At 39.6% G+C, this 57671-nt stretch carries 49 protein-coding genes, 1 tRNA gene and 1 pseudogene (1 of these 51 running past the window's edge); 31 read left to right on the top strand and 20 right to left on the bottom strand.

What is annotated here, in order from left to right; all coding sequences use genetic code 11:
- Nucleotides 1-1202 carry the 3' portion of an elongation factor G gene (gene fusA / locus H7N69_RS04565; RefSeq protein WP_187884942.1) on the top strand. The gene continues 877 nt to the left of window position 1, outside the view, so only the last 1202 of its 2079 coding nucleotides appear in the window; its start codon lies beyond the left edge, outside the window; the stop codon is at nt 1200-1202.
- 554 nt (nt 1203-1756) lie between these two features.
- Here fusA and H7N69_RS04560 read toward each other — a convergent pair.
- Nucleotides 1757-2746 carry an aldo/keto reductase gene (locus H7N69_RS04560; RefSeq protein ID WP_187884964.1) on the bottom strand — a complete coding sequence of 330 codons (990 nt, stop codon included), beginning with the start codon at nt 2744-2746 and terminating at the stop codon, nt 1757-1759.
- 218 nt (nt 2747-2964) lie between these two features.
- Between H7N69_RS04560 and H7N69_RS04555 the strand changes: the two genes are divergently transcribed.
- Complete coding sequence (locus tag H7N69_RS04555) at nt 2965-3303, top strand: flagellar protein (protein WP_187884941.1); 339 nt, start codon at nt 2965-2967, stop codon at nt 3301-3303.
- Nucleotides 3304-3494: 191 nt separating this feature from the next.
- On the opposite strand, the gene waaF is transcribed toward H7N69_RS04555, so the two are convergent.
- Entirely contained in the window at nt 3495-4544 is a 1050-nt protein-coding gene (gene waaF / locus H7N69_RS04550; RefSeq protein ID WP_187884940.1) for a lipopolysaccharide heptosyltransferase II, read from the bottom strand.
- A gap of 61 nt (nt 4545-4605) precedes the next feature.
- Here waaF and hisS point away from each other — a divergent pair, with 61 nt between their 5' ends.
- From hisS to H7N69_RS04530, 4 genes are all read left to right on the top strand, one after another.
- Nucleotides 4606-5934: a histidine--tRNA ligase gene (gene hisS, locus H7N69_RS04545; protein ID WP_187884939.1), complete on the top strand. Its 1329-nt coding sequence runs from the start codon at nt 4606-4608 to the stop codon at nt 5932-5934.
- Nucleotides 5921-6961 carry an aspartate-semialdehyde dehydrogenase gene (asd, locus tag H7N69_RS04540; protein ID WP_187884938.1) on the top strand — a complete coding sequence of 347 codons (1041 nt, stop codon included), beginning with the start codon at nt 5921-5923 and terminating at the stop codon, nt 6959-6961. The genes hisS and asd overlap by 14 nt, the downstream gene beginning before the upstream one ends.
- Nucleotides 6962-7394: 433 nt before the next feature.
- The gene (locus H7N69_RS04535; RefSeq protein ID WP_187884937.1) at nt 7395-8582 is read left to right on the top strand and encodes a DUF874 family protein; all 1188 of its coding nucleotides are present in this window, start codon (nt 7395-7397) and stop codon (nt 8580-8582) included.
- Between the two features lie 255 nt (nt 8583-8837).
- Nucleotides 8838-9887: a DUF874 family protein gene (locus H7N69_RS04530; RefSeq protein WP_187884936.1), complete on the top strand. Its 1050-nt coding sequence runs from the start codon at nt 8838-8840 to the stop codon at nt 9885-9887.
- 233 nt (nt 9888-10120) lie between these two features.
- Here the strand turns inward: H7N69_RS04530 and H7N69_RS04525 are convergent, their stop codons facing one another.
- Nucleotides 10121-10864 (bottom strand): carbonic anhydrase, encoded by a 744-nt coding sequence (locus H7N69_RS04525; RefSeq protein WP_101005553.1) that lies wholly within the window; start codon nt 10862-10864, stop codon nt 10121-10123.
- 272 nt (nt 10865-11136) lie between these two features.
- Between H7N69_RS04525 and H7N69_RS04520 the strand changes: the two genes are divergently transcribed.
- The 3 genes from H7N69_RS04520 to H7N69_RS04510 all read left to right on the top strand — a co-directional run bounded on the left by H7N69_RS04520 (nt 11137) and on the right by H7N69_RS04510 (nt 15039).
- Complete coding sequence (locus tag H7N69_RS04520; RefSeq protein WP_187884935.1) at nt 11137-12312, top strand: sugar transporter; 1176 nt, start codon at nt 11137-11139, stop codon at nt 12310-12312.
- A gap of 170 nt (nt 12313-12482) precedes the next feature.
- The gene (locus H7N69_RS04515; protein WP_187884934.1) at nt 12483-13862 is read left to right on the top strand and encodes an HP1184 family multidrug efflux MATE transporter; all 1380 of its coding nucleotides are present in this window, start codon (nt 12483-12485) and stop codon (nt 13860-13862) included.
- Between the two features lie 25 nt (nt 13863-13887).
- The gene (locus H7N69_RS04510) at nt 13888-15039 is read left to right on the top strand and encodes a cation:proton antiporter (RefSeq protein WP_187884933.1); all 1152 of its coding nucleotides are present in this window, start codon (nt 13888-13890) and stop codon (nt 15037-15039) included.
- Between the two features lie 4 nt (nt 15040-15043).
- Here the strand turns inward: H7N69_RS04510 and H7N69_RS04505 are convergent, their stop codons facing one another.
- Together H7N69_RS04505 and H7N69_RS04500 are read right to left on the bottom strand one after the other, a co-directional pair.
- Nucleotides 15044-15805, bottom strand: coding sequence for a tRNA 2-thiocytidine(32) synthetase TtcA (locus H7N69_RS04505; protein ID WP_000312878.1), 762 nt, complete (start codon nt 15803-15805; stop codon nt 15044-15046).
- Nucleotides 15806-15824: 19 nt separating this feature from the next.
- Nucleotides 15825-17117 (bottom strand): MFS transporter, encoded by a 1293-nt coding sequence (locus tag H7N69_RS04500; RefSeq protein ID WP_332246437.1) that lies wholly within the window; start codon nt 17115-17117, stop codon nt 15825-15827.
- A gap of 179 nt (nt 17118-17296) precedes the next feature.
- Between H7N69_RS04500 and H7N69_RS04495 the strand changes: the two genes are divergently transcribed.
- From H7N69_RS04495 to H7N69_RS04465, 8 genes are all read left to right on the top strand, one after another.
- A tRNA-Met gene (locus H7N69_RS04495) sits at nt 17297-17374 on the top strand.
- Between the two features lie 104 nt (nt 17375-17478).
- Nucleotides 17479-18735 carry a NupC/NupG family nucleoside CNT transporter gene (locus H7N69_RS04490; RefSeq protein WP_187884931.1) on the top strand — a complete coding sequence of 419 codons (1257 nt, stop codon included), beginning with the start codon at nt 17479-17481 and terminating at the stop codon, nt 18733-18735.
- Nucleotides 18736-18746: 11 nt separating this feature from the next.
- Nucleotides 18747-19988 carry a phosphopentomutase gene (locus tag H7N69_RS04485; RefSeq protein ID WP_187884930.1) on the top strand — a complete coding sequence of 414 codons (1242 nt, stop codon included), beginning with the start codon at nt 18747-18749 and terminating at the stop codon, nt 19986-19988.
- Entirely contained in the window at nt 19985-20686 is a 702-nt protein-coding gene (gene deoD / locus H7N69_RS04480) for a purine-nucleoside phosphorylase (RefSeq protein ID WP_078215706.1), read from the top strand. The genes H7N69_RS04485 and deoD overlap by 4 nt, the downstream gene beginning before the upstream one ends.
- 75 nt (nt 20687-20761) lie before the next feature.
- Nucleotides 20762-20974: a hypothetical protein gene (locus tag H7N69_RS08085; RefSeq protein ID WP_332246436.1), complete on the top strand. Its 213-nt coding sequence runs from the start codon at nt 20762-20764 to the stop codon at nt 20972-20974.
- A 172-nt stretch (nt 20975-21146) separates the two neighbouring features.
- Complete coding sequence (gene hopQ, locus H7N69_RS04475; protein ID WP_187884929.1) at nt 21147-23072, top strand: Hop family adhesin HopQ; 1926 nt, start codon at nt 21147-21149, stop codon at nt 23070-23072.
- Between the two features lie 481 nt (nt 23073-23553).
- The gene (locus tag H7N69_RS04470; RefSeq protein ID WP_000505421.1) at nt 23554-24861 is read left to right on the top strand and encodes an NCS2 family permease; all 1308 of its coding nucleotides are present in this window, start codon (nt 23554-23556) and stop codon (nt 24859-24861) included.
- Nucleotides 24862-24989: 128 nt separating this feature from the next.
- On the top strand, nt 24990-26213 hold the full coding sequence (locus tag H7N69_RS04465; RefSeq protein WP_001174183.1) for a sugar MFS transporter: 1224 nt from the start codon (nt 24990-24992) through the stop codon (nt 26211-26213).
- A 245-nt stretch (nt 26214-26458) separates the two neighbouring features.
- Here the strand turns inward: H7N69_RS04465 and H7N69_RS04460 are convergent, their stop codons facing one another.
- From H7N69_RS04460 to H7N69_RS04440, 5 genes are all read right to left on the bottom strand, one after another.
- Entirely contained in the window at nt 26459-27010 is a 552-nt protein-coding gene (locus H7N69_RS04460; protein WP_187884928.1) for a hypothetical protein, read from the bottom strand.
- A 121-nt stretch (nt 27011-27131) separates the two neighbouring features.
- Entirely contained in the window at nt 27132-27965 is an 834-nt protein-coding gene (locus H7N69_RS04455; RefSeq protein ID WP_000856002.1) for a transporter substrate-binding domain-containing protein, read from the bottom strand.
- A gap of 48 nt (nt 27966-28013) precedes the next feature.
- Entirely contained in the window at nt 28014-28760 is a 747-nt protein-coding gene (locus H7N69_RS04450) for an amino acid ABC transporter ATP-binding protein (protein ID WP_187884927.1), read from the bottom strand.
- Nucleotide 28761: 1 nt separating this feature from the next.
- Nucleotides 28762-29433, bottom strand: a complete 672-nt coding sequence (locus H7N69_RS04445) for an ABC transporter permease subunit (RefSeq protein WP_097694227.1) — start codon at nt 29431-29433, stop codon at nt 28762-28764.
- A 1-nt stretch (nt 29434) separates the two neighbouring features.
- On the bottom strand, nt 29435-30088 hold the full coding sequence (locus H7N69_RS04440) for an amino acid ABC transporter permease (RefSeq protein ID WP_077643607.1): 654 nt from the start codon (nt 30086-30088) through the stop codon (nt 29435-29437).
- Between the two features lie 229 nt (nt 30089-30317).
- Here H7N69_RS04440 and H7N69_RS04435 point away from each other — a divergent pair, with 229 nt between their 5' ends.
- Entirely contained in the window at nt 30318-32381 is a 2064-nt protein-coding gene (locus H7N69_RS04435; protein ID WP_187884926.1) for a carbon starvation CstA family protein, read from the top strand.
- Nucleotides 32382-32904: 523 nt separating this feature from the next.
- On the opposite strand, the gene hofH is transcribed toward H7N69_RS04435, so the two are convergent.
- Together hofH and pgi are read right to left on the bottom strand one after the other, a co-directional pair.
- The gene (hofH, locus tag H7N69_RS04430) at nt 32905-34320 is read right to left on the bottom strand and encodes an outer membrane beta-barrel protein HofH (protein WP_187884925.1); all 1416 of its coding nucleotides are present in this window, start codon (nt 34318-34320) and stop codon (nt 32905-32907) included.
- Between the two features lie 306 nt (nt 34321-34626).
- Nucleotides 34627-36264, bottom strand: coding sequence for a glucose-6-phosphate isomerase (pgi, locus tag H7N69_RS04425; protein ID WP_187884924.1), 1638 nt, complete (start codon nt 36262-36264; stop codon nt 34627-34629).
- Between the two features lie 63 nt (nt 36265-36327).
- Between pgi and H7N69_RS04420 the strand changes: the two are divergent.
- Nucleotides 36328-37498: pseudogene (locus H7N69_RS04420) on the top strand (HP1165 family MFS efflux transporter).
- A gap of 6 nt (nt 37499-37504) precedes the next feature.
- On the opposite strand, the gene H7N69_RS04415 reads toward H7N69_RS04420, so the two are convergent.
- Nucleotides 37505-38479, bottom strand: a complete 975-nt coding sequence (locus tag H7N69_RS04415; protein ID WP_187884923.1) for an NAD(P)-binding domain-containing protein — start codon at nt 38477-38479, stop codon at nt 37505-37507.
- A gap of 26 nt (nt 38480-38505) precedes the next feature.
- Complete coding sequence (gene ccoS / locus H7N69_RS04410; RefSeq protein ID WP_001090949.1) at nt 38506-38697, bottom strand: cbb3-type cytochrome oxidase assembly protein CcoS; 192 nt, start codon at nt 38695-38697, stop codon at nt 38506-38508.
- Between the two features lie 121 nt (nt 38698-38818).
- On the opposite strand from ccoS, the gene H7N69_RS04405 reads away from it, so the two are divergent.
- From H7N69_RS04405 to ybeY, 3 genes are all read left to right on the top strand, one after another.
- A complete protein-coding gene (locus H7N69_RS04405) occupies nt 38819-39400 on the top strand; it encodes a DedA family protein (protein WP_078246256.1) in 582 nt (193 codons plus the stop codon).
- 90 nt (nt 39401-39490) lie between these two features.
- Nucleotides 39491-39985: a flavodoxin gene (locus H7N69_RS04400; RefSeq protein WP_000516050.1), complete on the top strand. Its 495-nt coding sequence runs from the start codon at nt 39491-39493 to the stop codon at nt 39983-39985.
- 53 nt (nt 39986-40038) lie between these two features.
- Entirely contained in the window at nt 40039-40464 is a 426-nt protein-coding gene (gene ybeY, locus H7N69_RS04395) for an rRNA maturation RNase YbeY (RefSeq protein WP_187884922.1), read from the top strand.
- 236 nt (nt 40465-40700) lie between these two features.
- Here the strand turns inward: ybeY and fic are convergent, their stop codons facing one another.
- The 6 genes from fic to fliW all read right to left on the bottom strand — a co-directional run bounded on the left by fic (nt 40701) and on the right by fliW (nt 49451).
- The gene (gene fic / locus H7N69_RS04390) at nt 40701-41234 is read right to left on the bottom strand and encodes a protein adenylyltransferase Fic (RefSeq protein ID WP_187884921.1); all 534 of its coding nucleotides are present in this window, start codon (nt 41232-41234) and stop codon (nt 40701-40703) included.
- Nucleotides 41235-41260: 26 nt separating this feature from the next.
- Entirely contained in the window at nt 41261-42034 is a 774-nt protein-coding gene (gene proC / locus H7N69_RS04385; protein ID WP_187884920.1) for a pyrroline-5-carboxylate reductase, read from the bottom strand.
- A 15-nt stretch (nt 42035-42049) separates the two neighbouring features.
- Nucleotides 42050-45748, bottom strand: a complete 3699-nt coding sequence (gene hopL, locus H7N69_RS04380; protein WP_187884919.1) for a Hop family outer membrane protein HopL — start codon at nt 45746-45748, stop codon at nt 42050-42052.
- Nucleotides 45749-45770: 22 nt separating this feature from the next.
- Nucleotides 45771-47864: a Hop family outer membrane protein HopI gene (gene hopI, locus H7N69_RS04375; RefSeq protein WP_187884918.1), complete on the bottom strand. Its 2094-nt coding sequence runs from the start codon at nt 47862-47864 to the stop codon at nt 45771-45773.
- A gap of 107 nt (nt 47865-47971) precedes the next feature.
- A complete protein-coding gene (gene murG, locus H7N69_RS04370) occupies nt 47972-49033 on the bottom strand; it encodes an undecaprenyldiphospho-muramoylpentapeptide beta-N-acetylglucosaminyltransferase (protein WP_187884917.1) in 1062 nt (353 codons plus the stop codon).
- 10 nt (nt 49034-49043) lie between these two features.
- A complete protein-coding gene (gene fliW / locus H7N69_RS04365) occupies nt 49044-49451 on the bottom strand; it encodes a flagellar assembly protein FliW (protein ID WP_001105866.1) in 408 nt (135 codons plus the stop codon).
- A gap of 151 nt (nt 49452-49602) precedes the next feature.
- On the opposite strand from fliW, the gene valS reads away from it, so the two are divergent.
- From valS to H7N69_RS08080, 9 genes are all read left to right on the top strand, one after another.
- A complete protein-coding gene (gene valS / locus H7N69_RS04360; RefSeq protein WP_187884916.1) occupies nt 49603-52221 on the top strand; it encodes a valine--tRNA ligase in 2619 nt (872 codons plus the stop codon).
- A gap of 14 nt (nt 52222-52235) precedes the next feature.
- Nucleotides 52236-53582, top strand: coding sequence for a signal recognition particle protein (ffh, locus tag H7N69_RS04355; RefSeq protein WP_000484790.1), 1347 nt, complete (start codon nt 52236-52238; stop codon nt 53580-53582).
- Nucleotides 53583-53655: 73 nt separating this feature from the next.
- A complete protein-coding gene (gene rpsP / locus H7N69_RS04350; protein ID WP_000216132.1) occupies nt 53656-53886 on the top strand; it encodes a 30S ribosomal protein S16 in 231 nt (76 codons plus the stop codon).
- A gap of 16 nt (nt 53887-53902) precedes the next feature.
- A complete protein-coding gene (locus tag H7N69_RS04345) occupies nt 53903-54256 on the top strand; it encodes a KH domain-containing protein (RefSeq protein ID WP_165539008.1) in 354 nt (117 codons plus the stop codon).
- A gap of 9 nt (nt 54257-54265) precedes the next feature.
- Entirely contained in the window at nt 54266-54811 is a 546-nt protein-coding gene (gene rimM, locus H7N69_RS04340) for a ribosome maturation factor RimM (RefSeq protein ID WP_187884915.1), read from the top strand.
- Nucleotides 54812-55501: a tRNA (guanosine(37)-N1)-methyltransferase TrmD gene (gene trmD, locus H7N69_RS04335; protein WP_108564460.1), complete on the top strand. Its 690-nt coding sequence runs from the start codon at nt 54812-54814 to the stop codon at nt 55499-55501.
- Nucleotides 55502-55522: 21 nt separating this feature from the next.
- A complete protein-coding gene (gene rplS / locus H7N69_RS04330; RefSeq protein ID WP_000797705.1) occupies nt 55523-55879 on the top strand; it encodes a 50S ribosomal protein L19 in 357 nt (118 codons plus the stop codon).
- A 631-nt stretch (nt 55880-56510) separates the two neighbouring features.
- The gene (locus H7N69_RS04325; protein ID WP_187884914.1) at nt 56511-57302 is read left to right on the top strand and encodes an NYN domain-containing protein; all 792 of its coding nucleotides are present in this window, start codon (nt 56511-56513) and stop codon (nt 57300-57302) included.
- A gap of 73 nt (nt 57303-57375) precedes the next feature.
- Nucleotides 57376-57561: a hypothetical protein gene (locus H7N69_RS08080; protein WP_078240922.1), complete on the top strand. Its 186-nt coding sequence runs from the start codon at nt 57376-57378 to the stop codon at nt 57559-57561.
- Nucleotides 57562-57671 lie beyond the last annotated feature (110 nt).

The raw sequence follows: 57671 nt of genomic DNA, 5'->3' as shown, positions 1-57671 counted from the left end.
CAAAAACCGAAGAAGAAGTTTTTGTGAAATCCAGCGATGATGGCGAGTTTGCCGGTTTGGCGTTTAAAATCATGACGGATCCTTTTGTGGGCCAACTCACTTTTGTGCGCGTGTATCGCGGCAAGCTAGAGTCCGGTAGCTATGTGTATAACTCCACCAAAGACAAAAAAGAGCGTGTGGGAAGACTGCTTAAAATGCACTCCAACAAGAGAGAAGACATTAAAGAAGTTTATGCGGGTGAGATTTGCGCGTTTGTGGGCTTAAAAGACACGCTGACTGGGGATACGCTTTGCGATGAAAAGAATGCGGTCGTTTTAGAGAGGATGGAATTTCCTGAGCCGGTCATTCACATCGCTGTGGAGCCTAAAACGAAAGCAGACCAGGAAAAAATGGGCGTAGCGTTAGGCAAGCTCGCTGAAGAAGATCCAAGCTTTAGGGTGATGACTCAAGAAGAAACCGGGCAAACCCTCATTGGCGGCATGGGTGAATTGCACCTAGAAATCATCGTGGATAGGTTGAAAAGAGAATTTAAGGTGGAGGCTGAAATCGGTCAGCCGCAAGTCGCCTTTAGAGAGACTATCCGCTCAGGCGTGAGCAAAGAGCATAAATACGCTAAGCAAAGCGGTGGTCGTGGGCAATACGGGCATGTGTTTATCAAGCTTGAGCCTAAAGAGCCTGGCAGTGGGTATGAATTTGTGAATGAAATTTCTGGGGGCGTGATCCCTAAAGAATATATCCCTGCAGTGGATAAGGGTATCCAAGAAGCGATGCAAAATGGCGTTTTGGCGGGCTATCCGGTGGTGGATTTTAAAGTTACCCTTTATGATGGGAGCTACCATGATGTGGATTCTTCGGAAATGGCGTTTAAAATCGCTGGCTCTATGGCGTTTAAAGAAGCGAGTCGCGCGGCTAACCCGGTTTTACTAGAGCCTATGATGAAAGTGGAAGTGGAAGTCCCTGAAGAATACATGGGCGATGTGATTGGCGATTTGAATAGAAGAAGAGGGCAAATCAATTCTATGGACGACCGATTAGGCTTGAAAATTGTGAATGCTTTTGTGCCGTTGGTGGAAATGTTTGGTTATTCTACGGATTTACGATCAGCCACTCAAGGGCGTGGGACTTACTCCATGGAGTTTGATCATTATGGCGAAGTGCCTAGCAATATCGCTAAGGAAATTGTAGAAAAGCGCAAAGGCTGATTTGATTATAACGCTCTCTTGTGAGAGGGTGTTATAGGTGCTATTTAAACTTTTTCTCTTTTGGATTTAAAAAGACTTTTTGAGGGTTTTTATCCCTTTTTATCTCTCTAATTACCTTTTTTGCTATAAAATTATTTTTTGACTCTATTCTTGTCAAACAGGAGTAACTAATATTTTTTAATTTTTTAAAAAATGGGGTTTTGGTTGCTTTGTTTAATCGCTTTAGATTTTATTTCATGGTGGAATTCGTTTTCTTAAGGGGTTAGGGGGTGTTTTGTAGCAATGCTCTTTAAAAATCCCCTAATTCATAGACCGCCTTACAAGAAATTCCGCTTGACTAACGACAAGCTCTTTTGTATTCAATCTTAAAAAACGCTTTTTGGTATTTTTCAAATTTTTATAATCAATTTTTTATTAAAACAAAGCCTTTTAAAACAAAGCCTTGTTAAAATGCCTTAAAAAGTTTGTCAGGGGGATAAAAACACACTGACAAACAGAAAATAACGCTCAATCTCTTTTAAAAGAGCCAATGCAATTATAAATACCCAATACTTTTATTGATTCACCATTTCATTGATTCTTTCAGGGTAGCGGGCCCCTTCTATTTTGATTGCAGTCAATTCTTTTTGGAAAATCTCCAATTCTTTTTGACTCCAAGAAACCTGCAAAGCCCCTATATTTTCTATGAGCCTGGATTCTTTGGTGGTGCCAAAGAGAGGGACAATGATTTTTTGCGTGTGCAAAATCCATGAGAGAGCCAGTTGGGCTGGTGTAACGCCTTTAGCGTGTGCATGATCTTGGATTAATTCCACCAAGGCGTAATTTTTGGCTAGATTTTCTTGATTAAACCTAGGAGAAACGCTTCTAAAATCCTCACTAGCGAAGGTGGCATTTTTCTCAAATTTCGCGCCTAAAAACCCCTTACCCAAAGGCGAAAAAGCGACAAAGCCAATTTTTTCTTTTTCTAAAAAACCTAAAATCTCTTTTTCAGGTTCGCGCCACCACAAGGAATATTCGCTCTGCAACGCGCTTAAAGGGCAAATTTTATGGGCTTTTTGGATGCTAGATAACCCTGCCTCACTCATCCCCCAAGCTTTAATTTTTCCTTCTTTAATAAGAGCTTGCATAACTTCTGCCACTTCTTCTATGGGCGTGTTAGTATCCATGCGGTGTTGGTAGTATAAATCAATGCATTCTACTTTTAAGCGTTTCAAACTCCCTTCAATGGCACTCTTAATGCGGTTAGGACTGGAGTCTAAAAACATGGTTGCGTATTTGTCATTAGGATCTGCGTAGTAAATCCCAAACTTGCTCGCTACCACAACCTTGTCTTTAAAAGGCTTGATCGCTTCGCCTAAAAGCTTTTCATTATCTTCCCCATAAGCCTCTGCAGTGTCAAAAAAGTTAATACCCAATTCCAAAGCCTTATGGATAAGTTTAACCATCTGCTTTTTATCATGGACTTCCCCATACCCATAAGTCATGCCCATGCACCCTAGAGCTAATGCGCCCACTTTTAAAGGGCCTAAATGACGCTGTTGTATACAAACTCCTTGATTTCATATTGTTTTTTTAATAATAACCGCAATCTTAATTTTTGTCAAACTTTCTAAAACCAAAGATAATTTATCAAGTTTTTTGTATTATAGTTTTTTTAAGGTAGCAAAACCACCAAACCAATCAAAAATTTTATTGGTTTCTATTCGTTTACTTTTGAGAAATATAATTCTCTCGCTTTTAAGATCATCACAAGGAGTTTCGTATGAAAAAGCAAATCTTGACAGGTGTTTTATTATCAGTTTTGGCAGTGAGTTCTGCATACGCTCAAAACGACAAAAAAGATGCTAAAAAACCTAAATTTAGCACAGAATTAGTCGTGGCTCAAAACGACAAAAAAGACGCTAAAAAACCTAAATTTAGCACAGAATTAGTCGTGGCTCAAAACGACAAAAAAGATGCTAAAAAACCTAAATTTAGCACAGAATTAGTCGTGGCTCAAAACGACAAAAAAGACGCTAAAAAACCTAAATTTAGCACAGAATTAGTCGTGGCTCACAAAGATAAAAAAGACGCTAAAAAACCTAAAAACTCAGTGGCCTAATGGCTTTGACTCTAAAAAGCGTTTTTAAAAACGCTTTTTTGGATATTATCCTATAATTTCCTACCATTTTTTAAAACCTTTGATGGGATTTATCGCTCTTCTCACGCCTTTAAAAATAAAGTTTAAATCTTTTATATACACAGAGTTTTATCAATATGGTTGCGTTTTTAAAAAAAGCCCATGAAGGGCGTTTAAGACTCTTCTAAAAGAGCGTGAGCGGCTTCTAGGACTTCAAGGGGCGTGATAGATTTCATGCACAAATGGTTTTTTTCATTCTTTAAAGGGCAAACTCGCTTTTTACAAGGTGCACAGCTTAAATGGTGGTTCAATACGATCGCTTTTTGAGCTTTATAGGGGCTAGTCTCTTTTTCATCAGTGGGGCCAAAAAGAGCGATTAAGGGGGTTTGCGCGCTAGCAGCCACATGCATAGGGCCGCTATCGTTAGTGATGAATAAATCTAAAACAGCGATGCGTTGTATCAATTCTTCAATGCTTGTTTTCCCGCACAGATTGTAAGCGTTATTGAATGATAAAGGGTTTTTTAATAAGCCTTTGATGAGTTTTAAGATTTCTTCAGAAACGATACTGTCTTCTTTAGCCCCAAAAAAATAAATTTCATGCCCTTCTTCTAACAAAGCAGCCGCAACTTCAGCGTAATAAGAAGCCGGCCATCTTTTAGCGCTCCCATAGCTTGCGCTAGGGTTAAAGCCGATTTTTTTAGGGGTGTTTGGGGTGTGAGTGGGGAGGTTAAAAGCCAATTTTAAGGGTAAAACGCTTTTTTTATCCAATTCTTTTTCTAAAAATTGCGAAAATAAAAAGCAATACTTTTCCACTTGATGATACTCTTTAGGGGCAGCAGTTACCGCATGGCTTAGGAAAAAAGAACGAAAAAATTGAGCAAAACCGATGCGAACGGGCGTTTTTGTCGCATAGAGCAAAAAAGCGGAATAAAAATGGTTGTTTAATGCGATCGCTATATCGCAACGCCCTATTTTTTGAGCGAGTTTGTAAGTGGCTAGCAGCCTGAAAAAGGATTTTTTGGTGTCGTCTGTAAAAACGGCTTCTATTTTTTCGTCTTTTTTGAAAAGTTCGCAAGTGATTTGTGGACCCACTAAGACAAAATGCGCGTTAGGGTAGTGGTGTTTAAGGGTGTAAAAAAGCGAGCTTGCCATCACCCCATCGCCTAGCCAATTAGGCAAACGCAATAAAATACGCATGCGTTTGGGCGCATTTACGCTCATCAATAGCCCTTTTTTAAAGATTTTAAGCTAAAATTTTAGCATACAAATACAAGGAAATGGAATGATTACCCCTAAAGTGTTGAGCGGGTTTAAAGACCGCTTGCCTAAAGATGCGATACAAAAAGCCCAATTGCTCGCTAAAGTTTCAGTCGTGTTTCAAAGTTTTGGTTTTGTGCCGATTGAAACCCCTCATTTGGAATACGCTGAAGCGCTACTACCTGATGCGAGCAGCGATATTCAAAAAGAAATTTATCGTTTTAAAGACCATGGGGATAGAGATGTGGCTTTAAGGTTTGATTTGACCGTGCCATTAGCCCGCTTTGTCTCTTTGCACCACCAAATATTAGGCATGCCCTTTAAACGCTACGCTATAGGCAATGTCTTTAGGGGCGAAAGGGCGCAAAAAGGGCGTTATAGGGAATTTACGCAATGCGATTTTGATTTTATAGGGAGCGAGAGTTTGGTGTGTGATGCTGAGATCATTCAAGTGATTATCGCTTCCTTAAAAGCTTTGGATTTGGAAGATTTTTGCGTCTCTATCAACCACAGAAAAATTTTGAACGGCATATGCGAATATTTTGGCATTGCTCAAGTGAATGAAGTGCTGCGCATTGTGGATAAATTAGAAAAAATTGGCTTGAATGGGGTTGAAGAGGAATTAAAAAAAGAGTGCGATTTGAATTCAAACACCATTAAAGAGCTTTTAGAAATGGTTCAAATCCAACAAAACGATTTAAGCCATGCGGAATTTTTTGAAAAAATTGCTTATTTGAAAGACTATAATGAAAATCTGAAAAAGGGCATACAGGATTTAGAAAGGCTATACCAGCTGCTAGGGGATTTACAAATTTCTCAAAACCTGTATAAAATTGATTTTTCTATCGCTAGGGGCTTAGGGTATTATACGGGGATTGTGTATGAAACCACGCTTAATGAAATGAAGTCTTTAGGGAGCGTGTGTTCAGGGGGGCGTTATGATCATTTGACTAAAAATTTTTCTAAAGAAAATTTACAAGGAGTGGGGGCTTCTATTGGGATTGATCGATTGATTGTGGCTTTGAGCGAAATGCAATTATTAGACGAGCGCTCCACCCAAGCTAAAGTCTTAATCGCTTGCATGCATGAAGAGTATTTTTCTTACGCCAACCGCTTAGCGGAGTCTTTAAGGCAAAGCGGGATTTTTAGCGAAGTCTATCCAGAAGCTCAAAAAATCAAAAAACCCTTTTCTTATGCCAACCACAAAGGGCATGAGTTTGTGGCTATTATTGGCGAAGAAGAATTTAAAAGCGAAACTTTAAGCTTGAAAAACATGCATTCAGGCATGCAGTTGAATTGTTTGAGTTTTTTAAAAGCCCTTGAAATCATTGGAGAAAACGATGAAGACTTATAATGTCGCTATTGTTGGGGCCAGTGGGGCGGTAGGCCAAGAGCTGATTAAAGGTTTAGAAAATTCTTCTTTCCCGATTAAAAAATTTGTCCCGCTCGCTAGCGCTAGGAGCGCTGGTAAAAAGATTAAAGCTTTCAATAGAGACTATGAAATTTTAGAAACCACGCATGAAGTTTTTGAAAAAGAAGCAATAGACATCGCCTTTTTTAGCGCTGGGGGGAGCGTGAGCGAAGAATTTGCTACAAGTGCTTCAAAAACAACCTTAGTGATTGATAACACGAGCTTTTTTAGATTGCATAAAGATGTGCCTTTAGTCGTGCCTGAAATCAACGCTAAAGAAATTTTTAACGCTCCTTTAAATATCATCGCTAACCCTAATTGCTCCACCATTCAAATGACGCAAATCTTAAACCCCTTACACCTCCATTTTAAGATAAAAAGCGTGATTGTTAGCACCTATCAAGCCGTGAGTGGGGCAGGGAATAAGGGCATAGAGAGTTTGAAAAATGAGCTAAAAACCGCATTAGAGTGTTTGGAAAAAGACCCCGCTATTGATTTAAACCAGGTTTTGCGAGCCGGGGCTTTCGCTTATCCGATCGCTTTCAATGCGATCGCTCATATTGACACTTTTAAGGAGAATGGCTACACGAAAGAAGAGCTAAAAATGGTGCATGAAACCCATAAGATCATGGGCGTGGATTTCCCTATCAGCGCGACTTGCGTGCGCGTGCCGGTATTGAGGAGCCATAGCGAAAGTTTGAGCATCGCTTTTGAAAAAGAATTCGATCTCAAAGAAGTCTATGGAGTTTTAAAAAACGCCCCTAGCGTGGTTGTTTGCGATGATCCTAGCCATAATCTCTACCCCACGCCCCTAAAAGCGAGCAACACGGATAGCGTCTTTATTGGGCGCTTGAGGAAGGATTTGTTTGATAAGAAAACTTTGCATGGCTTTTGCGTGGCGGATCAATTGAGAGTGGGGGCAGCCACCAACGCGCTCAAAATCGCTCTGCATTACATTAAGAACGCTTGAGTTTATTCAAAGATAACAAAGATGAATGCGCATGCACTTGAATTTAAGGATAAGGATCAATCTAACCCAATCTCTAAAAAAGAGCTTTAAGTTACTAGGCTTGCGATGTTAAACAAGGGTGTAATTGAATTTCTCAAGGCTTGATTGAGAGAAATGCTAATATTTGGTAGGTCAAAAGGAATGAAAGGCTTACACTCAAGCAGAGAGTGAATGTTTAGCTAGCGAGTTATTGCCTATTATTCCCTTCAAAAGGGTGTGAGTTTAAGGTATAAGGAAAACTTGTATCAAGTTTTATTGGAATGGATTAGAAAAATCTGATTGGATTGACCCTCACAACTTTTCAAACCAATTGTTTAATAGCGATTAAATATGGCTATATACACTACAATAATAAGATTTTGAAAGGTGAGATTGTTTTTTTGAAAGGATTTAAATGCCTATTATAAGGGTTTTAGTAATGCTTGCAACAATGATGATGAAATTAGTAAAAACGGCAAAAGAAAAGAAAGTTTTTAAGAATGTGGGAATATCTATAATGGGGATTGCTTTTTGGGAGGCGATAAAAGACTCGATAAAAAAACAAATTAAAAAAAGCAATTGGATATGCGGGAATGTTAAGACTGCGGATGATTATTTAAAAACGCATCCTAACTCATGGTTTAATTCAGCAATAGGTGTAACAACGATAACAGCCATGCTTATGAATGTGTGTTTTGCTGATGACCAATCCAAAAAAGAAGTGGCTGAAACTCAAAAGGAAGCTGAAAATGCTAGGGATAGAGCAAACAAGAGTGGGATAGAACTGGAACAAGAACAACAAAAGACAAGCAATATAGAGACTAATAACCAAATAAAAGTAGAACAAGAAAAACAAAAGACAAGCAATATAGAGACTAATAACCAAATAAAAGTAGAACAAGAAAAACAAAAGACAAGCAATATAGAGACTAACAATCAAATAAAAGTAGAACAAGAAAAACAAAAGACAAGCAATATAGAGACTAACAATCAAATAAAAGTAGAACAAGAAAAACAAAAGACAATTAATACACAAAAAGATTTCATTAAATACGCAGAACAAAATTGCCAAGAAAATCATAATCAATTCTTTATTAAAAAAGTAGGAATTAAGGCTGGTATTGGTATAGAAGTAGAAGCTGAATGCAAAACCCCTAAACCCACAAAAACCAATCAAACCCCTATCCAGCCAAAACACCTCCCAAACTCTAAACAACCCCGCTCTCAAAGAGGATCAAAAGCGCAAGAGCTTATAACTTATTTGCAAAAAGAGCTGGAATCTTTGCCCTATTCACAAAAAGCTATCGCTAAACAAGTGGATTTTTACAGGCCAAGTTCTATCGCTTATTTAGAATTAGATCCTAGAGATTTTAACGCTACAGAAGAATGGCAAAAAGAAAATCTAAAAATACGCTCTAAAGCTCAAGCTAAAATGCTTGAAATGAGGAATTTAAAACCAGACCCACAAGCCCACCTTTCAACCTCTCAGAGCCTTTTGCTCGTTCAAAAAATATTTGCTGATGTCAGTAAAGAAATAGAAGCAGCTGCTAATACCGAGAAAAAAGTAGAAAAAGCGGGTTATGGTTATAGTAAAAGGGTATAGGCATAAGAAAACACCATAAAATCGTTTTAGCTTCTAGGAGACATCAATCAGTTTCTTGCCATAGAAAAATCGCTTATTATTATTCCATTTAAAAGGGTGTGAATTTAAGGTATAAGGAAAACTTGTATCAAGTTTTGTTGGAATGGATTAGAAAAATCTGATTGGATTGCCCCTTACAATTTTTCAAACCAATCGTTTAATAACGATTGAATATGACTATATACACTACAACAATAAGATTTTGAAAGGTTGGTAATGGAATCAGTAAAAATAGGAAAAACAAATAAAGTTGGCAAGAACACAGAGATGGCTAACACAAAGACAAATAAAGAGGCTCATTTTAAACAAGCGAGCACCATTACAAATATGATCAGATCAATTAGTGGGTTTTTTACAAAAATTATGAAGAGAGTTAGAGAACTTGTAAAAAAACACCCCAAGAAAAGCAAGGCGGCATTAGTAGTATTGACCCATGTTGCGTGCAAGAAAGCAAAAGAATTGGACGATAAAGTCCAGGATAAATCCAAACAAGCTGAAAAAGAAAATCAAATCAATTGGTGGAAATATTCAGGATTAACAATAGCGACAAGTTTATTATTAGCCGCTTGTAGTGTTGGTGATATTGATAAACAAATAGAGTTGGAACAAGAACAACAGAAGACAGAACAAGAAAGACAAAAGACAGAACAAGAAAAACAAAAGACAGAACAAGAAAAACAAAAGACAATTAATACACAAAAAGATTTCATTAAATACGCAGAACAAAATTGCCAAGAAAATCATAATCAATTCTTTATTAAAAAAGTAGGAATTAAGGCTGGTATTGGTATAGAAGTAGAAGCTGAATGCAAAACCCCTAAACCCACAAAAACCAATCAAACCCCTATCCAGCCAAAACACCTCCCAAACTCTAAACAACCCCGCTCTCAAAGAGGATCAAAAGCGCAAGAGCTTATAACTTATTTGCAAAAAGAGCTGGAATCTTTGCCCTATTCACAAAAAGCTATCGCTAAACAAGTGGATTTTTACAGGCCAAGTTCTATCGCTTATTTAGAATTAGATCCTAGAGATTTTAACGCTACAGAAGAATGGCAAAAAGAAAATCTAAAAATACGCTCTAAAGCTCAAGCTAAAATGCTTGAAATGAGGAATTTAAAACCAGACCCACAAGCCCACCTTTCAACCTCTCAGAGCCTTTTGCTCGTTCAAAAAATATTTGCTGATGTCAGTAAAGAAATAGAAGCAGCTGCTAATACTGAAAAAAAAGTAGAAAAAGCGGGTTATGGTTATAGTAAAAGGATGTAGGCATAAGAAAACACCATAAAATCGTTTTTAGCTTATTTATGGTATTCTAAAAACTCTACGTTACCCAATTAGAACAGAGCTTTTTTAAACTCCTTAGTAGGAATCCCAATCGTCTTTAGCGTTTGAGCGTTTCACAAAATACAAGCGGTTGCAATTTTTATGCGGTGTTTCATGAAGAATGATTTTTATATCCCTCTCTTTATAAAGAGAGGGTTTTTCATTTTAGTGGGTCTTTAGCGGGTCTCAGCTGAGCTTTTAATGATTACGGTGTTGTAGTCAGGCTGGACGGGGCGTTGGTTGGGCGAATTTTTCATGCGTTTTTTGATTTCAGCCAATTGTTTGGCGGAGACTTCCAAAGGCTCTTCTATGACAAACCATGCCACCCCTTCTGTGCAAGGGGGAGCGGTGAGAGAGCCGTTAAAATGGTAGTAATTGATGCTTTTAGGCAAGAAAGCGTCTAAAGCCACCTCCTTAAAATTTTGTTTCTTTTGAATGCCTTCTAAAATAGGATTAAGGTTGGGGTTTTCTTTCCCTTCTTCAAACCCAATCGCTAAGACTAATAAGCGCCCTTTAGCGTCTTTATGCACGAAATGCGCGCTCAAAGGCCTGGTTTTATTATTGATTAAAAACTCCATAGGGGCGTGGAAATGCACATTATCCAGCACATAATCATGCCCTCTATAATTAATATGGTTAGTCGGCTCAAACGAAGCCTTTAAAGTGTGGTGGGTGAAAAAGACCGCTTTAGGTTTGGAAGCGGCGTATTTGAATTGCAAATCGGCTTTATCTTGCGTGTGGTAGTAATGCTCAATATTAATGGGCGATTGGCTTTTACCGCTTTTGCACACTTCAAAATCTTTGTGCAATTTGTCCCAACGGTGCGGGCCGTTTTCTTTATTTTTATAATCCCATTTGGTGTTTTCAGCGCCTATAAGAGAAGTGGCTAACGCTAAAGCGATCAAAAAAGTTTTTTTCATTTTAATTATCCTTTGTTCTAAAATTCTAAAATATTAAAAAGCAATTAATTCTAGCGCCTAATCAATAATGACCGCAGTTACAAAAAATAGATTGGTTAAAAGTTGGAAATGGTTTTAAATTCTGTTTTATATGGTAACAACTCTATTAAATTTTAATGCGCCTATGGAGCGGGAATATTTGTTTTAACCACCCCCAATTTACAAGCGGTTAAAATTTTTGTCTTATACTCCAAGTTTTCAAATGGAATAAAATTTAACCCCTTAAGATTTAAATGATGATAACCAAACAATCGTATCAAAGATTCGCCTTAATGCGGGTTTTTGTGTTTTCGCTTTCGGCGTTTATTTTTAACACCACGGAGTTTGTCCCTGTCGCGCTCTTAACAGACATTGCGAAAAGTTTTGAAATGGAGAGCGCGACAGTGGGGCTTATGATCACTGCTTATGCGTGGGTGGTGTCTCTTGGATCATTGCCCTTGATGTTGCTTAGTGCTAAGATTGAAAGGAAACGCTTACTGCTTTTTCTTTTCGCCCTTTTTATTCTTAGTCATATCCTTTCAGCGTTAGCGTGGAATTTTTGGGTGTTACTCATTTCTCGTATAGGTATCGCTTTTGCCCACTCTATTTTTTGGTCCATCACGGCTTCTTTAGTCATTCGTGTCGCGCCCATTGGCAGGAAACAGCAAGCTTTGGGGTTATTGGCGTTAGGGAGTTCGTTGGCGATGATTTTAGGGTTGCCGCTTGGGAGGATCATTGGGCAAATGCTAGATTGGCGCTCCACTTTTGGCGTGATTGGGGGCGTTGCGACTCTTATAGCGTTGCTGATGTATAAATTGCTCCCGCCTTTGCCGAGTAAAAACGCAGGCACTCTATCTAGCCTTCCTGTATTAGTCAAACGACCGCTTTTAATGGGGATTTATTTGCTTGTGATCATGGTTATCTCTGGGCATTTCACCACTTATAGCTATATTGAGCCTTTTATCATTCAAATCAGCCAATTTTCCCCTGAAGTGGCGACGCTGATGCTGTTTGTGTTTGGGTTAGCAGGCGTGGCAGGGAGTTTTTTATTCGGCCGTTTGTACGCGAAAAATTCAAGAAAATTTATCGCTTTTGCAATGGTTTTAATTATTTGCCCACAATTCTTGCTTTTTGTGTTTAAAAACTCAGAGTGGGTGGTTTTCTTGCAAATTTTCTTATGGGGGATTGGGATCACTTCGCTTGGGATTTCCTTGCAAATGAGGGTGTTGCAGCTCGCGCCCGATGCCACGGATGTTGCGAGCGCGATTTTTTCGGGGAGCTATAATGTGGGGATTGGATCAGGAGCGCTGTTTGGCAGTATTGTGATCCACCAATTAGGGCTAGGGTATATTGGCTTTGTGGGTGGGGCTTTGGGGTTGTTGGCGCTATTTTGGCTTAGATTCATTACGATAAAGTTTAAAAAAACATGAAAGGCGTTAAATGGACCAACCCAATAAAGGAAAATCCCTTTTGCGCTAAAAACCATTTTTTAAACTTTAATGGTGCTGCTTAAATCCAATTGCGCGAATGGGTAGATTGCCTCTCTTTTTATGTTAAAATAAAAGAATTTGTCATGAATTTTAAGCGGTGTGTGGTTTAAATGCTCAAAAAAAAGATTGATTTGCATAAAGATTCTATTAGGAAGCTCTTTTTTTATTACTTCATTCCTTTAGTTTTTTCTATGATCTCACTTTCCACTTACTCTATGGTAGATGGCATGTTTGTGGGCAAAAAACTGGGTAAAGAAGCTATCGCTGCGGTCAATATCGCATGGCCTATTTTTCCAGGGCTTATTGCGTATGAATTGCTTTTTGGTTTTGGGGCAGCGAGCATTGTGGGGTATTTTTTAGGTCAAAATAAAACCCATAGGGCTAGGCTTGTGTTTAGCAGCGTGTTTTATTTTGTCGCTCTAAGCGCCTTTATTTTGAGCATGGCGCTATTGCCTTTTAGCGAAACTATCGCGCGTTTTTTTGGGAGCAATGACGCTTTATTGAGCATGTCCAAACGCTATATTGAAATCATTTTAATGGGCGCGGTTTTTATGGTTTTGCACCCTTTAGCGGATGTCTTTGTGGTGAATGACAAACGCCCCGTTTTAGCGATGGTGGCGATGCTGATTGGCTCGTTAGCGAATATCTTTTTCAACTATTGGTTTATTTTTGTTTTGGAAGTGGGGGTTCAAGGCAGCGCAATAGCCACCGTGATAGGGCATGCGATAGGGGTTTTAGTCTTAATGCAGCATTTTTGGTTTAAAAAAGGGCAATTGTATTTTATCAAACGATTTTCTTTGTCTTCAGTCATTTCTTCAGCCAAAAGCGGCGTGCCTCAAAGCACGGCAGAATTTAGCGCTTCTATTATGATTTTATTGTTTAATACCGCTATCATGCACACGGCTGGGGAAAGGTTTGTAAGCATGTATGGGATCGTTATGTATAATGCGATTATCTTTTTTACGACTTTATTTGCGATTTCTCAAGGCATCCAACCGATCGCGAGCTTTAGCTATGGGGCTAGAAATTTAGAGCGCGTGAAAGAGGTGTTTGTCTTTGGTTTGAAAGCAGCGTTTTGTATAGGGGTTGTTTTCTATGGCGCTTATTATTTCTTAGATGAATTTTTAATCAAGCTTTATTTGCAGCCAAGCGAACAAGACGCGCTCTTTATGCAAGAGACTAAAAGAGCGATGAATATTTATTATGTGGGCTATGTTTTTTTAGGCATGAATTTGTTGTGCGCGGTGTTTTTCCAATCCATCCAACGCACTAAAAGTTCGTTTATTATCACCCTTTCGCACACGCTAGGGTTTATGGTTATTCTATTGCCGATTTTAAGTCATTTTTATGGGATTAATGGCATTTGGGTAACTTACCCTATCGCGCAATTTTTAGCGTTTTTGGTAGCGTTAGGGGTAACTTATTATGAAATCAAAAAAGGGGTTTTCACCACTTATAAAGAGCAAAATCTCGTTATTTTGAAAACTTAATCAATAAATAAGGTAAAATTAAGACATGCATGCAGAATTTTTCACTTTCGCGCTCATTATGCTTTTAGTCGTGATAGCCCCTTATGTGTCTAGAATTTCTCGTTTGCCTATCACGGTTGTGGAGATTTTATTTGGGTCTGTTGGGGCGTATGTGGGTTTTATTGAGCCAACTAAAGGCTTTGAAATCATGTCTGAAATTGGCTTTTTGTTTTTAATGTTTTTATGCGGTTTGGAAGTGGAAATTTATTTGTTCAAAAAATTAGGGGTTTCTCTTTTAAAACGCATTTTTGCTTATCTGTTGATCTTATACACGCTTTCATTCATCCTTACTTTTAGCCTTAATTTAGAGCCTATTTTTATGGTGATTTTCCCTATCATTAGTTTGGGCATGATCATGACTTTAGTCAAAGATTATCGTAAAGAGATTTTGTGGCTTGATTTAGTCTTAAAAGTGGGCGTTATTGGGGAGTTGTTAAGCATTTTTGGTTTGGTGGTCGTGGATGGGGTGTATTCGCATGGTTTGGGCGTGGATTTAATCAAAGATTTAGGCATTCTCATTGTTTTTCTCATCTTAATTATCGTGGCGTTTCAAATCTTTAAGACTTTGTTTTGGTGGTTCCCGCATTTAAAGCTTTTTGTGATGCCTAAAAGCAGCCAGTTCAACCAAGACGTGCGCTTTTCACTCATGCTCTTTTTTTCACTGGTTGCGATCGTGGTGTGGCTCAAAATAGAAATGGTTTTAGGGGCGTTTTTGGCGGGGTTAGTCGTTTCTACTTTTTTCCCTCATAAATCAGAGCTGATCCACAAGCTCAATGATGTGGGTTTTGGGTTTTTTGTGCCTTTGTTTTTCATCCATGTAGGCTCTACTTTAGACTTAAAATTAGTGTTTTTAAACCCGCATTTGATCCTTCAAGGGATATTGATTGTCATAGCGATGTTAAGCTTGCACTTGATCACTTCAACCTTATTGTGGCGCAAATACTTTAAAGAAGCCAAGCATTTATTTTCATTCGCCTTAGGGGCTTCCATGCCTTTAACTTTTTTAGTAACCACCGCCGCAGTGGGTTTAAAAGCGCAAGCGATCTCGCAAAACACCTATTACGCGTTGCTCATGGCGGCTATTTTTGAAGGGGTGTTATTCACGATTGCGATTAAAATGCTCAACAAAAAAGCTTAAAGCTTTAAGCGTCTAAATATTTAGCGTCGCTAAAGCTGTTCGCTTGAACGTTATTAAACGCGTTTTCTAAGCTATCAAAGAAATGAGGGTGCAAGTTTTGCATTTCTTTTAAGAAATTTTTGGTGGCTAATCGCGCGATAGGGGGTTTATCGGAAGTGGGCTGTTTGGCTGGGCAATTGCAATCAGGGGCAACCGGGATATTTTGAGAAGTGACAAAATGAATGCTGCTGGCTTCTCGAACCTTAATCAAAGGGCGGATCACCAATAAGCCGTTTTCAGCCCTATAAATGGGGGGCATGCTCCTTAAACTCCCGTTATAAGTGAAATTCATAAAAAAGCTCTCCACCGCATCATCTAAATGGTGCGCGATAGCGACTTTATTATAGCCTTCTTCTAAGGCTTTAGAATACAAAGTCCCTCGCCTCAAACGAGAGCAAAATGAACAAAACGAGCTTTTTTCACGGCGTTTTTCGTTGATCGTGGCAGCGATTTGGGTGTAAATGATCTCATGCTCAATGCCTTGTTCTTGGCACAAATCGCTCAACCATTTTAAATTTTCGCCCAAACCATAATGCACGGTAACCGCTTTAAAATCAAATTTGAAAGGGGCATGTTTTTGCATCCTGGCTAAGATGCAAGCGAGCATGATAGAATCCTTGCCCCCGCTCAATCCTAACAAGATTTTATCGCCTTCTTCTATGAGTTTGTAAGTGGCGTTGGTCTTGCCTACAATGTGTAAGACTTTTTTAGAAATTTCATAGGCCATTTTTGATCCTTGATTATGTTTATTTTCTAAAGTTTTGCACTAAGTGAATGATTTCTTCTTCGCTAATGTGATCAGAATTATATTTCACAATAATGATTTCTTCGCTAATATTGACATACCATTCAATGATTTTGTCCCCTAAAGTTTCAAATTGTTCCTCATTATAAGCGTCTAAGGGGAAATAGACATTTTTTTGCTTGGAAGGGTTGTTGAGTAAAAAGAGCGATAGCCCCCAAATAAGCCCTAAAGCTACAATGATTAAGCTTGTGTTAGAAACGCCTAAATGATGATAGCTTAACCCTCCGCTCACGCCCCCAACAAAGCTCCCTAAATAGCCAAAAGTAGTGAATTGCCCTAAAACCTTGCCTTTTTCGTTTGCTTTAGCGAATTTAGACGCTAAAGATTGCATGATAGGCTCTAAGGTGGCAAAGCCAATAAAGAAAAACGCCACCCCAAGAATAAAGAGCCATAAATATTTTCCTAAAAAGCTAGAGTCGGCTAAAAACAAGCACAAATAACTCACCACAAACAACAGCACACCAGAAAGCATCACCCCTTTAGGCTTGTTGTATTTTTCAGCCATAACGCTCGCTATTCCCATGCTTAAAACCCCTAATAAGGCTCCAGGCACATACACCAAGATCAAAAAACTTTCATCTTTATAAAATTCATTCACTAAGGCTAAAGGGATCAGCACAAAAATAAGCGTCATGAACGCTTTTTCAAAAAAAGAGCTTAGATACAAAAGATACAAGGCTTTAGAGTTGGGTTGATAAGCTTTTATGTTTTTGATTTGGTAAGAAATTTTAGGGGCGTCTTTGACTTTTAAAAGCATCAATAAACTCAATAAAGTTAAGATCGCCGTGAGTAAAAAGAGCCATTTTGCCCCCCCAAAGAACGCCACAACCCCAGGGCCAATCGCCATGCTTATAGTGAAGCTAATGAAAATAAACGCTCCCATGATCGCCATCGCTTTGGTGCGCTCTTCTTCTTTCATTTCATCCGCCACCATCGCGCTAACAACCCCCCCTAAAGCCCCCATGCCTTGAATGAAGCGCCCGATAACGAGCGTAATAATATCATTCGCTATAAAGCACACTAACGAGCCAGCTAAAAACAACAACAAACACACCATAACCACCACTTTACGGCCGATTTTATCGCTAAGAATGCCCATGGGGGTTTGAAAAACAATTTGCGTGAGATACGCCCCACCCACAGCCAACCCCACGAGTAAGGGACTGCTTGAATGGAAACTATCCGCATACAAACTAATGACCGGTAAAACAATAAAAAGCCCTAAAAACCGCAACGACGACACTAACGCTAATGGAAAAATTTTCTTAAACATGCGTAGTATTTTACAAGAAAATCTCTAATTTTTATCATTAATTTAGGAAAGTAGGATTGATAATAAAAGTTTAATTTTAATGGATTTTTAAGAAAATTTTTTGTATAATCTTACTCTTTATTTTTTATAAAATTGCTTGTGTCAAGGTAGCTCAGCTGGTTTAGAGCGCTGGTCTCATAAGCCGGAGGTCGGGGGTTCAAGTCCCCCTCTTGACACCATGATTTTGATTTAAACTTCATTTAATCTTCGTTTAATCTTTTTTTTAGCAAATCTAAACTACAATAACCTTGCATCTTTTAATTTCTTAATTAGGGATTTGACGATGATTTTTAGCTCTCTTTTTAGTGTTGTAGGGATGGCGGTGCTTTTTCTTATTGCTTGGGTGTTTTCTAGCAATAAAAGGGCTATAAATTATCGCACGATTGTCAGCGCCTTTGTGATTCAAGTGGCTTTAGGGGCGTTGGCTTTATATGTGCCTTTGGGTAGGGAAATGCTGCAGGGTTTAGCCAGTGGCATACAAAGCGTGATTTCTTACGGCTATGAGGGGGTGCGTTTCTTGTTTGGCAATCTCGCTCCAAACGCTAAGGGCGATCAAGGGATAGGAGGCTTTATCTTTGCGATCAATGTTTTAGCGATAATTATCTTTTTTGCTAGCTTGATTTCACTTCTATACTATTTAAAAATCATGCCTTTAGTCATCAATCTCATCGGTGGGGCGTTGCAAAAATGCTTAGGCACTTCTAAAGCAGAAAGCATGAGCGCAGCGGCTAATATTTTTGTAGCACACACCGAAGCGCCCTTAGTCATTAAACCTTATTTGAAAAGCATGAGCGATTCAGAGATTTTTGCGGTCATGTGCGTGGGCATGGCTAGCGTTGCGGGGCCTGTGTTAGCCGGGTATGCGAGCATGGGCATTCCTTTGCCTTATTTAATCGCCGCTTCGTTTATGTCCGCTCCTGGGGGTTTGTTGTTCGCTAAAATCATTTACCCGCAAAACGAAACCATTTCTAGCCATGCAGATGTTTCTGCAGAAAAACATGTCAATGCCATAGAAGCTATCGCTAATGGGGCAAGCACAGGGCTAAATTTAGCCCTGCATGTGGGAGCGATGCTTTTAGCCTTTGTGGGAATGCTTGCACTCATTAATGGGCTTTTAGGGGTTGTAGGGGGGGTTTTAGGCATGGAGCATTTGTCTTTAGGGTTGATTTTAGGCACGCTCTTAAAACCCTTAGCCTTTATGTTAGGCATTCCGTGGAGTCAGGCCGGGATTGCCGGAGAAATCATAGGCATTAAAATCGCGCTCAATGAATTTGTGGGCTATATGCAATTTTTGCCTTATTTGGGCGATAACCCTCCTTTAATCTTGAGCGAGAAAACTAAAGCGATCATCACTTTTGCGTTGTGCGGGTTCGCTAACTTAAGCTCAGTCGCTATGCTCATTGGAGGGCTTGGCAGTTTAGTGCCTAAAAAGAAGGATCTCATTATAAGGTTTGCTTTAAAAGCGGTGCTTGTGGGCACGCTTTCTAATTTCATGAGCGCGACTATCGCCGGGTTATTCATAGGACTAAACGCTCATTAAAAGGACAAAACATGCAAAAAAGAGTGGTAATCTTATTATTGGATTCTTTTGGTATAGGGGCTAGCGAAGACGCTAAAGATTTTGGCGATTTGGGGGCGAACACTTTAGGCAATATCGCTAAGGCTTGTTTTAATAACCTGGCTGATTCTAACGATCGCAAGGGGGCTTTGAAACTGCCCAATTTAGAGGGTTTGGGTTTAGGCTTGAGCGCTTTAAAAGCCGCAAATGAATTGCCCTTAGGCTTTGAATCTAATCCTAACTTAATAGGGGCTTACACTTATGCGCAAGAACTTTCTAGTGCTAAGGATACGATTTCTGGGCATTGGGAGATGATGGGCGCGCCCGTTCTTTTTGAATGGGGGTATTTTAAAGACAAAACCCATTCGTTTCCTAAAGAAATTTTAGATGAAATCATGCACAAAACTAAGATTAAGGGCTATTTAGGGAATTGCCACGCATCAGGAACAGAAATCATCAAAGATTTAGGCGAAAAGCATTTAGAAACTTTATACCCCATTTTTTACACTTCAGCGGATTCGGTGTTTCAAATCGCTGTGCATGAAGAAAAGTTTGGGTTGGATAACTTATACGCTCTTTGTGAAGAAGCGTTTCAAATTCTAGAGCCTTTAAAGATCGCCAGAGTGATCGCAAGGCCTTTTATTGGCACCAATAGAGAGGATTTCAAACGCACCGCCAATCGCAAAGACTATGCGATAAAGCCCCATAAAAAATTGCTTTTTGAAACATTCATTGAAGAAAAGCAGGGCGAAGTCATCAGCATTGGAAAAATCGCTGATATTTACGCTCATGTGGGGATCACTCAAAAGTTCAAAGCCGGTAGTTTGATGGAATTATGCGATGTGACTTTAGAGCGAGTCAAAAACGCTAAAAACAACAGCTTGATTTTCACGAATTTTGTGCATTTTGATAGCGATTATGGGCATCGGCGTGATATTAGCGGGTATGCTAACGCTTTAGAGTATTTTGATACGCGTTTAAAAGAGGTTTTAGAAAATTTAAGGGAAAACGATTTGCTCATTCTTTGCGCCGATCATGGGTGTGATCCCAGCTTTAAAGGCACGGATCACACACGAGAATACATTCCTGTTTTGTTTTATCATAAAGATTTGCAACCAGCCTTTTTGGGCAAGAGCGATTCGTTTGCGGATATTGGGCAAAGTATCGCTCATTTTTTGGGATTAAGCCCCCTAGATTATGGCAAAAACTTACTAAAATTTAAAGGACAACCATGACCCCTCACATTAACGCTAAAATCGGCGATTTTTATCCTCAATGCCTTTTATGCGGCGATCCCTTAAGGGTGAGCTACATTGCGAAAAAATTTTTACAAGACGCCAAAGAGATCACGAATGTGCGCAACATGCTAGGCTTTAGCGGGAAGTATAAGGGTAAGGGGATTTCTTTAATGGGGCATGGCATGGGCATTGCATCATGCACGATTTATGTAACGGAGCTTATTAAAACCTATCAGGTTAAAGAGCTTTTAAGGATTGGCACTTGCGGGGCGATTAGCCCAAAAGTTGGCCTGAAAGACATTATCATGGCGACTGGAGCTTCAACGGATTCTAAAACCAATCGGGTGCGTTTTTTAAACCACGATTTGAGCGCAACGCCTGATTTTGAATTGAGTTTAAGAGCGTATCAAACAGCAAAGCGTTTGGGTATTGATTTGAAAGTGGGTAATATTTTTTCAAGCGATTTTTTCTATTCTTTTGAAACGCATGCCTTTGATTTAATGGCCCAATACAACCACTTGGCTATTGAAATGGAAGCGGCAGGGTTATACGCCACGGCGATGGAACTAAACGCTAAAGCTTTATGCTTATGTTCAGTTTCGGATCACTTAATCACTAAAGAAGCCTTAAGCCCTAAAGAAAGGGTAGAAAGCTTTGATAACATGATAATTCTGGCTTTAGAGATGATGAGTTAGCCTTTTTTGTTGCCCCCATAAGTTAAGGATAAACTTTTAAGGAAAACCCTTAAAGCTAAAAGCCTTAAGGGAACTTTGGAAAAACAAAAGCTATCGTTTTACAGAAACTTCGTTTTACAAAACTACCGCTTCAATAAAACAACAACTTTACACCCCAAAAACGAAATTTCAAGGTATAATGTTTTCCAAGAGTTTTTGCCATGTTCGGTAGCCATGACAAACTCCTTTTATGGATTTATCCCCATAAAGCTACTTATGGGGGTGTTTATTTTACAACAATCTTTCTAAAACCAAATCCCAATTAAATTAAAAACACTCTTAAAAGTTTGATTGAACGCGTCAAAACACCCTAAAACTTTTTTTGAAATCCAATAAATTTATGCTATAATTAAACGCATTGTAAATAAATTCTCATTTTGATACATTTTTACAATAAAACATTACTTTAAAGGAACATCTTATGAAAAAAACGAAAAAAACGATTCTGCTTTCTCTAACTCTTGCGTCATCATTGCTCCATGCTGAAGACAACGGCGTTTTTTTAAGCGTGGGCTATCAAATCGGTGAAGCGGTTCAAAAAGTGAAAAACGCCGACAAGGTGCAAAAACTTTCAGACACTTATGAACAATTAAGCCGGCTTTTAACCAACGACAATGGCACAAACTCAAAGACAAGCGCGCAAGCGATCAACCAAGCGGTTAATAATTTGAACGAACGCGCAAAAACTTTAGCCGGTGGGACAACCAATTCCCCTGCCTATCAAGCTACGCTTTTAGCGTTGAGATCGGTGTTAGGGCTATGGAATAGCATGGGTTATGCGGTCATATGCGGAGGCTATACCAAAAGTCCAGGCGAAAACAATCAAAAAAATTTCCACTACACCGATGAGAATGGCAACGGCACTACAATCAATTGCGGTGGGAGCACAAATAGTAATGGCACTCATAGTTCTAATGGCACAAATACATTAAAAGCAGACAAAAATGTTTCTCTATCTATTGGCCAATACGAAGCCATCCATGAAGCTTATCAGATTCTTTCAAAAGCTTTAAAACAAGCTGGGCTTGCTCCTTTAAATAGCAAAGGGGAAAAATTAGAAGCGCATGTAACCACATCAAAGTATCAACGAGATAGTCAAACTAAAACGACAACTTCTGTTATTGATACGACTAATGATGCGCAAAATCTTTTGACTCAAGCACAAACGATTGTCAATACCCTTAAAGATTATTGCCCCATGTTGATAGCGAAATCTAGTAGTGGAAGTAGTGGCACAGCTACTACAAACACCCCTTCATGGCAAACAGCCGGTGGCGGCAAAAATTCATGCGAGACTTTTGGTGCGGAGTTTAGTGCCGCTTCAGACATGATTAATAATGCGCAAAAAATCGTTCAAGAAACCCAACAACTCAGTGCCAACCAACCAAAAAATATCACACAACCCCATAATCTCAACCTTAACACCCCTAGCAGTCTTACGGCTTTAGCTCAAAAAATGCTCAAAAACGCGCAATCTCAAGCAGAAATTTTAAAACTAGCCAATCAAGTGGAGAGCGATTTTAACAAACTTTCTTCAGGCCATCTTAAAGACTACATAGGGAAATGCGATGCGAGCGCTATAAGCAGTGCGAATATGACAATGCAAAATCAAAAGAACAATTGGGGGAACGGGTGTGCTGGCGTGGAAGAAACTCTGTCTTTATTAAAAACAAGCGCCGCTGATTTTAACAACCAAACGCCTCAAATCAATCAAGCGCAAAACCTAGCCAACACCCTTATTCAGGAGCTTGGCAACAACCCTTTTAGGAATATGGGCATGATCGCTTCTTCAACCACGAATAACGGCGCCTTGAACGGCCTTGGGGTGCAAGTGGGCTATAAACAATTTTTTGGAGAAAAGAAAAGATGGGGGTTAAGGTATTATGGTTTCTTTGATTACAACCACGCCTATATCAAATCCAATTTCTTTAACTCGGCTTCTGATGTGTGGACTTATGGGGTGGGTAGCGATTTATTGTTTAATTTCATCAACGATAAAAAAACCAACTTCTTAGGCAAGAATAACCAGATTTCAGTGGGGCTTTTTGGAGGAATCGCCTTAGCAGGGACTTCATGGCTTAATTCTCAATTCGTGAATTTAAAAACCATCAGCAATGTCTATAGCGCTAAAGTGAATACGGCTAATTTCCAATTTTTATTCAATTTGGGCTTGAGAACCAATCTCGCTAGACCTAAGAAAAAAGATAGCCATCATGCGGCTCAACATGGCATGGAATTGGGCGTGAAAATCCCTACCATTAACACGAATTACTATTCTTACTTGGGAACTAAACTAGAATACCGAAGGCTTTATAGCGTGTACCTCAATTATGTGTTTGCGTATTGAAAACCCTCTTTTTTAAAAAAGGGGGGGGATTTGAACTTAAAAAACCTCTAAAGTTAAGAATTTTCAAAAAAACAACCGCTTTACACCCCAAAAAAGAAATTTTAAGGTATAATGTATTCGCTTTCGCCATTTTTAGTTTTCATGGCAAGCTCCTTTTTAGAATTTACCCCCATAATCACGCTTATGGGGGTTATTTTGTAGCAATCTTTCTTAAAGCCAATACCAATCAAATTTAAAAAAACGCTTTCTCAAAAACCATTAAAGAGTGAAATTACCTTACAAGATGAGCTTTTTTGCGATTTTTATTAAAAACGATTATTTTTTAGCGGAGGTTTTAAAAAAAAAGGGTTTTTTACTCACTTCTTTTGATTGAAACAACACAATCAAGCATCTTAAGGCAATTTAAAATAAAATAGCGCTAGCATGACCCCAAAGCCCCTTATTAAATTAATCTATACCAAATAGTAAGGAGTTATCTAACATGGGGTTTTTCAAGCTTAAAGAACACAACACGAACATTGCCACCGAGTTTAGAGCGGGTTTAACGACCTTTATCACCATGATTTACATCGTGCCATTAAACGCTCTTATCCTTTCTCACGCCAACATGCCTTATGAAGCCCTTTTGAGTGCGACTGCCATTATCACTATCTTATCGAGCGTGTTTAACGGGTTATGGGCAAACACCCCCATAGCCATGAGCGTGGGTTTAGGGTTATCGGCTTATTTTAGCTTTGGGTTAGTTCAGGGGCTAAAACTCCCTTGGCAGAGCGCTTTAGGCATCGTAGCGCTCTCGGGAGCGATTTTTGTGATTTTGTCTTTCACTAAATTTAGAAGTTGGGTCATGCGAAGCATTCCTAGCGATTTAAGGCGTGCGGTGAGCGCGGGGATAGGGGCTTTTATCGCGTTTATTGGCCTTAAAGAAATGCATATCGTCGTTACCCATAAGGCTACGCTTGTAACCTTAGGCGATTTTGGCGATCCGCATGTGTTATTGGGGGTTGTGGGGATCATTCTAACTTTCGCGCTCTACACGCTCAAAATCAAGGGTTCTTTTATTATAGCGGTTTTAATCACTTCCATTCTCGCATGGGTTTTAAAGCTAGCCCCTTACCCTAGCGAGTTTTTTTCCATGCCCGCTAGCATTGGCCCTATCGCCTTTCAATTAGATTTTAAGGGCATTTTTTTTGATGCGAGTGGGGCTTTCACTTTAGCGTTAGTGCCAGTCATCATCACTTTTTTTGTAACCGATTTGTTTGATTCTTTAGGCACGCTTGCAGGGATTGGCCACAAGACTGATTTTTTCAATGATGAAGAAAAAAACAAGGAATTGGAAAAGACTTTGGAAGCGGATGCGGTGGCTTCTTTAGGGAGCGCGGTGGTGGGCGTTTCTACTACGACAGCTTTTATAGAGAGCGCGAGTGGGGTTGAAGAGGGGGGCCGCACAGGGCTGACAGCGGTTTTTACCGGATTATTTTTTGTTTTAACGCTTTTTTGCTTGCCTCTTTTAAAAGCCATTCCTGGCAATGCGATTTATCCGGTGCTAGTGGTAGTAGGGGTTTTGATGTTTAGCGTGTTAGAGGGGGTGAATTTTAAAGACATGGCCATTAGCGTTTCCACTTTTTTAACCGTGGTGATGATGCCCTTAACTTTCTCCATTGCCGATGGCTTAGCCTTTGGCTTTTTGTCTTATAGTATCATCAAACTAGTCCAAAAAGACTTTAAAGCGCTCAATTCAGGCATTATCATTCTCTGCATCATTTCTGTTTCTGTATTTATCTTTCGTTAAGCTCTTTTTAAGGGGCTTTGCATTTTTTACCCATTTCATGCCTCTTTTTCTTTATTTAGACAGATTATTATCTTAAAATAATTGTAATATCATTATTATTATATCAACTCAATAAAAAAGGAGAAGGTATGCAAAAAACTTCTAACACTTTGGCGCTGGGGAGTTTGACAGCGCTATTCTTTCTAATGGGTTTCATCACGGTTTTAAACGACATTTTGATCCCGCATTTAAAGCCCATTTTTGACTTGACCTATTTTGAAGCTTCACTCATTCAATTTTGCTTTTTTGGGGCGTATTTCATCATGGGAGGAGTTTTTGGGAATGTGATCAGTAAAATCGGCTATCCTTTTGGCGTGGTGCTTGGTTTTGTGATCACAGCGACGGGGTGCGCGTTGTTTTATCCGGCGGCGCATTTTGGCTCCTATGGGTTTTTTTTAGGAGCGTTGTTTATTTTAGCGAGCGGGATCGTGTGCTTACAGACTGCCGGTAATCCCTTTGTAACCTTGCTTTCTAAAGGTAAAGAAGCCAGAAACCTGGTTTTAGTCCAGGCGTTCAATTCGCTTGGCACGACTTTAGGGCCTATTTTTGGGAGTTTGTTGATTTTTAGCACGACTAAAATGGGCGATAATGCAAGTTTGATAGATAAATTAGCGGACGCTAAAAGCGTTCAAATGCCTTATTTGGGCTTGGCGGTGTTTTCGCTCATTTTAGCGCTTGTGATGTATCTTTTGAAATTGCCTGATGTGGAAAAAGAAATGCCCAAAGAAACGACGCAAAAAAGCCTGTTTTCGCACAAGCACTTTGTTTTTGGGGCTTTGGGGATCTTTTTCTATGTGGGGGGAGAAGTGGCGATTGGATCATTCTTGGTGCTAAGCTTTGAAAAGCTTTTGAATTTAGACGCTCAAACGAGCGCGCATTACTTGGTGTATTATTGGGGCGGCGCGATGGTGGGCCGTTTCTTAGGCAGTGTGTTGATGAATAAAATTGCCCCTAATAAATACTTGGCTTTCAACGCCTTAAGCTCTATTGTTCTCATTGCTTTAGCCATTCTCGTTGGAGGCAAGATCGCTTTATTCGCGCTGACTTTTGTGGGCTTTTTCAACTCTATCATGTTCCCTACCATCTTTTCTTTGGCTACGCTCAATTTAGGGCATCTCACTTCTAAGGCTTCTGGAGTGATTAGCATGGCGATTGTGGGAGGGGCGTTAATCCCCCCCATTCAAGGTGCGGTTACAGACATGCTAACAGCAACCGAATCAAATTTGCTCTACGCTTATGGTGTGCCGTTGTTATGCTATTTTTATATTCTCTTCTTTGCGCTTAAAGGGTATAAGCAAGAAGAAAACTCCTAAAAAAAGGGGGGGGTTTCTCTTTTATTTTCTTTCTTTTAGCTTGTTTTAAAAATCCAAAAAATTTCAAATTAAATAAGGTTTTATTTGTCAGTATTTGATGAGGACAGAGCTTTTCAACGCTTGAGGCAAAAACACAAACAGGGTTTTTAAAATTTTTAAGATGCGATCAAAAACACTGCTAATGAATAAAAAAATCCCCTAACCACAAAAGATTAAGAGATTTTAAGAATGAAGCTAAAAGAAGACTAGTAAATGGGTTTAGCACCTTTGAATTTATATTCCGTAAGAAACCCAGTGCCATCAAAATTACCCACCAAAGAGATCTTTGCAATATCACCCACTTGGCAATCCGTCTCTAAAATAAGATAAGGCACTTCATCTTTACCGATTAAAGTGATCACTCGCCCCTTTTTTTCACGGCTTTGCTTGGGGAACTCTTTAGAATCAAGGCCTGTGGTATTATCGCCGGTTTGGAGCATTCTAAAAGCATAGCACATGCCATCATTGATTTGAGCGCTATAAATTTTGCCTTTTTTAACTTCTTTTTTAACCCCCGGTTTAACCGCAATGCGTATTTCTGAGTGGATCTCAGCCTCTTGCATTTTGCCCTTATAATCTCGCACCTGAACCTTATGCACGCCATTAGGATCTCCCTTTTTAAGCAGAGAATCTTCATAGCTGAATTTTTGAATGTCTAAATCCCCATCAACAAAACTCCTGGCATTAAGCTGAACGCTCAAAAGCCCTAGCAACCCAATTAATGAAAATTTCAAACAACGCTTATAAAAATAACTCATCAACAAATCCTTTCAATGTAAAATCAAACAAATATATCCCAAAATGAAAAACAAAAAGATCACAAAATTGCTAATTTAGCAATAAAAACGCACTCTGTCAAGAAATCAAAACCTAAAGAAATCATTCAAAAATGATTTCTTCCGGTTTGATTTCATCGCCATAAACAGGCTCTAAAGTTTCCTTGTAAGCTTCTTTTAAAAAGTCGCTAGAAATGAGGGAATCAATCTCGTTATTCAACCACTCTAAAAGCTTAGGGTTGCCTTTTTTAATCGCTGGAGCGATCACATCCTTATCGCCAAGGCTTGTAATGCCTAATTTAAATTCAGGGTGTTGTTTCGTCCAAGCGAGCAATAAAGTGTTGTCATGGGCTAGAGCGATAGCCTTATTATTTAAAAGGGCTAAAAAAGTCTCTGTGTTTTGTTCAAATTTCAAAAGTTTGATATTGGGGTAATTTTTAGTGAAATAAAAATCCGCTGTCGTGCCTTTATTCACAATCAACTCTTTATCCTTCAACTCTTCTATATTTTTAATGACCCCATCTTTAGAAACCACCCCTAAAGCGACTTTCATATATGGCTTAGCGAAATCCACGACTTTTTCTCTTTCTTTAGTGCGCGTGAAATTAGCCATGATAATATCCACTTTATTGGCTTTTAAAAATTCCACCCTAGCTGAAGCTTCTACAGGAATAAACTCTATCTTATTTTCATCGCCTAATAAATCAAGAGCCATGCGTTTAGCGATGACTACATCATAGCCTTGATATTTCCCTTTAGAATCCACAGATCCAAAAGGAGGCTTATCGCTAAAAACCCCCACTTTTAAAACCCCTCTTTGTTTAATGACTTCTAAAGCGTCCTTTTTTTCTTTATGGCTATCAGAGCATGCATTAAAGACTAAAGCGATTAAAACTAAAAACAGCCCCCATACCTTAAAAAGCCCGTTTGTTTTCATAAAAACACCTTTTTTTGAAATTAAAACCATCTTTTTAGCAAACTTTATTTAACAGCTCCCTAAAAAATGGAAAGTTTCTAAAAATTTTTGCGCTCTTTGAGATTTCGGGTGGTTAAAAAATTCTTTAGCGTTGTTTTCTTCAGCGATCTTACCGCTATCAAAAAACACGATTTTGCTAGCGATTTTTTGGGCGAATTTCATTTCATGCGTTACAATCACCATGCTCATGCCCGTTGTGGCCAATTCTAAAATCACTTCTAAAACTTCTTTAACCATTTCAGGGTCTAAAGAGGCGGTTACTTCATCAAAAAGCATGATTTTTGGCCGCATGCATAAAGAACGCACAATGGCTACTCGTTGTTTTTGCCCGCCGCTCAATTCTTTAGGGTAAGCTTGTTGTTTATGCTCCAAACCCACTCGCTTTAAAAGCTCTACGGCTTGAGAAATGACCTCATCTTTGGATCGTTTTTGCACTTTTAAGGGGGCGAGTAAGATATTATCTAACACATTTAAATGTGGGAACAATTCATAATTTTGAAACACCATGCCTATTTTTTGGCGCATTTGATTCCAGTTAGTGGCTGGCGTATTAAGGTTAGTGTTTTCAAAAAGAATTTCACCTCCATCAATCTTTTCAAGCCCGTTTAGGCATTTTAAAAAAGTGCTTTTCCCGCACCCGCTAGGCCCTAAAATCACTGCCACTTCACCCTTATTTAAAGTGAAATTGATGCCGTCTAAAACCAAATGGTTTTGATAGGTTTTTTTTAACCCTTTGGTTTCTAAAATCGCGCTCATTTTACCCTCTGATGTATTGGAATTTTTTTTCTAAATAGGAACTATACAGGCTCAAACTATAGCATAAACTAAAATAAAACATTAAGATAACGCCATAAACCACAAAGCTCGCATTAGGCATGCGTAAGAGGTTAAGCTCTATGATTTGCTGGCCCACTTTTAACAAATCAATCGCTCCAATGAGAGAGACTAAAGCCGTGGTTTTGATCATGCGCGTGAACAAATTAAGGCTTGAGGGCAATAAAGACAAAAAGCTTTGGGGGAAAATAATATTAAAAATCACCCTTTTTGAATCCATGCCTAAAGCCAAAGCGCTTTCTACTTGGTGTTTGCTCACGGAAGTTAAAACCCCTCTAGTCAAATCCATCATTTCAGCACCCCCCCACAAGCTAAAAACAATAACGCTCGCCAAAACCGCGCTGATATGCAAATCAAACCAGCTCGCCAACCCGAAATACACAATAAACAGCCATGCTAAAAGCGGGATGATGCGAATGCTTTCTAAATACACACGGCACGCTAAAACCACTATTTGAGAACCAAACGCCATCAAACTCCCTAAAAGCATTCCAACAATGATTGAAATCATTGCAGAGCTAAGAGCGATCAAAAGAGTGGTTTCAAACCCTTCTAACAAACGCTTAAGATTGTCTAACTCTAATAAAACTCCCATTTTAAGCCACTTTCTTTTTAAAAGAACGCTCTAAGATCACAAACAAAGCGCTCAAAGGGAGCAAAGCGATCAAATAAGTGAGGCTCAACATCAACAGGCTTTCAGTCGTTTTATAATAAATGCCAATAAAATCTTTCGCCACAAACATGATATCGGTTAGGGCTATCGCGCCCACCACCGAAGTTTCTTTGAGTAAAAAAATCACATTCGCCCCTATAGAAGGCATAGAAACGCTTAAGCTTTGAGGCAGAATAATATAATACATCATCTTCAAAGGGCTAAACCCCAAACTCAAAGCGCTTTCTCTTTGAATGGAAGCTAAGCTCTTAAACCCAAGCAAAAAACTCTGACTCATATACCCCCCACCCAAAAACCCTAACGCTAAAATCGCGCATTCTAAAGCGCTCAAACCGATTTCATTCAACCCGTAATACAAAAAGAAAAGCTGGATGAGTAGGGGCGTGTTCCTGGCGATTTCGCCATAGATATAGACAATAGGAGAGATAAAGCGCGTTTTAAAATACAAAATGATCGCGCACAAAAACCCCACCAAAAGAGAGAGTAAAATCCCAAAAAAAGAAATATAAAGCGTGAGTTCTAACCCCTTAAGAAACGCAGGGATGGAGTGAAACATAAAATCCCAATCTAATGCCATAACGCTATACCTTAAAATTAATGACGCTTTAAAGCATCATGTTTAAAACGGCTCTTATTTGCCCTAATTGTTAGAAGTTTGGAAAACCCAAGCCTTTATTATGGGAAGTTTATGAGCCATTCAGTCCTTATTCAAAGAAAATTTGGATTATAATAAAAAAATTGGATTATAATAAAAAAACTGGCTGAAATTAACAACAATGATTAAATAATCATTAAATGGAGAGGACATGCAAAAAAGTTTAGTTTCTTTGGCTTGGGTTTTTGTCGCTATTTTAGGGGCGATCTGTTTAGGGGTGTTAGCCTTACACAAGGGCGAGAGCATTAACACGCTATGGCTTGTAGTAGCGAGCGCTTGCATTTATAGCATAGGCTATCGTTTTTATAGCCATTTTATCGCTTATAAGGTGTTAAAGCTAGACGATAACAGAGCCACGCCCGCATGTATAAGGAATGACGGCAAGGATTTTGTGCCTACGGATAAAGCCATCACCTTTGGGCATCATTTCGCCGCTATTGCTGGGGCTGGCCCTTTAGTAGGCCCGATACTAGCCGCTCAAATGGGTTACTTGCCCTCTATCTTATGGATTTTGATAGGCTCGGTTTTAGGGGGTTGCGTGCATGATTTTGTGGTACTTTTTGCTTCCATTAGGCGCGATGGCAAGTCTTTAGGCGAAATGATCAAGCTTGAAATGGGTCAATTTGTAGGGATGATCGCAAGTCTGGGCATTTTAGGGATCATGCTCATTATCATTGCGATTTTAGCGATGGTGGTGGTGAAGGCTTTAGCGCATTCGCCTTGGGGCTTTTTTACGATCGCAATGACTATTCCCATTGCGATTCTTATGGGGCTTTACATGCGGTTTTTCAGGCCGCATAAGATTTTAGAAGTTTCTGTTATCGGCTTTATTTTGTTGATTATAGCGATTTATGCGGGTAAATACGTTTCTTTAGATCCCAAACTAGCGTCAATTTTTACTTTTGAGGCTAGCTCTTTAGCGTGGATGATCATGGGTTATGGTTTTGTGGCTTCTATTTTACCGGTATGGTTTTTACTCGCTCCACGAGATTATTTAAGCACTTTTTTAAAAATTGGCGTTATAGGGGTGTTGGTTGTGGCTATTGTTTTTGTCGCTCCGCCTTTACAAATCCCTAAAATCACGCCCTTTGTAGATGGCAGTGGGCCTGTGTTTGCAGGAAGCGTGTTCCCTTTCTTGTTTATCACGGTGGCTTGCGGGACGATTAGCGGCTTTCATGCTTTAATTTCTTCAGGCACGACCCCTAAAATGCTCGCTAAAGAAAGCGACGCCAGGTTAGTGGGTTATGGCTCTATGGTGATGGAGAGCGTCGTGGCTCTTATGGCGTTGGTGTGCGCAGGGATCTTGCACCCAGGGCTTTATTTCGCTATCAATTCGCCAGAAGTGAGCATCGGTAAAGATATAGCTGATGCGGCTTCAGTGATTAGCTCATGGGGGTTTAATATCAGCGCTGAAGAAATCCGTGAGATGACTAAAAACATTGGCGAAAGCTCCATTTTGAGCCGCACCGGTGGGGCGCCCACTTTTGCGATTGGTTTAGCGATGATTGTGTATCACATTTTAGGGGATCCAAGCGTGATGGCGTTTTGGTACCATTTTGCGATCTTGTTTGAAGCTTTGTTCATTTTAACCGCTGTGGATGCTGGCACACGAACCGCTCGTTTCATGATTCAGGATCTGCTCGGTAATGTTTATAAGCCTTTGGGCGATCTTAGCTCTTATAAGGCTGGGATTTTTGCCACTCTTTTGTGCGTGGCAGGGTGGGGGTATTTCTTGTATCAAGGCACGATTGACCCTAAAGGGGGGATTTATACGCTATGGCCTTTATTTGGCGTGAGTAACCAGATGTTAGCGGGCATGGCGTTGTTGTTGGTTACGGTGGTGTTGTTTAAAATGGGGCGTTTTAAGGGGGCAATGGTAAGCGCCTTGCCGGCAGTTTTGATTTTATTTATCACTTTTTATAGCGGTATTTTAAAAGTGGTGCCAAAGAGCGATGATAGCGTGCTGAATAATGTTTCGCATGTGGCGCAAATGCAAATCATTAAAGAAAAAATCGCGCTCACTACCGATGAAAAAGCGTTAAAAACGCTCCAAAAATCCTTTTTTAACCACGCTATTGATGCGATTTTGTGCGTGTTTTTCATGCTTGTAGCGCTTTTAGTGCTGATCGTGAGCGTTAGGATTTGCTCAAACGCTTATTTTAAAAATCAAATTTACCCGCCGCTGGCTGAAACACCCTATATCAAAGCCGCTTGAATAAAAAGGGGTTTTAACACCCCCTTTAAATCCATAAAAAAAATTTGACCCTATCCTTACAAGAAGCGATTAAAATTTTGGCTCTGTTAATTTAATAGGGGTATTAAAACTTTATTTTAATCTCTTAAAAATGGGGTTTTGGCCGCTTCGTTTTAAATTCATTTCTTGAAAGGGATAGGGGGTATTTTTGAGATCATTCCTCCTTTTAACCCCAACTAAAAATCCCCCTAACTCTAAAAGAAGCGCTTTTAAAAAGCTATCGCTTGCTTTAAATTAAAAATGAACTTGTATTTTACTCACCACCCCACTCACATAATGGGTATGCGATTTAAAAAGGGCTTTTGCTTGAAAAGAAATTTGATATATAGAGATTAGAGAAACAGCGTTAAAAAACGCCTATCATATCGTAGGAGACAGCATCAAAATAATGCCTACTATATTTTGTGATCATAGCATCAAAAAGACGCCTACCATAATCATAGGGTAGCATCAAAATGACGCCTACCATAATCATAGGGTAGCATCAAAATGATGCTACTAGGGCCGTGTATAACGCGCTCCTGTCAGAATAAAGGGCGGGGAAGTCTTTAGGCACAGGCCCGTTTTCACCCGGTTTAAAGCCTTTGTTAGTATGCACGCCATAATACGCAAGATCCACGCTACTGCTCAAGTATTCAGTGAATTTATAACCTAAAGAGATCATCGCTCTCGCTTCCCAAGAAACCACTGAATTGGAGTATTGTGTGGCGAATTTCCATGTGAATTTTTTGGCAAAATGAGTGCCGCCACAAGAAAGGAAAATGGTAGCGGCGTCTCTTTTAAGGGCTGTGCCTGTAAAACCCGCATAGACGCTGTTACTCCCCATTATCACACCGCTTGGATTCCCCATGTTGCCTATCCAACCATTAGCGTTTTGAAAGACTTTATAAAAAGCGATGGAAACATTGTAATTGTTGATATCAAAGCGTTGGCGGATGATGAGGTTTTGCCCGTTTTGAGTGGCAGGCGTGTCGTATTTATAGACCGGACTCCCATTGGATTTAACGATCATCCAAGGGTAGTAAATGGGGAAAAACCCTATGACAGCTGTATCAGAGCGAAAGCCTGTGCCACTAAAATTAGGGTTAGAGTCCCAACCAATCTTAACGCCTGGAGCGTTAAAGATTTGAGGCGAAAGGTAATAAAAGCCTTCTATGAGGAAACGATGAGGTTTATAGGTGAGTTGCACCGCATGCGTGCCATAAAGCACCTTTCGCCCATGGCTATCATAACCTCCCTTATCGTTTTTGGTAAAGCCTCCGCTATAAGTGGTCCTAGCGGCAAACCAATCCATTAAAAATGAACCATAAGCGAACGCCCTCCCAAAAGAGCTAAACCAAGTCAAGCGTGCATGCTTGTATTGCCCAGAAACTTGAAAGCCTTGCGTTTGACCGCTTTTATAAGGCATAGTGGATAAATAGCGCCCGGCTTTTATTTCAAAATAATTCTTATAGGCGTATTCTAAATACGCGTCGCTAAAGACATAATTGCGGACATTTTTATTGTATTTCATGTTCTCTGTTTCAAGGCTATCGGTTTGTAAGATGTTTGTATAACCCCCCATGAACCCATCGTAATAACCAAAGAGATTATAAGCCACAGATCCGTCTTCAAACTTCTTCGTGCCGTCATAGAAAATAGATCCGACCATGCCCCCTATTTTGCCTTTTAGAACATGATCTGAAACCTTTTTGGGTAACAGGCTAAAACCAAGCCCTAAATAGCCCGCAATCGTTGCGAATTGCTGCATAGGGTAGATGCCTCTTTCTTTATTGATTTTATGCTGGTTAAAACCGATAGTGCTGGATTGATCCACAAAGCCGTTGAGCTTAGCTTCAAAACCTTGCAAAGAAGAGCTTAAAAATGCCCCAAAGAATAAAACCTGACTTGCCTTTTTCATGCATGCCTCCTAAAATGAGATTGATAAATGCAAATGCTTTTAAAGATAAATCTATTCTTTAGTTTTTATTATTCTTAGCTTTGGAATAATTATAATATGTAAAATAATGCATATGATGAGAAAGTCAAGCTTTTAAAAGCTAAAAACGATTAATTTGTGGAAAATTTACTCTCTTTAAATTCAAATGGCTAATATATGGCGCTAAAATCCGTTATGATCAACGGATGATTTTAAATAGATCGCCTGAGAATGGGGATTAAGCCTTGCTTGATTGTTTTTAGGTTTTATCTGGTTATAAAACAAAGCCTATTGGTTGTAATTCCTATACAATTCTATTAAATGCTTAGTGGAGCTGTCAAAATAAGCGTTGCTTTTATGCCCTTCTAATTCTTGTAAAATCGGCACGGCTAATTCTTTCCCAAGCTCCACGCCCCATTGATCAAAGCTGTTAATATCCCAAATGACCCCTTGCACAAAAACCTTATGCTCATAAAGAGCCACTAACGCTCCAATATTGCTTGGTGAAATCTTTTCTAATAAAAGGATATTAGAGGGGCGGTTGCCAAAAAACACCCTGTGGTGGGCCAAGTCTTTGGCTTCATCTTTGTCTAATCCTTTAAAGAGCAATTCCCCAAGCGCTTCTTCATAACTCTTGCCTTTCATGAAGGCTTGCGCTTGCGCTAAAACATTGCTGAATAAAATCTCATGATGGCCTTTAGCGTTAGGTTTTTTATCCAAAGAGGCGATAAAATCAACGGGGATTAAATGCGTGCCTTGATGCAAGAGCTGGAAAAAAGCGTGCTGAGCGTTAATGCCCATATCGCCCCAAACAACAGGGCATGTGTCATAGGGGATAATTTCGCCTTTTTTGCTGATGCGTTTGCCATTGCTTTCCATATCCAATTGCTGGATGAATTTAGGGAAATGCCTCAAATACTGATCATAAGGAGCGATCAAGTGGCTTTTGGATTGGAAAAAATTGATATACCACACGCCAATTAGCCCCATTAAAATGGGCAAATTGCTTTCAAAAGGGGCGTTTCTAAAATGCTCATCCATCAAATACGCTCCTTTCAAAAGAGCGTTAAAATTTTTCTTCCCTAAATAGATCATGATGGATAAGCCAATAGCCGACCACAAACTATAGCGCCCCCCTACAAAATCCCAAAATTCAAACATGTTATGCTCGTCAATGCCAAATTGTTGGACGGCTTCTTTATTGGTGGATACCGCTACAAAGTGTTTAGCGATATGCTTTTCATCGCCGCTTCTTTCTACAAACCATTTTCTAGCGGTTAGGGCGTTGGTTAAGGTTTCTTGAGTGGAAAAAGTCTTAGAAGCCACGATAAAAAGCGTGCTGGCCGGATTGATTTTTTCCAAAACGTCTAAAATCTGCATGCCATCCACATTAGACACAAAATGCATTTTTAATCTCGGATGGCCGTAGCGTTTTAGAGCGGTGCAAACCATTAATGCGCCTAAATCTGACCCCCCAATGCCGATATTGACAATATCGGTGATCACTTGATTGGTATAGCCCAATCTTTTACCGCTTCTCACGCTATCGCTAAAGGCTCGCATGCGTTTTAAAACGCTCCGAACGCTTTTTAACACTTCCATGTTATCTAGTAAAATTTCTGCGTCATTCAAGCTTCTTAAGGCGGTGTGTAAAACGGCCCTTTTTTCGGTGGTGTTGATTTTTTCGCCCTTAAACATCGCTTCAATCTTTTCTTTTAAAGAGCAGTCATTCGCTAATTCAAAAAGAAGCTTTAAAGTGGTATCGTTCAAGCGGTTTTTGGAATAATCCAAACTCAAGCTTTCCAATTGCACGAAATAGCGGCTCGCTCGCTCTTTGTCTTTAGAAAACCAATCGCGCATGTGCACTTCTTTAATTTCTTCATAATGTTTGAGTAATTTTGGATAAGTTTTTAATTGGGTTAGCATCAATACCCCTTAATGAAAAGATATAACATTGTATTATAAGCTAGTTTTAATTACAATTTTCAAATGTTAAGAAAAAACATTTTAGCTTACTATGGGGCGAATTTTCTCTTAATCATCGCTCAAAGCTTGCCCCATGCGATTTTAACCCCCTTGTTGCTTTCTAAAGGGCTTAGTTTGAGTGAAATCTTGATCGTGCAAACCTTTTTTAGCTTTTGCGTGCTGGTGGCTGAATACCCAAGCGGCGTTTTAGCGGATTTGATGAGCCGAAAAAATTTATTCCTGGTTTCTAATGTTTTTTTAATCGCTAGTTTTTCGTTTGTGCTGTTTTTTGATAGCTTTATTCTCATGCTTTTAGCGTGGGGGCTGTATGGTTTGTATAGTGCATGCTCTAGCGGCACGATTGAAGCTTCACTCATCACAGACATTAAGGAAAACAAAAAGGATTTGTCCAAGTTTTTAGCCAAAAACAATCAAATTACTTATTTAGGCATGATTATAGGGAGTTCTTTGGGATCGTTTTTGTATCTCAAAGTCCATGCGATGCTGTATATCGTGGGGATTTTTTTAATCATGCTTTGTGCGCTAACGATCATCATTTATTTTAAAGAAAAAGAAGCGGATTTTAAAAGCCAAAAAAGCCTGAAACTCCTTAAAGAGCAAGTTAAAGGCAGTCTTAAAGAGCTTAAAGATAACCCCAAGCTTAAAATTCTGTTAGTGGGGCATTTGATTACGCCCGTCTTTTTTATGAGCCATTTTCAAATGTGGCAAGCGTATTTTTTAAAACAAGGCGTTAAAGGGCAATACCTTTTTGTGTTTTATATCGCTTTTCAAGTGATTTCCATCCTCATTCATTTTTTAAAAGCCAAAAATTACAGCCAAAAAATCGCCCTGAGTTCGCTTTTGGTGTTACTGGGAGTTAGCCCCTTATTGCTTAGCAATATCCCTTATTGTTTCATAGGGGTGTATGCACTCATGGTGGCGTTTTTCACTTACATGAGTTATTGCTTGGGGTATCAATTCTCCAAATTCGTTTCTAAAAATAACATTTCCTCGCTCTCATCGCTTTCATCAAGCTGCGTGAAGCTGCGTGCGTGTGGTCTCTGTGTTAGTTTTATCCTTGAGCAGTTTAGAGTTGCGTTACTTTTCACCACTAACTATTATCACCATGCATTTTGCCCTAACGCTTATCATGCTCTTTTTCTTTTTGTATAAGGCTAAGCCGTTTGATGAGTGAGCGGCTTTAAGAGCGCAACCTTTTAGCGATTTCTATAGCAACATCATAGCCATGGTTTAAAGCGGTAGCGATGCTCGCTCCTGATTTGAATAAAATATCGCCCACGATGAATAAATTAGGGATATTGTTGCTCTCTAAATTTTCTTTCACCACAGGGATATTGGTGTTAGGATCTAGCTCTAAAGAACAGCGTTTAAAAAATTCTAAAGGGGTAGAGCCGCCGATCGCATACAGCAAGCGATCAAAACTCTCGCTCGTGTTATCAGTGAAATTCACCTTAATTTGAGTGCCATCTTCTTCTAAGCTTTCAATATCCACTCCAAGCTTGCTTTTAAGCGTGTTATCATCTAGGACTTCTTGCAAGTTTTTAGCGTTGTCTTCATTGATGCGGCTGAATTCTTTTTTGCGGTAATTGAGAGTGGTAGGGGTGGTTTTACACAAAGCGATGGCGTATTCCACCGCTGAGTTGCCTCCGCCGATCACAAGGGTTTTTTCATTTTCCTTACAATCATTGATGCTAAAAACCACTTGTTTGGAGAGCGCAACAGGGATTTTATAAGCAGTAGGGCGGTTTGGCTGGCCCATTTTCCCGATCGCAACCACCACAAATTTAGCATGATAGGTTGTATTAGAAGTGGTGGTAACTTTAAAGTATTCGCCTTCTTTTTTCACGCTCTCAATATCGGTTTTATAGCTTGGCGTGATGTGATGCTCTTTTAAAAGGTTAGTGAAATTCTCTAAAGTCTCTTCTTTAAAGCTGTCTTTAAAAGGGATATGCCCCTTAAGTTCTACGACTTGCTTTTTATAATCTTTATCAATCCTTTTACCGGTTTTATAAAACTTTTCCAGCATGCCTGAATGGCTTTCGGTTTTTTCGCATAAAAGCACTTTTTTAACGCCGGCTATTTCGCATTCTACGGCCGTGGCAATGCCCCCAGGCCCTGCACCCACTATCAATACGTCTAAAATTTCTTGGTCCATTTCTATCCTTTTTATTTTAATTCTTTTTAATTCTTTTGGCGTTTTTCTTGTAAAATCGCTTCGTTCAAATCGCTCGCGCTATCATACAACACGCTTTCAAGCATGCGTTTTTCATCGTCAAACTGACCGCTTTTAACCCCCCATAAAAACGCTATTAAGCCTACCAATCCCATAAGCACTGAGACAACTAACATGATGGTTAAAATTTCTGTATTCATCTCTATATCTTTTAGGTTATTAGGATAATGCTGTCATTATACTAAAAGATAGCGTTTAAATCACCAATAGGTTAATAAGTTTGGATAACATGAAAATGAGAAAATTAAAAAGAGGGTTTGAATGCAAGAAGCGTTGTTGCGTTTTCAAGAGGGTTTTAAGGAGTGGGGTTATCTTATTTTGTTTTTATATTCTTTAGGGGGCGGGTATGTGGGGATTGTCATCGCTTCTATTTTGAGCGCTACCACGCACGCTTTGGATATAAAAATAACCATTCTTGTCGCTTTTTTAGGGAATATGGTAGGGAGTGGGGCTCTTGTAATCTTTGCCCGCTATCAAAAAAGAGAGTTTTTAAAGTATTTCCAAAAGCATAGAAGAAAGCTTGCTTTAGCGAGTTTGTGGGTGAAACGCTACGCCTTGCTCATGATTTTTGTCAATAAATATTTGTATGGGATTAAAAGCGTTGTGCCTTTGGCAATTGGTTTTAGCAAATACCCTTTAAAAAAGTTTTTATGGCTTAATGTTTTTTCCAGTTTTTTGTGGGCGTTAATCGTGGGGAGCGTTTCTTTTCAAGCGAGCGATTGGGTGAAAACGCTGTATGAAAGGCTTTCTCATTACACTTCGTTTTTTGTCATAAGTTTTGTTCTTATAGCGCTTTTAATATGGTTTTTATTGAAACGATATTCGCGCAAAATGGGTTTTTAAGCAAGATTTTTAATTAAATGCGCTAGACTACGCCCACAAGCATTCGCATAAAGCGGGTGCGTTAATATCTTTAAACACAAGGATTGGAATATGGGAAAAATTGGTATCTTTTTTGGGACAGACAGCGGGAACGCTGAAGCTATCGCTGAAAAAATCAGCAAGGCTATTGGTAATGCGGAAGTGATTGATGTGGCTAAAGCTTCTAAAGAGCAATTTAATGGCTTTACAAAGGTTATTTTAGTCGCTCCAACAGCTGGTGCGGGCGATTTGCAAACAGATTGGGAAGACTTTTTAGGCACGCTAGAAGCGAGCGACTTTGCGAATAAAACCATTGGGCTTGTAGGCTTGGGCGATCAAGACACTTACAGCGAAACTTTTGCAGAAGGCATTTTCCACATTTATGAAAAAGCTAAAGCCGGCAAAGTGGTAGGGCAAACTCCCACTGATGGTTATCATTTTGAAGCTTCTAAAGCGGTAGAAGGCGGTAAATTCGTGGGTCTTGTGATTGATGAAGACAATCAAGACGATCTCACTGATGAGAGGATTTCAAAATGGGTAGAACAAGTTAAAGGTTCTTTCGCTTAATCTTTATAAGCCCTAAATTTTAGGGCTTTTTTAAACTTCTTTTTATATCTTTAATGCTAGAAATAGACAACCAAACCCCACTAGAATCAGACTTTTTATTATTAGAAAAAATCGCAAATGTTTTAGCCCCCACTCAAATCATTGAGCTTATTTTAGTGAGCGATGAAACCATGCGAGAAATCAACAGGGATTTAAGGGGTTGCGATTACGCTACCGATGTTTTGAGCTTCCCTTTAGAAGCGATCCCTCACGCCCCTTTAGGGAGCGTGGTGATTAATGCACCATTAGCTCAAAAAAACGCCCTGAAATTAGGGCATAGCTTAGAAAATGAGATCGCTCTTTTATTCATCCATGGGGTGTTGCATTTGTTAGGCTATGACCATGAAAAAGATAAGGGCGAACAACGCCAAAAAGAGGGCGAACTCATTAAAGCTTTTGACTTGCCTTTGAGTTTGATTGAACGGACACAAGAGTTTTAAATCTGCTCTAATACTGACAAATAAAGCTTTTAATTTCTTTTAAAATGGGGCTTTAATTACTTTGTTTTATACTTTAAATTTTATTTTATGGTAAAGGGGGGATAAGAGGTAACATTTTCTCCTGCAACCCCCAACTAAATCCCACTAATCCCCTAAGATCGCATTATAAAAAACTATCTCTTGACTAGCGTCAAACTCTTTCGTATTGGATTATAAAAAATGATTTTAGTATTTTTTCAAAGCCCTTCATAATAATACGACTGCGTGATGCCTTTAATGAGAGTTAAGGGATCGTTGGTATTAGAACTCAAATGCTTTTTTAAAATCGTTTTGATTTCCAAATCATTCACAGGACTCCTTTCCATTGCACTCAAATAAGCGGCTTTATCAATCCTATCCCAAAGCACAATTTTTTTCAATTCCTTCTTAAGCAACAAATCAAGCCATATCCTTGTGGCTCTGCCATTACCCTCCAAAAAAGGGTGAGCGATATTCATTTCCACATATTTTTCTATGATTTGATTGAAATTATTTTGCGGCATGCTCTCAATTCTGGGTAAAATCAAATCCAAATACAAGCAGTTAGCGAACCTGAAATTCCCTTTAGAAATGTTTTTATCCCTGATTTTCCCAGCAAATTCATACAACCCTTCAAACAAAAACCGATGGATTTCTTGCAAGCCCTTGATCGTGCCTACTTCTATGGTGTCAATCAGACCGCTTTGGATCAAGTGCTTGGCTTTTTCTAAACTCTGCCTGTCTAAATGCATCGCGCTTATTTTTAAGAGTGTAATTTTTAGAGGCGCATTTTTTTCACGCTTTCATGGCAAGCTTTTATAAACGCTCCTCTAACCCCCTTTTTTTCTAAAACGCTCAAGCCTTCAATCGTTGCACCTTTAGGGGTGCAAATTTGCTCTATAATCACCTCTGGGCGTTCTTTTTCTAACAGCTTGGCAAAGCCTTTAAAACTCATTTTTACCAACTCTAAAGAATCTCTAGCGTTCAAGCCCTCTCTAATGCCGGCATCTTTCAAACCGCTCGCTACCAAGCTTAAAAAAGCGAGCGCGCTCCCATTGGTCGCTATACTGGCATCCACTTGCTCTTCATTACCCACTCGCACGCAATTCCCAAAACTCTCAATAATATTCAAAGCTTTCTCGCTTATTAAGGGCATGGGTGATTTTTCGCACACCGCCGTAGAAGAAAGGGCGAACTTGCTCGCGATATTGGGCATGCATTTTAAGTAATGTAAAGAATCTATCGCATCGCTTAAAGCTTTAAAACCCACGCCAGCTAAAGCGCTCAAAACGCTTTTGGCTTGCCCTTGATAATTAAAATCCTTAAGGTTATAAGGCTTAAAAAGTAAAAACACGAATTTTTGGTGTATGTCAATAGCGTCTTTATAAGGCACGATTTGGGCTTGGATGTTTTTTTCTTGTAAAAAGGGGGCGATTTTTTCAGGGTTTCTTCCGGTGATTTCTAAAATAAAACGCTTGGATAAGATCTCATGAGAGCCTTCTAAAATCGCTTGAGCCATGTTTCCATAGCCGATGAATTGTAAGATTTCCATTGATGCACCCCTTTTTTAAAACCCCATGATGTAATTGATATAGAAAGTATAAAGCCTCCTATAACTCACATCAGCCCCGGCGCTACTCAAATACGCTTGATTGATGAGAGGCACTTTGATCCCAAATTCCACGCTCTTTTGGCTGATAACCCCTTGATTGTGAAACTTCTTAGCAAAACGCTTGAACTCCGCAAAGTTGGTGCGCACCCCAAAATTCAGCGCCACTTGAAAATTCGTTGAATGGATGTCATTGGCGTTCCCCCAATTGTCAATGATTTGTTGCCTTAAAGAGCTAAGCCAAGTCGCACCGCCTAATTGGACCCCAGCAAATAGCCCAAAATTCAACGCTTTAGTGTTGTAAGTCCTCCTGAACAAGTTCCATAAAAAATCCGTGCCTACCCCATAAGCAAAGATATTCGCTTTCACGCTTTGATTGGCTAGGCCTATTTCACTAAAGCCGTAATCAAAGAAAAAATAATGCCTAAGGCCCAATTTTCTGGCTTTACCAAAGAAGTATTTATAGCCCAAACCAACCCCTAAGCCATTGCTCATGCCGTGTTGGGTGCTTTTAGCGGCCGCATACTGGCTTAAAACGGGTTGAGAGCCGTAGTTATTGGCTTGATTTTGCACGTTTTGAACCTGATTTCTGGCGTTAATCATCGCATCAATGAGCTTTTGTTGCACCATAAAGAAGGTCTTATCCCCTAAAAGCTGCCGTAAGGTTTGCGAGAACGACTGAATGGTGGTGGTGTTAGAAGTGATTTCTTGGAGTAAGGTTAAAATCGCATTGGGGCTAATATCGTTTTGCAAAGCTTGAAACCCTTGAGAAATAGCGCTCGTAATGGCTTGAAAAGCGTTTTTGAGATCAGTAGATGTAGATACATTATTATCATTATTTTGGATAAACCCGGCGGTTTTAATGAATTCGGTGAGCAAATTAATTAAATTGTTCGTATCGCTCACCCCATTGGTGGGGATTGCCCCTAAAAGGTTGATAAGCCCACCGGAGCAAGTAGTGCCACTACTACCGCTACTACCATTACACAAGTTACTGAGACTGCTACTATTACTTTTTAAGGCTTCAAAGAATTGTTTTAAGCCGTTTTCAACGCCTTTATTGTTCCCAGAGCTGGCGATAATGTTGGCTATTTTTTGGGCGTCATTATAGACTTTTTGCAAATTGCTGTCGGTTGTGGCGGTGTTTGTGGTAGTGGTGCTTGTGGTGCTTTGTTTGTTGGGGGTGTAGCAATTGCTCCCACTCGTCCCATTGCTCCCGTTGGTGCTATTGCATGGCGTATAGCCGTTATTACTGCCACTATTGCTACTACTATAAGTCCCTAACTTCCCATCGCTGGCGTCTGTGAGCATTTGGTAGGCTGTGTTGATTTGACTAGTGCCATTTCCACTGCTTCCTCCATTACCCCCATTAACGCCCTTAAGATTTGTGATGATTTGATTGAGCAAACCACCACTATTGAGCGTGATTTGTTGGACATTGTAGGTGATGCTGTTCCCACCACTGCTCCCGCTTTGAGTTGTCGCTTGCGTTTGATACCCTAAAGCGCTTTGCAACCCGCTGTAATAAGCTTTAGAATCGGACCATTGCTGATAGCACCAGTTACCACCACTCCCACTCGTTCCGCTCGCGCATGCGTTATTGTTGCTCGTTGCCCCGCTTGTTTGTTGGGTTTGTTGGCTTTGAGCGATTAAAGCGTTCATGTCTGTAGGCACTTGCTGGTTAATGGTATTGATGAGCTGGTAAAAATTCGCTCTCAATTGGATGCGTAAATCTTGGTTAGTGTTAGGTGTCATCTCTTGCGATTGACTCCCACTAGTGTTATAAATCGCATTCGCCCAAGCTTGGATATTACTTGCTTGGCTTTGAAAAGCGCTTTGAATGCTTTGCTGGAAATTATTGACATTTTGCAACACGGTGTTTAAAGCTCCCATCACCGTGCTGTTAGGAGATTGTGTGGTTGGCCCACTATTTTGAGCTAAATTGGTCGTTTTAGCTTCTTCTTCATTATTCACCACCACCATCGCTTTCAGTTTAGAAGCGTTGCTTTTAGCTTGAGCGGTAGTGCTAGTCCCATTAGAGCTTAAAATATTTTGCAATTGGGCGTTCCCGCTGATACTCAAACCCCCTGAAGAGCTGGTATTGCATGAGCTTGTCCCGGATTGTGTCCCATTAGTGCATAAAATATTGGCGTTTTTTTTCAAATTTTCTTCTGAAGTTTTTAAAGAATTATAAACGCTCCACACTTGAGAAACAAGGTTAAAAGAATTCACGCCGATCTGCTCTTTGCCGTTGATGGTTTGGACTTTGGAGGTAGCGACTAAAGAATTGTCAAAACTATTTGTGTTGCTTGTGGAGCTTGTCGCTGAGCATGAAATCCCGCTAGAAGCATCGCTAGAAAGGCTTCCGGTAGCAGTCACGCAATCATAGGCGCTGATATTTTGCCCTTGAGCGTTGGTAACGGTGCCGATTTGGTAGTTATTGGAAGTGTTTTTGAGCAAGTTTTTAGGTTCGCTAAAACTGATCCAAGAAATTTGTTTTAAAGCGTTATTGTATTGTTCTATCGTGCTTTCATAGGCTTGGAAATTCAAAGCGTTGTGCAAGTTGTTCAAATTATAAGTGGTGTTGTTGATCGCATTGTTGTCTAAAGTGTTGATAGCAACGCTTTGAAGTTTTTGAGCGATGGCTTGGACTTGCTGGTTGGCTTGGTTGTTTGAAGTGGGGGTTGCGGCTAAAGGGGCTAAATTTTGGATAAATTGCTCCAAACATTGGACTTGATTGGCGCAATCATTGGGGTTAATTTGATTATTAGCGCTTAATGTCCCTTGTAAGGTGTTCATTAAAAGGGTGTTGTTGTATTGTTGTTGGTTGTTGCTGTTTGAAGAAGTAGAGCCTAAAAGGGAATTAGTTGGATAGAATACGATTTGACCTGGTGGGTTTAACACCACATGCGTTGAGGTTGTGGTGGGGAAAACCCCCACCCCTAAAGTGTTTAAAGCGTTAACAAGAGCGCTCACATAAGCGGTATTATTGCTAGAGGCATTCACCGCATCAGCTAGATTGGAGAGTAAGGATTGCACATAAGTGGTGCTAGTGGTTTTAGTGATGCTGTTTTCAACTTGTTGCAACAATTCCGCCATGGATTGCACGGTGTTTTGGAGCTGGGCTTTGACTTCTTTGGTGTTATTGCTAGGATTAAGACTATTAATAGAGCTAATGATGCTAGTGCTTAGCGCGATGCCTTGATCAAACGCGCTTTGGGTGTTGGAAAGGAGTTTGGCTGTGATTTGTGAAGAATGGGCTTTTAAGGGATCAGAGCTTCCTTTAAGCCCTATGATTTGCTGGGAAATGCTAGAGATTTGACGGCTAGAATAAAAGTCTTTTCTTTTGCCAATTTGATTCAAGATATTAGAAATGCCCTCTAATTGGTTGCCCACCGTGTTACTCACGCCATAGCCTAAAGCGTCAATGACGCTTTGAGAGCTTAAAGTGATTAAACCGGTAGTAGGCCCTGCAATATTGATCGCGCTTTGGGTTACGCTGTTGATGATATTTTGATTTTCTAAAAGTTGTTTGTTGTTGATGAATTGTTGCGTGCCACCGATTTGATAGCCTACAGACATATACCAGCCATTGTCTTCAGCTAAGAGGGAGCCAATTAAAAAGAGTGGTATGAATTTTCTAGCTTTTTTTATCATATTTTTCCCTTATTTTGTTTAATCAAAAGCCTATGTTGTAGCCCACATAAAAACTAAAGGCTCTTCTATACTTCGCTGTAACGCCTTCTGATTGGTAATAGGTGTGATAAAGCACCGGTATTTTAAGGCCAAATTCTATCCCTTGAGAAAAACGGGATCTTTTTTGATGAGCGATTTTGGAAAAATTGGTCCTTATGCCTAAATCAAAAAGGAATTGGAAAGAAGTGTCCTTAGGTTTAAGATGGTTGCCATCCACTTGATCTAAAAAATTCGTTTTCCAGGTTTGCCCTGCAAGTTGGATACCGGCAAAAAAACCTATATCTATCGCTTCAGTCCCTCTTTTTCGGGTAAAAACATTATAAAGAAAGTCTGTGCCCGCTCCATAGCTAGAGAGGGTGGCTTTCACTAAAGAGGGGTTTGAGCCAAATTGAGCGTAACCAAAATCATAAAAGCCATAATACCTAAGCCCAAACATGCGCTTTTTGCCAAAGAATTGCTTATAGCCCATTTTCACGCCAAAGCCGTTCATGTTATTAGAATTAGAGTTATGCTCCAAAAAATTCCTAGCAAAGCCCATTTGATAGACTTGATTCACTTTAGTTTGCATTTCATCAATCACCCCGCCAATCACTGCTTTAGAGCGATAAAGCCCATAAGCCATTAAAGTTTTTGCCGTGGGGGAATAGGGGTTGGCTAAGATCCTGTCTATTTGCGCGGGGGTGGGGGCGTTTGTGGCTTGCTCTAGTTGGTTCATGATGACTTTTTGTTCTTGTTGGGCTTGTTGTGGGGTTAAATTATTTTGTGGGGTTTGACTATTAGCGCCATTCAATTGCCCCCCATAATTAGGCAAGAAATTCAAACCTTTGTTATTTAAATCCAAATAGGGGGCGACCCAATTGGTGATGAAATCCCCATACGCTTGGGTGTTACTAAGCAAGCTTTCCCCATAGTTGATCGCATCTTGCATCTGGCTATAGCTTGAAGTGCCTGTCAGTTTAGCGGCTTTATTGGCGAAATTTTGCATGCCTGAAAAAATCATAGAAGCGGTAATGCCATTAGCGATGATGCTATCGGCTAAATAATAGACTGCCGAGCTAGGGTGGTAGGTGTATTGGCCATTGCCTGATCCAATTGTCGCTCCAGCGGGTAAGTTTTTTAAGGGCGCTTGCGTGGTGTTAGCGTCATTTTTGGTGTAATAACCCGGGCCGCTAAAGCTTTGGTAGCCTTGTTGGGAATTACTGCCATTAGGGGCTTTGTTGTAAGTGAAGCCAAATTGTTTTTCATTGGCTAAGCCTCCTAAAATCCCTGCTTGCATTAAAGCCTGGAAGATGTTTTGGGCGTTTTGGGCTATGGATTTGGCTTCATTGGTAGCGGTGCATTGGTTTTGAGTACTGCAAATGGTTTGATTATTATTGGCTGTGGCTAAGCCGTCTTGTAAAAGGTGTTGCAAGACTTCAGGGCTAAAATTCACGGAATTACCGCTATTAAAAGATTTATTCGTTAAGGTTTGGTTATACCAGAGCGTGGTTAAAGCGTTGGTAATATCATCGTTTAAAGCGTTCATGGTATTGGCTAGACCCTCAGGCAATGCAATAACAGTGCTTTGATTGCCAAATTTGACGTTAAAGACTTTGGCGTTAGAAAGATTTTCAGGGTTACGGATTAAAGTCTCGCCGATGAGTTGGGTGAGCTTGTCTAAATTATTGACTAGAGATTGCATATCAAAGGTGGCATTGACATTGCCTCTTGGGGGGTTGTTGCCTGTATCGCCATTTTGGGCGTTTTGTTGATAACCTCCCGCATAGAGCAAGCATCTTTTAGAAGGATCAGGGCAGAGCATTTGCATTAAAACCCTCGTTTGTTGCCCCATCGCTTCTAAATAATAGGCTAAAGGCACCGCCGCAGATTCTAGAGCGATAGCGTTTTGGCGGATGTAGGTGGATGCGTCTTGACTGGCGTTAAGCCCTGAGTTATCCACCCTTTGAACGGCTAGAGAAGTTTGATAACTCACCCCCATAAAAAACCCATCATCTTCTGCCACTAAGGGATTGAGAAAAAATAAGGGGAGTAGGCTAGAATAGATAAGCCATTTTTTATTAAAAACAAAGTTTTGCAAGGGGTTATCCTTTTCTTTTTAAAAGATTTGAGCTATCCTAAATTTTATCTTATTTATCGCTTAAGTTTAATGGTTAGTCGCTTAATTGTTGATTAAAATGGGCTATTTTAAGCGTTCAAAATCGTTTCAATAATAGTTTTCGCGCCGTCTTTAGCGATTTTTTGTTGCAATTTAGCGCTGATAGTGGTGAGATTTTTATTGCCTTGATCGTCTTTTTGGTTGAGCTTTCTAATGACTTCAAAGAGTTTTTTAGGCAATAATTCATTTTGAGGCACGACATAGCATAGGTTTTCTTTTTCAAATTCTAAGACATTGTAATACTGGTGGTTATTGCTCGCAAAAGGGTAGGGGATAAAAATCGTGGGTAAGCCATTGGCGCACAATTCCCACACGCTGCTCGCTCCGGCCCTACTCACGCACAAATCCGCTTGGCGCATGACTTCTATGATGTTAGTGTGGAAAGCGAACAATTCTACCTTGTCCAACAGCCCTAATTCCTGGTAAAAAAAACGCATTCTTTCATGAGCGTTTGAGCCGCAAATGTGCGTGATTTTAATCCCTTGTTTGGTGAGTTTGGGAGCGTTTAATAAAGCGAATTCATTGATCGCTTTCGCCCCTTGCGAACCGCCTAAAAATAAGATATGTTTGATTTCAGTGCGAGTCCTAGCGGAATCAAAAAAAGCGTTTTGCACGGGATAGGAGGTTAAAACATGATGGCCCTTATCTTTAAAAGCGTAGCTTGAAAACACCGCCTTAGCTTTAGGGGAAAGGTAGCGATTAAGAGAGCCTTTAATCGCATTTTGCTCATGGATATAAAGGGGTATGTGATTGAGCAAGCTTGCAAAACTCGCCGGCCCTGCACTAAACCCTCCCACGCTAATGGTGTGCGTGATCTGGTGTTTTTTTAAAATCTCTTTGGCTTTGAAAGTTGCTTTAATTTGCAAGAATAAAGAGCCTATTTTTTTAAAGAAGCTTTTATTGACCACGCCTTGCGTGTTGAAAAAATAGCGTTCGCTAAACAGGGGGCTATTTTCAAACCATTCTCTATCTTGCCCATAAGTGGAGCCTAAATAAATCGCCTCTACGCCTTGCTTTTCTAATTCTATGGCTAAGGCTTTAGCGATAGAGAGATGCCCCCCTGTGCCTCCCCCTGTAAGAGCGAATTTCATGCTAAAACCCTTAAGCTCGTTCTCTTTCTTTAACCACAAAGCTTTTTAAAGGATCTCTAAAGCCAAAATCCGGGTAATCCATCATAGAAAGCGCCACTTGAGCGCCAAAGCCATTTTTGGAATTAAACACTAAAGGGGCTAAGAAATTAACCATAGAATCTTCTAAATTTTTTTGCAACACGACCACGCAATACACCTCAACTTTGGAATGAGAATCTAATTCTAGCAGTAATTCTATGTATTTGGGTATCACAAAGCTGTATTCTCTCAAACAATAAGGATTCACTAAAACCATATCCAACGCCATGGGCGAGTTCGTTTGACTAACCAATCGGCTGAATAAGGAATCAATTTTTTCCAAACGCACTTCACTAATATGCTCAAATCCTAAAATAGGGGCTTTTAAAAAGTAATTCACTGGACTATCCTTTTTAATTTAAATGCTTTGTTGTATAATTTTAAAAAAATACGCAACAATTAAAAGCGTAAAAGCAAAAGGCGTTCCAAAAACCAACCATTTTTTAAGGAACGCTCTATTTTAAGATAATTTAGGAAAATTTAGGAAAATAATGAAACAAGAACCCACCACTTACCAGCCCCAAGAGATAGAAAAAAAGATTTATGAAATTTGCTCTCACAGGGGGTATTTTGAAATTGATGGCAATGAAAAAATCCAAGAAAAAGGCAAACGATTTTGCTTGATGATGCCCCCTCCTAATGTGACCGGTATTTTACACATAGGGCATGCTTTAACTTTAAGCTTGCAAGATATTTTAGCGCGCTACAAACGCATGGATGGGTATAAGACTTTGTATCAGCCCGGGTTGGATCACGCCGGCATTGCGACGCAAAATGTTGTGGAAAAGCAGCTTTTAAGTCAAGGGATTAAAAAAGAAGATTTAGGGCGTGAAGAGTTCATTCAAAAAGTGTGGGAGTGGAAAGAAAAGAGCGGGGGAGCGATTTTAGAGCAAATGAAGCATTTAGGCGTGAGCGCGGCCTTTTCTAGGACTCGTTTCACGATGGATAAGGGCTTGCAAAGAGCGGTCAAATTAGCGTTTTTGAAGTGGTATGAAAAGGGTCTCATCGTTCAAGATAATTACATGGTGAATTGGTGCACTAAAGATGGGGCGTTAAGCGATATTGAAGTGGAGTATGAAGAGCGTAAGGGGGCGTTGTATTATATTAGATATTATTTAGAAAATCAAAAAGATTATTTGGTGGTGGCCACCACGCGCCCTGAAACTTTGTTTGGCGATAGTGCGCTTATGGTCAATCCTAATGATGAGAGGTACAAGCATTTAGTGGGGCAACAAGTGATCTTGCCTTTAATCAATCGCACAATCCCTATTATCGCTGATGAACATGTGGAAATGGAGTTTGGCACAGGGTGTGTGAAGGTTACCCCTGGGCATGATTTTAACGATTACGAAGTGGGCAAACGCCACCATTTAGAAACGATTAAAATCTTTGATGAAAAGGGGATTTTAAACGCGCGTTGCGGGGAGTTTGAAAATTTAGAACGATTAAAAGCCAGAGATAAGGTCGTAGAAAGATTAAAAGAAAACGCCTTGTTAGAAAAGATAGAAGAACACACGCATCAAGTGGGGCATTGCTATCGTTGTCATAATGTGGTAGAACCTTATGTGTCTAAGCAATGGTTTGTCAAGCCTGAAATCGCTCAAAGTTCCATTGAAAAAATCCAACAAGGTTTGGCGCGATTTTACCCTTCTAATTGGATCAATAATTATAACGCTTGGATGAGAGAATTACGCCCTTGGTGCATCAGCAGGCAATTGTTTTGGGGGCATCAAATACCGGTGTTTACTTGCGAGAATAACCACCAGTTCGTGAGCCTTGATACCCCTTTAAGCTGCCCTACTTGCAAGAGTGAAACGCTAGAGCAAGATAAAGATGTGCTAGACACTTGGTTTAGTTCAGGACTATGGGCGTTCTCTACTCTGGGGTGGGGGCAAGAAAAAAGCGGTTTGTTTAATGAAAGCGATTTGAAAGATTTCTACCCTAACACCACGCTCATTACCGGGTTTGACATCCTCTTTTTTTGGGTGGCCAGGATGCTCTTTTGCAGCGAATCGCTTTTAGGCGAATTGCCTTTTAAAGACATTTACTTGCACGCCTTAGTGAGAGATGAAAAGGGCGAAAAAATGAGCAAATCTAAAGGTAATGTGATAGATCCTCTAGAGATGATAGAAAAATACGGCGCGGATAGCTTGCGTTTCACTTTAGCCAATTTGTGCGCTACGGGTAGGGATATTAAGCTTTCTACTGCACATTTAGAAAATAACAAGAATTTCGCCAACAAGATTTTCAATGCGGCGAGTTACTTGAAACTCAAACAAGAATCTTTCAAGGATAAAGAGCGTTTGAATGAATACCAAACGCCTTTGGGGCGTTATGCGAAATCGCGCTTGAATCTTGTTACTAAAGAGATTCGTAACGCTTTAGACAATTATCGTTTTAATGACGCCACGACTTTGTTATACCGCTTTTTGTGGGGGGAATTTTGCGATTGGTTCATTGAATTTTCTAAAGTGGAAAATGAAGCGATAGACGAATTAGGGAGCGTGTTAAAAGAGGCTTTAAAACTCTTGCACCCTTTCATGCCCTTTATCAGCGAGTCTTTATACCACAAGCTCAGTAACACAGAGCTAGAAAATACGCGCTCTATCATGGTCATGCCTTACCCTAAAGATTTGGCGCAAGATGAAAAACTAGAGCATGAATTTGAAGTGATCAAAGATTGCATTGTGTCTTTAAGGCGTTTAAAAATCATGCTAGAAACCCCACCGATTGTTTTAAAAGAAGCGAGCGTGGGATTGAGGGAGAAAATAGAAAACACAGAGCGTTTGCAAACTTACGCCCAAAAATTAGCGAAATTAGAAAAAGTCAGCGTGATAACTTATAAGCCTTTAAAAAGCGTGAGCGATGTGGGGGAATTTTGCCAGACTTATGCGGATTTAGAAAATCTTGATTTAAGCCCGCTTGTTGCGCGTTTAAAAAAGCAGCTAGAAAAACTGGAAAAAGAAAAACTAAAACTCAATTTGCACAATGAAAATTTTGTCAAAAACGCGCCTAAAAGCGTGCTAGAAAAAGCCAAAGAGAGTTTAAAAACGCTTTTAGAAAAAGAGGGTAAGATCAAGCAAGAATTGGATTTGTTAGAACAACCATAATAAAAGGATAGAAAATGTTTCAAGCGTTAAGCGATGGGTTTAAAAACGCGCTCAATAAAATCCGCTTTCAAGATGATGAAAAAGCACTAGACAGAGCGTTAGATGAATTGAAAAAAACGCTTTTGAAAAATGATGTGCATCATAAAGTGGCTAGAGAATTGCTTAAAAAAGTGGAAAGCCAAACTAAACTTAGTGGCATTGGTAAGCAACAATTTTTAGACGCTTTAGAAAAGAGTTTGTTGGAAATTTTAAGCGCTAAAGGGAGCAGTGGTTTCACTTTCGCTCAAACGCCCCCCACCGTGGTTTTAATGGCCGGTTTGCAAGGGAGCGGTAAGACAACCACTACCGCTAAACTCGCTCATTATTTAAAAACCAAAAATAAAAAAGTGCTTTTATGTGCATGCGATTTGCAACGCTTAGCGGCAGTGGAGCAATTAAAGGTTTTGGGCGAACAGGTGGGCGTGGAAGTTTTTTACGAAGAAAATAAAAGCGTGAAAGAAATCGCCAACAACGCTTTAAAAAGGGCTAAAGAAGCGCAATTTGATGTGTTGCTCGTGGATAGCGCGGGGCGTTTAGCCATTGATAAAGAGCTTATGCAAGAATTAAAGGAAGTTAAAGAAATCTTAAACCCCCATGAAGTGCTGTATGTCGCAGACGCCTTGAGCGGGCAAGATGGGGTCAAAAGCGCGAACACCTTTAATGAAGAAATAGGCGTGAGCGGGGTGGTGCTAAGCAAATTTGATAGCGATTCTAAAGGGGGTATCGCCTTAGGCATCACTTACCAATTAGGCTTGCCCTTGCGTTTTATTGGGAGCGGGGAAAAAATCCCTGATTTAGATGTGTTTGTGCCTGAAAGGATTGTGGGGCGTTTGATGGGGGCTGGAGATATTATCTCGCTCGCTGAAAAAACCGCTAGCGTTTTAAACCCTAATGAAGCCAAAGATTTAAGCAAAAAGCTCAAAAAAGGGCAATTCACTTTCAATGATTTTTTAAACCAGATTGAAAAAGTGAAAAAATTAGGCTCTATGAGTTCTCTAATCTCTATGATTCCAGGTTTAGGGAATATGGCAAACGCGCTAAAAGACACGGATTTAGAAAGCTCTTTAGAAGTGAAAAAAATCAAGGCTATGGTCAATTCCATGACCAAAAAAGAGCAAGAAAACCCCGAGATTTTAAACGGCAGCCGAAGAAAAAGGATCGCTTTAGGGAGCGGCTTAGAAGTGTCTGAAATCAATCGCATCATCAAACGCTTTGATCAAGCGAGCAAAATGGCGAAACGACTCACAAATAAAAAGGGTATTAGCGATTTGATGAATCTAATGAGTCAGGCTAAAAATCAAATGCCCCCTAAAATGCGTTAAGTTTTAAGCATGTTTTAGGCGCTTTTGTTGTATAATCTCAAATTTAATACGAATATTTTAGGAGATTTTTATAATGACAGTCATTAGACTCACTCGCATCGGGAGAAAGAAAAAGCCTTTTTACAGGGTGGTGGTAACCGATTCTAGGAAAAGAAGGGATGGAGGTTGGATTGAATCCATTGGGTATTACAACCCTTTAAGCGAGCCTAAAGATGTTAAAATTGATAAGGAGCGCTTGAATTACTGGAAAGGCGTGGGGGCTAAAATGAGCGAGAGGGTGGAAAAACTTTCTCAAAAAGCCTAAGGTTTTGTGAGGCTAAATGCGCGAATTAGATCCTTTGAACACGCCTTTTTCTCAAGCTGAATGTAAGGACTATTCGTATTGCGTGGCAACTTTTTTAGAAAAATATTTAAAAAAGGTTGTTTCTTTTCCGCAAGCTTTGAGCGTAGAGTACACGGTTTTAGAAGATAAAGTCAAACAGATCACTATTTATACCCACCCATCAGACATGGGGCATGTGATTGGTAAAGAGGGCAAAATGGTGAGCGCGATTAAGGCGTTCGTTTCCGGCGTGAAAGCCAAAGACGGGTTTTCTTATAAAATTGTTGTTTTTGCGAGTAACGATAAAAATAGCGATAAAAATCCCCATGTTTTAGGCGATCAAACGCCTTGAGTGGTTTCTATGCTTTTAGTGGGCAGAATTGGTAAAAGCGTGGGGCTTAATGGGGGGTTAAAGCTTCATTTAGAGAGCGATTTTCCGGAGTGCTTAAAAAAAGGCGTTAAGGTGAGCGTTGCTCCCTTGAACGCTTTCTCTCGTGCTTCTTCTTTTAAAGACTATACAATCCATTCTTATGAACATGCCAAAAACCTATTATTTTTAGAAACGATCCACACGCCCGAAAAGGCTAAAGAGCTGACTAATTTAGGGCTTTTTATGAGCGAAGCAGAGAGTAAAAAACTCTGTGTTTTAAAAGAGGGCGAGTTTTTTTATTGCGATTTAGTAGGGCTTAGCGTGGTGGAAGAAAACGAGATTCTAGGAAAAGTCATAGAAATCCAAAGGATTTCTCAAACAGATTATTTCATGGTTGAAACCACGAGAAGTTTGGTTGAAAAAGGTTTGGCTAAGATTTTTTTAATCCCTTATAGGGATTTTTATGTCAAAGAAATCCTTTTGCAAGACAAAAAAATAACCACCCATAACGCTAAAACGCTTTTAGAGAATAGTTGAGTGAAATTCAGCGTTTTAACCCTTTTCCCACAACTTGTATGGCCTTATTTTGAAGATTCTATTTTAAAAAGAGCGTTAGAAAAAAATCTTTTTGAACTAGAAGTGTTAAACCTTAGAGATTTTAGCGCTAATAAATATCAAAAAGCGGATCACACGCTCATTGGTGGGGGTGCGGGGCAAATTTTAGACCCTGAGATGGTAGAAAACGCGCTCCATTCTGTTAAAAACCCTAAACACACGATTTTTTTAAGCGCGGTGGGCAAGCCTTTCAAGCAAATAGACGCGATGCGTTTGGCTCAAAAAAAGCATGTCGTTTTGGTGTGCGGGCGTTATGAGGGATTTGATGAGCGTTCTATTGAATTGAGCGCTGATGAGGTTTTTTGTATAGGCGATTTTATTTTAACAGGGGGCGAGCTTGGGGTGTTGTGCTTGATAGATAGTATCGCTCGCCACATTCAAGGGGTTTTGGGTAATGCTCAATCTTTAGAAAATGAGAGCTTTGAAAACCATTATTTGGAAGCCCCTAATTTCGCTAACGCTGTTTTTAAATCCAAAGAAATCAATAAAATCCCTGCCCCTTTAGAATATTCTAAAGGAAATCATGCTAAAATCAAGCAACTAAAACTTGATTTGTCAAAATTAAGGACGAAATTCTACCGCCTTGATTTATTCAAACAGCACAAATCATGAAATTGACATTAAGGAAAACACATGAAAAACCGCTACATTCAGCAGTTTGAAGACGCTCAATTAAAAGACAAGACCATGCCAATATTTAAAGCTGGCGATACTTTGAAGCTTGGTATCACTATTAAAGAAGGCGAAAAAACACGAACTCAGTATTTTGAAGGCGTGTGCATTGCGATTAGAGGCAATGGCGTGGATAAGACTTTTTGCGTGCGTAAAATAGGGGCTAACAATATCGGCGTGGAGAAAATTTTCCCTTTTTATAGCGAAAGTTTGGCGAGCGTTGAGGTGTTGCGTGTGGGCAGGGTGCGCCGCGCGAAGCTCTACTACTTGCGCGATAGGAGAGGTAAGGCAGCAAGGATTAAAGAAGTCCGCCATTAATTTCTGTTAAGATTCTTTTATCCATCATGCTGATGGGTAGAACGCTCTTTAGGGGTTGAAATCCGTTTTCTAACCGCTTCTCTTAAAATTGGGGTAAAACTTTTTCAATGGATTGGATTGGCTTGAAAAAGAGTTTTTTAATCCCTTTTTAGTTTTATTTTAGTTTTATTTTAGTTTTTACTACCAACTTTTTTAAAGCTTTCTTTAGCGTTCGTTTTTTTCAAGGCAAAGCTTTAATCGCTTCTTTTCTAGCTTGCTGTTTGTTAAACTGAATTTTTGGCTCTGTTTTTTAATGGGGCGTTGGTTGTCAAATTTTAAAAAAGGTTAAAAAGCATTTTTTACCATCAAAATACAAAAAGCTTGACGCAAGTTAAACGATAACTCCTTAAAAAAAGCGATCAGGTTAAGGAGGATTTAAAGGGTTTGAAAGAACATTAAAGCGCGAAATATCCCCTCATATTCTCAAGAAAGTTTTACTATAAAGTTTTTAAAAAATGAAAGAAATTAATTAAGGCTTTGAGTGTCTGTTTGATGAGAACAGAGCCTTTATTTTATTTTAAAAAACAAGGCATGTTTAAATCCCCATGCTATACTCAACCCTTATGGCAAAATTCATATTTTGGGAGAAAACATGGAAAGAACTGAAACCACGATTTTTGTGGATTGGCAAAATCTGTTATCCGATTTGAAAGCAATCCAAGAAACGGATGAGCGTTTAAAAGAGTCTAATTTTAATTTCAACAACCCCGAGCAACTCTTAGCGCTAATCCGTTCGTTTTTGGAGCCTGAAGAGGAATTGAAGCGGATCTATTTTTATGTATCTGAGCCTTTCACAGAAGTTGAACCTAGAATTAGGGGCAATAAAAAAGAAGAACTTGAAAAGTATAAAGAGAATAGTCCTAAAGAATATGAGGAAAAAGTGAATAAATCAGGGATTATGCAATCTTTCAACCATGCGATCGCCCAACAAAATCAAGTGAAATTACGAGTCGGGCGGGTAAAGTTCATGTTTAAGGATATGCCTAAAGACCAAAGAGTCCATGGTGGCCTAGAAGCCGAAATTCTCATACCGCACTTAGAATTGCGTCAAAAACAAGTTGATGCGCTGTTGGCGCACGATATCACCAAGCTGTATTGCACCAAACCACTAGGGTGTGTTGTGCTGTTCAGCAAGGATACCGATTTTGTGCCTGTGTTAGAAGCCGCTTGGGAGAAAGGCTTTGAAGTCTTCATTGCTAACATTCAAGAAAGTCCCAATTCTGTCCCTTCAGACTTGAAGAAGTCTTGCAATGTGAGAGAACGCAGTGTCGCTGACATTGTAGATAACTTGCCAAAAAATCAGTACACCCCCAAGAAAAAGAACTTTTCCCCCAACGAGCCTTTTAACAACCCATTTAAAGACCAACTCTTTAAGAAGAACTAACACGATCCCCCCACCAAGGGGACAAAAAAGCACCCAATTTAAAAGGGTTAGCTTAAGCGGATTTTTCTAATCCATGATTTCATTTTTTGCTCTCTATTATGGAGTGATTTTTGAAAACAGAGATAAATTAGCGCTTATAATAGTGGTTTTATGGGGAATGCGTGCGTGTTTTTGGCGGTATTTAGATTTCTCAAAACCCAATCGTTTTAAAATTTTAACTTACTCTGTCAAAAATTTTTATAATTTAAGCAAACCTTAAGCTTTATATGACTATACTTTCATTTCCTTGTTTCAGCAAGGGCTTTTAAAAAGCCGCTTGATACCTTACAAGGATAGCTGATTACAAAGCAAACGATCTTTGAAAACTAA

The sequence above is a fragment of the Helicobacter pylori genome, from assembly GCF_014497725.1.
GTDB classification, from domain to species: Bacteria; Campylobacterota; Campylobacteria; order Campylobacterales; family Helicobacteraceae; genus Helicobacter; species Helicobacter pylori_DE.
Note: the sequence above shows the minus strand (reverse complement) of the source record. Positions and strands in the feature narration are given on the sequence as shown.

Coding starts and splice junctions, on each gene's coding strand:
- H7N69_RS04555 (WP_187884941.1), top strand. CDS start 2,965: ATGAAAAAGCAAATCTTGACAGGTGTTTTATTATCAGTTTTGGCAGTG.
- waaF (WP_187884940.1), bottom strand. CDS start 4,544: ATGAGCGTAAATGCGCCCAAACGCATGCGTATTTTATTGCGTTTGCCT.
- hisS (WP_187884939.1), top strand. CDS start 4,606: ATGATTACCCCTAAAGTGTTGAGCGGGTTTAAAGACCGCTTGCCTAAA.
- asd (WP_187884938.1), top strand. CDS start 5,921: ATGAAGACTTATAATGTCGCTATTGTTGGGGCCAGTGGGGCGGTAGGC.
- H7N69_RS04535 (WP_187884937.1), top strand. CDS start 7,395: ATGCCTATTATAAGGGTTTTAGTAATGCTTGCAACAATGATGATGAAA.
- H7N69_RS04530 (WP_187884936.1), top strand. CDS start 8,838: ATGGAATCAGTAAAAATAGGAAAAACAAATAAAGTTGGCAAGAACACA.
- H7N69_RS04525 (WP_101005553.1), bottom strand. CDS start 10,864: ATGAAAAAAACTTTTTTGATCGCTTTAGCGTTAGCCACTTCTCTTATA.
- H7N69_RS04520 (WP_187884935.1), top strand. CDS start 11,137: ATGATGATAACCAAACAATCGTATCAAAGATTCGCCTTAATGCGGGTT.
- H7N69_RS04515 (WP_187884934.1), top strand. CDS start 12,483: ATGCTCAAAAAAAAGATTGATTTGCATAAAGATTCTATTAGGAAGCTC.
- H7N69_RS04510 (WP_187884933.1), top strand. CDS start 13,888: ATGCATGCAGAATTTTTCACTTTCGCGCTCATTATGCTTTTAGTCGTG.
- H7N69_RS04505 (WP_000312878.1), bottom strand. CDS start 15,805: ATGGCCTATGAAATTTCTAAAAAAGTCTTACACATTGTAGGCAAGACC.
- H7N69_RS04490 (WP_187884931.1), top strand. CDS start 17,479: ATGATTTTTAGCTCTCTTTTTAGTGTTGTAGGGATGGCGGTGCTTTTT.
- H7N69_RS04485 (WP_187884930.1), top strand. CDS start 18,747: ATGCAAAAAAGAGTGGTAATCTTATTATTGGATTCTTTTGGTATAGGG.
- deoD (WP_078215706.1), top strand. CDS start 19,985: ATGACCCCTCACATTAACGCTAAAATCGGCGATTTTTATCCTCAATGC.
- hopQ (WP_187884929.1), top strand. CDS start 21,147: ATGAAAAAAACGAAAAAAACGATTCTGCTTTCTCTAACTCTTGCGTCA.
- H7N69_RS04470 (WP_000505421.1), top strand. CDS start 23,554: ATGGGGTTTTTCAAGCTTAAAGAACACAACACGAACATTGCCACCGAG.
- H7N69_RS04465 (WP_001174183.1), top strand. CDS start 24,990: ATGCAAAAAACTTCTAACACTTTGGCGCTGGGGAGTTTGACAGCGCTA.
- H7N69_RS04460 (WP_187884928.1), bottom strand. CDS start 27,010: ATGAGTTATTTTTATAAGCGTTGTTTGAAATTTTCATTAATTGGGTTG.
- H7N69_RS04455 (WP_000856002.1), bottom strand. CDS start 27,965: ATGAAAACAAACGGGCTTTTTAAGGTATGGGGGCTGTTTTTAGTTTTA.
- H7N69_RS04450 (WP_187884927.1), bottom strand. CDS start 28,760: ATGAGCGCGATTTTAGAAACCAAAGGGTTAAAAAAAACCTATCAAAAC.
- H7N69_RS04445 (WP_097694227.1), bottom strand. CDS start 29,433: ATGGGAGTTTTATTAGAGTTAGACAATCTTAAGCGTTTGTTAGAAGGG.
- H7N69_RS04440 (WP_077643607.1), bottom strand. CDS start 30,088: ATGGCATTAGATTGGGATTTTATGTTTCACTCCATCCCTGCGTTTCTT.
- H7N69_RS04435 (WP_187884926.1), top strand. CDS start 30,318: ATGCAAAAAAGTTTAGTTTCTTTGGCTTGGGTTTTTGTCGCTATTTTA.
- hofH (WP_187884925.1), bottom strand. CDS start 34,320: ATGAAAAAGGCAAGTCAGGTTTTATTCTTTGGGGCATTTTTAAGCTCT.
- pgi (WP_187884924.1), bottom strand. CDS start 36,264: ATGCTAACCCAATTAAAAACTTATCCAAAATTACTCAAACATTATGAA.
- H7N69_RS04415 (WP_187884923.1), bottom strand. CDS start 38,479: ATGGACCAAGAAATTTTAGACGTATTGATAGTGGGTGCAGGGCCTGGG.
- ccoS (WP_001090949.1), bottom strand. CDS start 38,697: ATGAATACAGAAATTTTAACCATCATGTTAGTTGTCTCAGTGCTTATG.
- H7N69_RS04405 (WP_078246256.1), top strand. CDS start 38,819: ATGCAAGAAGCGTTGTTGCGTTTTCAAGAGGGTTTTAAGGAGTGGGGT.
- H7N69_RS04400 (WP_000516050.1), top strand. CDS start 39,491: ATGGGAAAAATTGGTATCTTTTTTGGGACAGACAGCGGGAACGCTGAA.
- ybeY (WP_187884922.1), top strand. CDS start 40,039: ATGCTAGAAATAGACAACCAAACCCCACTAGAATCAGACTTTTTATTA.
- fic (WP_187884921.1), bottom strand. CDS start 41,234: ATGCATTTAGACAGGCAGAGTTTAGAAAAAGCCAAGCACTTGATCCAA.
- proC (WP_187884920.1), bottom strand. CDS start 42,034: ATGGAAATCTTACAATTCATCGGCTATGGAAACATGGCTCAAGCGATT.
- hopL (WP_187884919.1), bottom strand. CDS start 45,748: ATGATAAAAAAAGCTAGAAAATTCATACCACTCTTTTTAATTGGCTCC.
- murG (WP_187884917.1), bottom strand. CDS start 49,033: ATGAAATTCGCTCTTACAGGGGGAGGCACAGGGGGGCATCTCTCTATC.
- valS (WP_187884916.1), top strand. CDS start 49,603: ATGAAACAAGAACCCACCACTTACCAGCCCCAAGAGATAGAAAAAAAG.
- ffh (WP_000484790.1), top strand. CDS start 52,236: ATGTTTCAAGCGTTAAGCGATGGGTTTAAAAACGCGCTCAATAAAATC.
- rpsP (WP_000216132.1), top strand. CDS start 53,656: ATGACAGTCATTAGACTCACTCGCATCGGGAGAAAGAAAAAGCCTTTT.
- H7N69_RS04345 (WP_165539008.1), top strand. CDS start 53,903: ATGCGCGAATTAGATCCTTTGAACACGCCTTTTTCTCAAGCTGAATGT.
- rimM (WP_187884915.1), top strand. CDS start 54,266: ATGCTTTTAGTGGGCAGAATTGGTAAAAGCGTGGGGCTTAATGGGGGG.
- rplS (WP_000797705.1), top strand. CDS start 55,523: ATGAAAAACCGCTACATTCAGCAGTTTGAAGACGCTCAATTAAAAGAC.
- H7N69_RS04325 (WP_187884914.1), top strand. CDS start 56,511: ATGGAAAGAACTGAAACCACGATTTTTGTGGATTGGCAAAATCTGTTA.
- H7N69_RS08080 (WP_078240922.1), top strand. CDS start 57,376: ATGATTTCATTTTTTGCTCTCTATTATGGAGTGATTTTTGAAAACAGA.